This window comes from Sphingopyxis sp. GW821-FHT12F08 (genome assembly GCF_058806755.1).
This window is the reverse complement of record NZ_JBXAQA010000002.1, coordinates 678,951-734,457: the sequence shown is the minus strand read 5'-3', so window position 1 is coordinate 734,457 and position 55,507 is coordinate 678,951. Positions and strand designations below refer to the sequence as shown.

The following is a 55,507-nucleotide window of genomic DNA, read 5'->3' as shown; positions in this document are numbered from 1 at the left end:
TCTGCCCGGTGGCACGGAAATCGGCCGGCACGCCGCGCTTTGCGAGCGCACTCGCAAGGCACAAAGTCGTGTACATCTTGCCCACCGAGCAGTCGGTGCCGACGGTCAGCAGCCTGTTGCCCGCACGCTTCTTGCCGTTGCCGACGGGGATATCGGGGCGCGGGTCGCGCACGTCGTGGAGCTGGCGGCCGAGGCGCGCCGCGGCTTCGACCAGCCGCGGTTCGGCGTTCAGCCGGTGGTGCAGCCCCGATGCGATGTCGAGCCCGGCCTCCAGCGCGGCGAGCGCGTCGAGGATCAGCGGCTCGCCGAGCTTGCCGCCGGCATTGGCGATGCCGAGCACCAGCGTGCGCGCACCGGCCGCGCGCGCGGCGGCGAAATCCATGCGCGGCAGGTCCAGGGTCAGCGGACAGTCGTCGTGGCGAAATTCGCCGACGCAGATGTCGGGGCGGAACACCGCGAGCCCGCGCGACGTCTTGATGTCGGCGGGGTCGGTCGCATGGCCGAGATAGAGGAGATAGGGGGTTTCGATCATGGTTCGGCAGACCTGCGTGACGATGGAAACGCGTTCTTACGCCCGGTTGCGGCGGCGTCCCATATATCTAGCGCCTCCTATCCTATAGCCTGGCGCTATAATCCTTCGAGCACCGTCGCGAGCACGGCGAGGAAGGCCGACGCGGTCTTCGACGGCGGCCGGTTCTGCAGATAGACGGCGTTGATGTCGAAGGTGATCGCCGGTTGCAGCGGCCGGCTCGACAGGCCGGGCGGCAGCGCGGCATGGGCGGTGAAATTGTCGACGATCGCCATGCCGACCCCCGCATTCACCAGCGCCGCGGCGACATAATAGGTGCGCGCCGACACGACCTCGTCGAGTTCGACCTCGAGCCGGCTGAGCTCGCTCGACAGCATCCGCCCGATCGGACCGCTCTGCACCGGGCTGATGAACTTGTGCCCGCGCAGTTCGTCGAGGTGCAGCCGCGGCGGCGCCCCCGGCAGATCCTCTTCGCGGTAGATGACGACCAGCTCGCCCTCGCCGATTACCTGGTGCGCGACGGGCGCCGACAGCGGCACTTCGAAGCTGATCGCGATGTCGGTTTCATGCTCGTAGAGCTTGCGCACCATCTCGTCGTGATGGAGCGTCTGGAGGTCGAACATGATGTCGTCGTGATCGCCGAGGAAGCGCGACACCGCCTCGGGCACCGCGCCGAGGCCTAGCGAGGGCAGCGCCGAGATGCGCAGCAGCCCGCCGCGGCCGTGCCGCAGGTTCTGGCAGGCCTGGCGCAGCGAGCGCACCCGGTCCTGGATGTCCGACACCTCGGCGAACAGCGTATGCGCATCCTGCGTCGGGATCAGCCGCCCCTTCGAGCGTTCGAACAAAGTCAGCCCGATCGACCGCTCGGCATGGCGCAGCACCTTGGTCACCGACGGCTGCGACACGTTGAGCGAGCGCGCGGCGGCGCTGACCGTGCCGTGCAGGAACACCGCGTGGAAGATTTCGATCTGGCGCAGGTTCATCGCGTCATGGCCCTTGTCCAACAGTGCCGGCGCACCTTCCCTCTCTATGCCATCGGGTTATAGGGGGTGCAACAACGCTGGCTGGACGCGCGGTGCTCATTCGGGACATCTCGTCGCCGGACGGTCGCGCAGAAAGGTTCAGACGATGCCGCTTGCCCCGCTTCGTATCGCCCGCACCATGGCTATGCTCTCGGCGGCGGCCGCGCTGCTCTCGGTGTCCGGGGCCGCCGCGAAGGCGGACGAGACGGTCGATGTCATCATCCGCGGCGGGACGATCTACGACGGCGGCGAGGGCAAACCCTTCGTCGGCGACGTCGCGATCCGCGGCGACCAGATCGTCCATGTCGGCGCTTCGGGCGGTTATACGGCGGCGCGCATCGTCGATGCCAGAGGCCTGATCGTCGCGCCCGGTTTCGTCGATCCGCACACCCATGCCGACGGCTTCCTCCGTTCATCCGACAAGGCGGTGCGCGTCAACGCGGCCTGGCTCAACCAGGGGGTGAGCACGGTGATGATCGGCGTCGACGGTTCGGGCACCCCCGACGTCGCCGAGGACGCCGCGACGCTCGAAGCCTCGGGCATCGGCACCAATGTGGTTTCGTTCGTCGGCTTCGGGCCGGTGCGCCAGCGCGTGCTGGGTCAGGACGCGCGCCCGCCCGATGCGGCCGAGCTCGAGCGGATGAAGGCGCTCGTGGCGAAGGGCATGTGCGAGGGCGCGGTGGGCCTGTCGACGGGGCTTTTCTATGCCCCGCAGAGCTTCGCCTCCACCGGCGAGGTCGTCGCGGTGGCGCGCGAGGCGGCGATCCGCGGCGGCCTCTACGACACGCACCAGCGCGACGAATCGAGCTACAGCATCGGGCTGCTCGGATCGGTGCAGGAGGTCATCGACATCGGGCGGCAGGCGGGCATGCCCGTCCATTTTGCGCATCTGAAGGCGCTGGGCGTCGACGTCCACGGGCAGGCGGGGGCGGTGATCGCGGCGATCGAGGCCGCGCGCGCCGAGGGGATCGATGTCACCGCCGACCAATATCCCTGGCTCGCGTCGGGATCGAACCTCGACGCCTCGCTGCTCCCGCGCTGGGCGGTCGACGGCGGCGGCGCGGCGCTGCTGAAGCGGCTGGGCGACCCCGCGACGCTGGCGCGGATCCGCGGCGAGATGCAGGAAAATCTGCGGCGGCGCGGCGGTGCGGCGGCACTGCTGCTGATCTCCGAGGGCTATCCCTGGACCGGCCGGACGCTCGAACAGCTCGCCGCCGAGTGGAAGCTCGACAGCCGCGACGCGGCGCTGCGCATCATCCGCCGGAGCGTCGAGGCGAAAGCGCGCGGGGAAAGCGGCGGCGGCGGCGCGGTCGCGTCGTTCAACATGGCAGAGGCCGATGTCGACCTGCTGATGCAACAGAAGTGGATGGTGACCTCGTCCGACGGCTCCGACGGCCATCCGCGGATGTTCGCGACCTTCCCCGAAAAATATGTCCGCTATGTCCGCGAGCGGAAGGTCATCGACCTCGCGACCTTCATCCGCCAGTCGACCGGGCGCACCGCCGATATCTACAAGCTCGACCGGCGCGGCTATCTGCGCGCGGGCTATTTCGCCGATGTCCTCGTCTTCGACGCCGAGGAATTTGCGCCGCGCGCCGACTATGTGCGGCCGCGCGAGCTGAGCGTCGGGGTCAGCAAATTGTTCGTCAACGGCAAGCTGGCGGTCGACGACGGGCGGGCGACCGGCGCCGCCGCCGGCCGCGCGCTGCTGCGGCCCCGCCCGCCGGGCTGCGACGCGCCGGGCTGAGCGTCAGGGGCGGCGCAGCAGCGAGACCGTGCCGTGGCCGCCGTCGGCGCAGACGCTGACGATCGCCCATGAACCCGGGGGCTTGTCCCAAAGCTCCTTGACCGCCTGGCTGAGGTCGCGCGCGCCCGTTGCGGCGAACGGATGGCCGATCGCGACCGACCCGCCATTGGGGTTGACGCGGTCCCACGGGAAAGCGCCGAAATCGAAATCGACGCCTGCGCGCTCCTTCGCCCAGCCCGGCTTTTCGAGCGCGGCGACATTGGCGAGCACCTGCGCGGCGAAGGCCTCGTGAATCTCCCACAGCGCGACATCGTCGTAGCGCAGCCCGTGCCGCGCGAGCAGCCGCGGGATCGCGAAGCTCGGCGCCATCAGCAGCCCGTCGACATGATGGTCGACCGCGGCGATCTCGTGATCGACCAGCTCGGCATGGGGCGTGCCTTCGGGCAGCTTGCCGATCCCCGCCTCGGTCGCGACCCACAGCGATGCGGCGCCGTCGGTGATCGGCGAGCTGTTGCCCGCGGTGAGCGAGCCCTTGCCCGAGGTATCGAAGGCGGGCTTCAGCGCCGCCAGCTTCTCGGCCGAGGTGTCGGCGCGCGGATTGGCGTCGCGGGCAAGCTCGGGGAGCGGGAGCACCAGATCGTCGAAGAAGCCGCTGTCCCACCCCGCGACCGCGCGCTGGTGGCTCTTCAGCGCCCAGTCGTCCTGCGCCGCGCGGGCGATGCCCCATTCTTGCGCGGTCTCTTCCATGTGGTCGCCCATCGTCCGCCCGGTGATGCGGTTCGCCCAGCCCTTGACCGGCAGGGTCAGGTCGTCGGCGGTCAGCGCCTGCAGCGCAGCGAGTGCGGCGGGCGGGTCGGTGCGGAACAGCTTGACGATGCGCTTCGAGCTGGCGGGCTTCAGCCCGATCGGCGGGCTGCTCATCACCTCGGCGCCGCCGACGAGCGCGAGATCGGCCGAGCCGCCGAGCATTCCCGCCGCCGCGAAGGCCGCGATCATGCTGGTCGAACAGGCGAGCACCGCCGAAAAGGCGGGCACGGTCGGGTCGAGCCCCGCATCGAGCCAGATTTCGCGGCCGATGTTGCTCCAGCCGAGGCTGGGGATGACGGTTCCCCAGACGAACAGGTCGGGCCGCGCCTTCGCCGCCATCGCCTGGACCAGCGGGACCGACAGGCTGATCGCATCATGGTCGGCGAGCGCGCCGCCGCCGCGCCCGAAGGGGGTGCGCAGGCCGGGGGCGATGAAAATCTTCTGGGCAAAACGCTGCATGGCAAATCTCCATATTCGCGCGCGGGAGAGCGGCGGGGAAGGAAGCTTTGCGCTGCATGTGGGTGGCGATGGTCCGGCTGTCTACTGGACCAAAGCATATCAAAAATATGGGCCCCGAAACTTTAGCTGTGGGTCCCGTCGAGGAAGGCCGCCACGCGATCCAGCCCATATTCGTCGGTGACGAAGCTCTGCCCGATCCCGCGCGTCAGGATCAGCGGCAGCTTGCCGGCGCGGACCTTCTTGTCGTGCGCCATATGCGCGGCGAGGGTGGCGCCGCCGGTGTTGATGCCCGCGCTCGCCAGGCTGTGGGGGAGGTCGACGCTCGCGAGATGGTCGCGGACGCGGGCGGCATCCTCGGGGGGGCACAGGCCGTTCGCCGCTGAGAACTCGTGCGCGAGCACCATGCCCGCAGCGACCGCCTCGCCGTGGAGCAGGCGGTCCGAATAGCCGGTCTCGGCCTCGAGCGCGTGGCCGAAGCTGTGACCGAGGTTGAGCAGCGCGCGGACATCCTGCGTCTCGCGTTCGTCGGCGGCGACGATGCGCGCCTTGGCGGAAACACTATGCGCAATCGCCTTGTGGCGCGCCGCGCTGTCGCCCGCGAGCAGCGCGGCGCCGTTCGCCTCGCACCAGGCGAAGAACTGGGCATCGTCGATCAGCCCGTATTTGACGACCTCGGCATAGCCCGCGCCGAGTTCGCGGCGCGGCAGCGTGGCGAGCGTCGTCGGGTCGATGAGGACGAGCGCGGGCTGGTGGAAGGCGCCGATGAGGTTCTTGCCCGCGGGCACGTTGATCGCGGTCTTGCCGCCGACGCTGCTGTCGACCTGCGCGAGCAGGGTGGTCGGCACCTGGACGAAGGCGCAGCCGCGCTTGACGATGCTGCACGCGAAGCCGACGAGGTCGCCGATCACGCCGCCCCCCAAGGCTATGACATGGTCGCTGCGCTCGACGCCTTCGCCGATCAGCCATTCGGTGAGGCGCGCGAGGCCGTCCCAGCTCTTCGTGCTTTCGCCCGCGGGGAGGGTGAGCGCGCTGTGCGCGATGCCCGCGGCGGTCAGCGACGCCTCGACCGTGGCGAGATAGTGCGGCGCGACATGCTCGTCGGTGACGATCATGGTGCGCGGGCGCCTCAGCAGCGGCGCGACATGCGCGCCCAGCTCGGCGATCAACCCGTCGCCGATCAGGATCGGATAGCTGCGGCTGCCGAGATCGACGGTCAATTGTTCCACGTTGCGAGAGCCTCCAATATGGCGCGCACCGTATGTTCGTGCGGGCTCGACGCCGAACTGACGCGGATATGCGCCTCGGCATAGACGGGGTTGCGCACCGCGGCGAGGTCGCGGAGCACGTCGCCGGGGTTGCGGTCCTTGAGCAGGGGGCGGTGGTTGCGGCGTGCGACGCGCTCGACGAGCGTCGGGATGTCGGCGTCGAGCCAGATCGACAGGCTGGCGTCCTTGATCAGCGCGCGCGTCTCGTCGTTCATGAAGGCGCCGCCGCCGGTCGCGAGCACAAGCGGCTTGCCGGTGAGCAGCCGTGCGATCACGCGCCGTTCGCCGTCGCGGAAATGCCCCTCGCCGAAGCGCGCGAAAATCTCCGAGATGCTCATGCCTGCGGCGCGCTCGATCTCGTCGTCGGCGTCGACGAAGCGCATGCCGAGCCGCTGCGCGAGGCGGCGGCCGACGGTCGATTTGCCCGAGCCCATCAGCCCGACGAGCACGATCGGCCGCGCGCGGATATCGGCGGCTGCGGGCCCGGATGTCGATCCGGCCGGGCTTTTCGGGTTTCCCGTCATGCTGGGCGCGGCTATACCGCCCGGGGCGCGCGGGACAATGGTTTTGCTGCGGCGCGCAAGAATAGGGCATGAGGTGGACGTGATCGACGGATTTGGGCGCGCGGTGAGGAAGACCAAGGCATGGACGCTGGCGCTCGGGCTGTCGGGCGGCGCGCTGGCCGCGGCGCTGGTGCTGCCCGCGCTGGCGCAGGAATCGCTGCTGCCCGAGGGTTTCGGCAATCCCGCGCCGGCCCCCGCCCCGACCCCGGCTCCCGCGCCGCGTCCGGGCACGCCGGCGCCTTCGGCGACTCCCGCCCCAACCTCGAACGGGGTTGCGCCGCCCGCGGTGGTGCCGACGACCGGCGCCGCGACCGAAGACGATACACTCGAGGAGAGTGAGGAGGTCGAGCCCGGCACGCTGAAATACGACCTGCCGCCGGGGGCGCGGCGCTTGCTCACGCGCATCGGCCCGCTGACCCCCGAGACCGGCGGGCTGGCGCCCGACGCTTTCGGCGTGCGCGGCCAATATGCCGCGGCGCTGATGCGCGCGACGCGCGGGCCGATCGCCTCGCGCTGGGGATCGATCCTGCTGCGGCGCTCGCTCGCCTCGGCGATCGACACGCCCGCGACGATCAACGGCGCCGACCTCGCCGCCGACCGCGCGTCTCTGCTGCTGCGCATGGGCGAGGCGAATGTCGCGCGCTCGATCGTGCAGTCGGTCGACTACGACCGCGCGAGCCCGCGGCTCGTCCAGACCGCGCAGCAGGTCTTCTTGGCGAATGCCGATCCGGCGGGGATGTGCCCCTATGTCCCGGGCGGCCTCGCGCATGGCGACGAGCATAGCTGGCGGCTCGCCGCGGGCATCTGCGCCGGGCTGTCGGGCGATTCGGGGCCGGCAGGCTGGGCGATGAGCCGCGTGCGGTCGAGCGGAAAGGTCGCCAGTTTCGACATATTGCTCGCCGAGCGCGTGCTGGGCGCGAGCGTGGCCGGCGGGCGATCGATCACGATCCAGTGGGACAAGGTCGACCGGCTGACCAGCTGGCGCTTCGGCATGGCGACCGCGACCGCGACGCCGATCCCGGCCGAATTGCGCGGCACCGAAACCCCCGCGATGCGCGCCTGGACGGTGCTGGCGCCGATGAGCGAGATGACCGACCGCGTCGCCGCCGCGCCCGATGCCGCCGCGCGCGGCGTGCTGTCGAGCGAGGCCTATGTCTCGCTGCTCAGCGCCGCGGCGAGCGCCGAGGAGCCGCCCGAGACGCTGACCGCGCAGACCGATTTGCTGCAGAACGCCTTCGGCGGCGAGACGGCGGCCGCGCGCTATGCGGCGATGCAGGGTTTGTGGGGCGGCGGTACCGACCCGATCGGTCGTTATGCCGCGCTGGTCGCGACCGCGCGCGCCGCAGCGGCGCTGCCGGTGGGCACGGCGGTTGATGCCGATCCGTGGCAGCTGATCGGCTCGATGTTCGCGGGCGGTTACGACAATCGCGCGATCGACTGGGTCCCGACGGTCAATGTCGGCAGCCGCGCGTGGGGCGTGCTGGCGGTCGGATCGCCGCGCGCGCTCAATGGCACGACGGCGGGTGCGGTGGGCAATTTCGCGGGCGATGACGACAGCCCCGACGCTCTGCGTTCGAAGCTGCTGCTCGCGGGGCTGGCGGGGCTCGGGCGGATCGAACCCGGCCAGGCGGCGTCGGCGGCGAGCGACCTCGGCGTCGACCTCGGCAAGCAGACGCGCTGGACGCGCGCGATCACCGATGCCGCGGCGCGGCGCGAGCCGGGCATGGTCGCGCTGCTCGCGGCGACGGGGATGCAGGGCGATTGGTCGAAGATGCCGCCCTATCACCTCTATCATATCGTGCGGGCGCTGCGCGAAGTCGGGCTGGCGTCGGAGGCGCGGATGATCGCGGCCGAGGCGCTGGTTCGGGTTTGAACCGTTCGAAGATTAGCGCTTTGAAACTCCTCCCCCTCAAGGGGGAGGTTGGGTGGGGGTGCTCCGATGCAGGGCGTGACGCGAGGCCTGTCGGCCTCGCTCCCCCACCCCCAACCCCTCCCCGCCGGGGAGGGGGGCAATTGGCGTCGCAATGGAGGATGCCGAGATGTCCGACGCCGCGCTGATCGACCGGTTCCTTGAAATGATGGCCGCCGAGCGCGGCGCGGCGCGCAACACGCTCATGGCTTATCGCCGCGACCTCGAACAGGCGGCGGCGATGGTTCCCGCGGGGCTGGAGGGCGCCGATACGGCGGCGCTGCGCAAGGTCATGGCCGGATATCAATCGCTTGCGGCGAGCAGTGCGGCGCGCAAGCTGTCGGCGCTTCGGCAATTCTACGCTTTCCTGCGCGACGAGGGCGAGCGTCCGGACGATCCCGCGCAGCCGCTGGCGCGGCCGACGACGCGGCGGCCGCTGCCGCGCATCCTGACGCACGACGATGTCGAGCGGCTGTTCGCGCAGGCGGGCGAGGAAGCCGCGGGCGAGGCGCCGCCGGCGAACGCGGTGCGAATGCTGCTGCTGCTCGAACTCCTCTATGGCTCGGGGCTGCGCGCGAGCGAGCTGGTCTCTCTGTCGCGGCGCGCGGTCGCGGGCGAGCGGCAATATCTGATCGTCCGCGGCAAGGGCGACAAGGAGAGGTTGGCGCCTTTGTCGGAGCGCGCGCGCGAGGCGCTCGACCGCTGGCTGCCGCTCGTCGCCGACGGATCGCCCTGGCTGTTCCCGTCGGGCAAGAGCCATGTTTCGCGCGTGCGGCTTTTCCAGATGCTGCGCGAACTCGCAGGCCGCGCGGGGATCGATCCCGCGGCGGTCAGCCCGCATGTGCTGCGCCACGCCTTTGCGACGCACCTGCTGGAAGGCGGGGCCGATCTGCGCGCGCTGCAGCTGATGCTGGGGCACGCCGACATCGCGACGACCGAAATTTACACGCATGTCGACAGCCGGCGGCTGGTCGAGCTGGTCAACCGGCGGCATCCGCTGGCGCGGATGGACGACGTTGACCTGACGCCGCCTTCGGCCTAGCGACGTCCCCCATGACAGCCTTTCTGGACTTCGAAAAACAGGTCGCGGCGCTCGATCGCCAGATTGCCGAATTGCGCGAGATGGGCGACGATCCGACGCTCAATATCGAAAACGACATCGCGCGGCTCGACGATAAATCCTCGAAGATGCTGCGCGACATCTATGCCAAGCTGACGCCTTGGCAGAAGACGCAGGTCGCGCGCCACCCCGACCGGCCGCATTTCAAGCATTATGTCGCGGGGCTGTTCGACGACTGGATGCCGCTGGCGGGTGACCGCAATTTCGGCGACGATCAGGCGATCCTCGGCGGGCTCGCGCGCTTTCGCGGGCGCCGGGTGATGGTGATCGGGCACGAGAAGGGCGACGATATCCCGTCGCGGATGAAGCATAATTTCGGGATGGCGAAGCCCGAGGGGTATCGGAAAGCGATCCGCCTGATGCAGCTCGCCGACCGCTTCGGGCTGCCGGTGGTGTCGCTGGTCGACACCTCGGGCGCCTTTCCGGGGATCCAGGCCGAGGAGCGCGGGCAGGCCGAGGCGATCGCGCGCTCGACCGAGCAATGCCTGGCGCTCGGCGTGCCGATGGTCGCGACGATCGTCGGCGAGGGCGGATCGGGCGGTGCGATCGCGATAGCCGCGGCGAACCGCGTGCTGATGTTCGAACATGCCGTCTATTCGGTGATCTCGCCCGAGGGCTGCGCCTCGATCCTGTGGCGCACCGCCGACAAGGCGGCCGATGCCGCCGCGGCGATGAAGATGACGCCCGAGGATCTGCTGGCGCTCAAGGTCATCGACCGCATCGTCCCCGAACCCGTCGGCGGCGCACACCGCGCGCCCGAGATCGCGATCAAGGCGCTGGGCGATGCGATCGCCGAGGAACTCGATGCGCTGGCGGGTTTGCCGCGCGAGACGATCCTCGCCGCGCGCGAGGAGAAGTTCCTCGCCATGGGTCGCGCCTGACGCCGACATTCGCCGGAACCCGATCGCGGGGGCCGACGTTCTCCCTGACACGCCGATGAGCAAGATGTTCATCGCGGGTCTTGCCGTGCGCCGATATAGGCTATGGCAGGTACAAGAGGACCAAAGGGAGGCGCGAATATGGGCCGGAAAGTGACGACAGCCTTGGCGATTTGCCTGGCCGCGGCGGCGGGCGTGGGCGGTATCGGCGGCGATGCCGAGGCCCAGACCAAGGGCAAGACCAAGACGATCAAGACCGCGACCGCGATCACCGCCAGCGAGCGCAAGCAGGGCGCCGAGGCGCATCCGCAGCTGGTGCAGGAATTCGGCGGCAATTACGAAGGCCCGCAGGCCGCCTATGTCGGACGTGTCGGGCAGAATATCGCCGTGCAGTCGCGGTTGTCGAACGCGCGCGGCGACTTCACCGTCACCTTGCTCAATTCGCCGGTGAACAACGCCTTCGCGATCCCCGGCGGCTATGTCTATGTCACGCGCCAGCTGATGGCGCTGATGAACGACGAGGCCGAGCTCGCCGGCGTGCTGGGGCACGAGGTCGGCCATGTCGCGGCGCAGCACAGCAAGAAGCGCCAGTCGGCGGCGACGCGCAACACGATCCTCGGCGTGCTCGCGGGGGTGCTCGGCGGGGCGATCGGCGACAATGGCGGGCTGCTCGGCGGGCTTGGCGGACTGCTCCAGAATAATGCGATGAAGGTCGCGCAGTTCGCGACGCTGGGATTCTCGCGCAGCCAGGAGCTGGAGGCCGACCAGCTCGGCGTCCAATATCTGAAGAGCGCGGGTTACGACCCGATGGCGCTGTCGACGGTGCTCGCGAGCCTCGCCAACCAGACCAGCCTCGAGGCGCGGCTGTCGGGCGGCGACGCGCGCGCGCTGCCCGAATGGGCGAGCACCCACCCCGACCCCGCGTCGCGCGTGCGCAATGCCGAGACGCTGGCGGCGCGTGCGGGCGCGGGCGGGGTGCGCAACGCCGAGGCCTTTTACGCGTCGGTCGACGGCGTGCTCTATGGCGACGATCCGGCGCAGGGCGTGGTCGAAGGCAATGAATTCCTGCACCCCGACCTGCGGCTGAAATTCGCGGTGCCGAGCGGTTACGGGATGCAGAATGGCGCGACTGCGGTGTCGGTGAGCGGCAGCGGCGGGCAGGCGCAGTTCACGACCGCGGCCTATAATGGCGACATGAACGCCTATGTCGCCGCGGCCTTCAAGTCGGTCGCGGGCGATACGGCGCTGTCACCAAGCAGCATCCAGCGCACGACGGTGAACGGCATCCCGGCCTATACTTCGACCGCGCGCGCGAACACCCAGTCGGGGGCGGTCGACGTCACCGTCTTCGCCTATGAATTTTCGCGGACCAGCGCCTTTCACTTCGTCGCGTTGACCAAGGCCGGCGGCGGATCGGCGTTCAATGCGATGTACAACAGCGTGCGGCGGCTGAGCAGCGCCGAAGCAGCGGCGATCAAGCCGCGGCGCATCGACGTGGTGACGGTCGCGCGCGGCGACACGGTCGCGACGCTGGCGCGGCGCATGGCGTACAGCAATTACCAGACCGAGCGCTTCCAGGTGCTCAACCGGCTGAACGCGACGAGCCGGCTGACGCCGGGGCAGAAGGTCAAGATCGTCGTTTACGCGAGCCGCTGACGGGCTGTTCTGGCGGAGCGGCATGCCCGCCCGAAAACGGCAACGACAAAAGAAAAGGGTGGCGGACCAGGTCCGCCACCCCATTTCTGTCCTGGCCTGTCGAAACAGGCGCTCGGCTGGGCTATTAGTTGCCCGCGCCGGTCAGACCGTCATTGACGTTGTTGAACGTCGCTTCGACGCTGTTGCCGACCGAGGTCATCGCGGTGATGCCGGCGACGGCGATCAGGGCTGCGATGAGGCCATATTCGATGGCCGTGGCGGCTTTGGTATCGCGAACGAACTTTTTGATGAACTTCATGTCTGGTCTCCTAACAAGTCACTTGCCCGGTTGACACTCTGGTCTTGGTCAACCCGGACCGATCTACGTTGAATTGGTTTTGAAATTCTTAATGGTCCGATTGGCATCGACCGGGTTTCGAGTCCCGAAATCGGACAGCGCTACATGGCGTCGTTCGCGCTCGACGACACATTGTTCCACATGGTGATGGTCGATTGTCCGACGGAACTGATCGCGCCCATCGCGGCGATAAAGATCAGCGCGAGTATCAGCCCGTATTCGACGGCTGTCGCGGCCTTGGTCGACCGTAGCAACCGGGCGATCTTGTTGGTCATATGTCCTGCCCCTGCCTTATGACAGGATCATCGTCCCTGAACCGCATGGCGCCTTGTTCATGACTTTTGCCGGAGCGGGCGGCACTGGTCCGTGCTGCGTCGCGCCTTTGCCCTGAACGAAATCCCAATCAAACCTCAGCCGTGCAATTCGGGGATTCTGGTCCTAGAGTTCCCGAGGCTTCCGGAATTCGCATATCAGGGTTAATAATTTGTCCTCATCTCCCTCGTCAAAAACCGCCGAAAACTGTCTCATTGTGGTCGCCGCGGCGCTGGTCGACCGCGACGGTCGTGTGCTGGTCCAGCAGCGCCCGCCCGGCACGTCGATGGCAGGGCTGTGGGAGTTCCCCGGCGGCAAGCTCGAACCCGGCGAGACGCCCGAGGCGGCGCTGATCCGCGAACTCGCCGAGGAGCTGGGGATCGAGGTCGACCACGCCTGCCTGGCGCCGGCCTGTTTCGCGAGCGAGCCGCTCGGCGCGCGGCATTTGCTGCTGCTCGTCTATGCGCTGCGCAAGTGGAAAGGCGTGCCCGAGGCGCGGCACGCGACCGCGCTGCGCTGGGTGCGCCCGGTCGAGCTTTACGCGCTCGACATGCCGCCCGCCGACCGGCCGCTCATCGGGCTGCTCGAGGCCTTGCTCTAGGTTGTATCGCCATTCAGCCCAGGGCGGCCTGCAAATGGCGATTTCCCGCGCTTCCGGTGCTCACGTACTGAAGTACGCTGCGCTCCGGATCACGAAAAATCACCATTTTCGACTCACCCTGAACTGAATGGCGATACAACCTAGTCCTTCGGCTTGAGCGCGTCGGCCAGTGAGGCGGTGCCGCTGCCGCGCCTTGCAGGACGCGGCTGGTCGGGGTGCGGCGCCCAGCCGCTGAAATGGATCAGGCGGAACGCCTCGGCGACGCGGCCGTCGGGGTCGGCCTGCGCGGCGAAGGCGAGCGTGATATGCGCGACCTCGCTCCGCGTCAGCGGCGGCGGCGCGGCGGCGAGCCGGCTCGCGAGCCCCGCGGCGCGCAGGTCGCGGACGAGCGCGAACCAGTCGGCATAGCGGACGCTCAGCGCCTCGACGTCGACCACGGGCAGGGTAAAGCCGGTGCGCTGGAGCAGATTGCCCATCGCGGCGAGGTCGATCTGCGGATGCAGCCGCGCGATCGACCGCACCCCGTCGGCCATCACCGCGCGGCGCAGGCGCGGCAGGCTGCCGTCGCCGACGAAGCTGCCGAGCAGCAGCCCGTCGGGCGCGAGCAGCGCGCGGAGCCGCACCAGCGCGCCGGGTACGTCATTCACGTTGTCGAGCCCGCCGGGCCACAGGATCAGGTCGAAGCTGGCGAAGGGCAGGTCGATCGCGTCGGCCTCGCCCGCCAGCGCCCCGCTCGCCGCCGCCAGGCGCGGCCCGGCCTCGAGCAAGGTCAATTCGCTGCCTATGGCGCGCAGATGCGCGGCGAGTGCGGGGTCGTGCGCGCCGATCAACAGCGCGCGCGGAAAATCGCGCGTCACCATCGCCAGCCGGTCGAGCAGGCTTTCGACGATGATCGGGGCGAGGAAATCGGCGCCCTGCGGAAGGTTCGCCATGCGGTCGCGCTGGGCGCGGTGGCGCGCGGAGGAGAAAAGCGGGGCGAGGGGCGGCGACATGCGGCGCTTGTGCCGCCTCGCGTCCTGCTTCACAAGCGGGACATGGGGGCAGCGACGGGCGATGTCGACGGCGGACCCTCGGCGGGACCGGCCGATGCGCTGCTCCATGGCCTCGGCCGGGCCGGGCGCGCGCTGATCGACTATGCGCTGCCGCCGCGTTGCCCGGCGTGCGGGACGATCGTCGCGGGCGACCGGCAATTCTGCCTCGCCTGCTGGCAGTCGCTCCACTTCCTCGACGGCCCCGCCTGCGCGCGCTGCTCGATCCCGCTGCCCGACGCGCTGCCCGGGGCGGAGCTGCAATGCGGCGCGTGCCTCGCCGATCCGCCGCCCTTCGATGGGGCGCCGTCGGCGGTGGCCTATGGTCCGGCGGCACGCACCGTCGCGCTGCGGCTCAAATATGGGCGGCGCGTCGGGCATGCGCGGTTGATGGCGCGGCTGATGGTGCGGCCGCTGACGGTGCTGGCAAGCGGGAGCGATGCGTTGCTCGTGCCGGTGCCGCTGCACCGCGGGCGGCTGTGGTCGCGCGGCTTCAACCAGGCGGCGCTGGTCGCGGACGAGCTGACGCGGCTGTCCGGAATAGCGCACGACCATCATCTGCTGCTGCGCGCCAAGGCAACCGCGTCGCTGCGCGGCAAGGGACGGCGCGAGCGCGAAAAGATCGTCGCGGGCGCCTTCAAGCTCGCCGACGGCGCGAAGGCGCGTGCGGCGGGGCGGCATCTGGTGCTGGTCGACGATGTTCACGCGAGCGGCGCGACGCTGCGCGCCGCGGCGCGCGCGCTCCGTCGCAGCGGCGCCGCGCGCGTGTCGGCGCTGTGCTGGGCGCGCGTCGTCCCCGATGCGCTGGCGAGCGGCAACATATTTGACTTTGCTTCGTTGGATTCCGATATGGTTGACGAAAGGATGACAAGGTAGCCGCCATGGCCAAAATCGAAGTCTTTACGAAATTCTTCTGCCCCTATTGCTCGCGCGCGAAGGCGCTGCTCGACGGCAAGGGCGCCGACTATCAGGAAATCGACCTGACGATGGACCGCGCGGGGTTCGAGGCGATGGTCGAGCGCGCGGGCGGCCGCCGCACGGTCCCGCAGATCTTCATCGACGGCCAGCATATCGGCGGCAGCGACGATCTCGCCGCGCTCGACGCGCGCGGCGCGCTCGACCCGCTGCTCGGCACGGCCTAGGAACCCCGCCCTTGATCGTCTTCGACCTCTGCTGCGCCGCCGGTGATCACCGGTTCGAAGCTTGGTTCAAGAGCAGCGAAAGCTTTGCCGACCAGCAGGCGCGCGGGCTGATCGCTTGCCCCGTGTGCGGCGACAGTGAGGTGGCTAAGGCGGTGATGGCGCCGCGCGTCGGCGCGAAGTCGAACCAGCAGGCGGCGCCCGCTTTGCCCGCCGTGCCCGAAAGCGCGGGCGAGGTAACGCCCGAACTGGTGCGCAAGGTGATGGCGGGGATCGCCGCGAAACAGGCCGAGATGCTGCCGCAGTCGCGCTGGGTCGGCCGCGATTTCGCCGATGCCGCGCGCGCGATGCACGAGGGCCGCGCCGCCGAGGACCTGATCCACGGCCAGACCTCGCCCGAGGAAGCGCAGGCGCTTCGCGACGAGGGCATCGCGGCGATGCCGCTGCTCGTCCCCTTCGTGCCGCCCGAAGCGACGAATTGATCGGCGCGGATTATCGGGCCGATTGACGCTGCATGCGCGGCGCCGCTACACGGGCGCCGGCGCACCCGTAGCTCAGCAGGATAGAGCGTCGGATTCCTAATCCGAAGGCCACAGGTTCGAATCCTGTCGGGTGCACCACGCACATGTAAGTGACTGATATAAAACAGTTATATTAGGTTACTCAGGTGAAATCGGCGCGGTTCTGCGGCCGTTCTCGCCGTCTATGGCTCGGTCGTGGTCAGAGACAGGGCGTCCGGCGAGCTAACTCAGGGCAACGTCTCGGCGAGTCTCTGCGGCGCATTTCGGTGGCCACGGCGCGGGTGACTCGATCAGGTAAATCCGAGCAGTCGGCGTTGGTCGGCCCATGTAAGCGGCAGCGCCGGGAGCTTCATCAGCCGGCGCGACGTCAGTGCGGCGGGCTGATTCCCGTCGAGGATCGCGCGGCTGATGTCGGGCGCCAGATAAGCCAGTCGGGCAATGCGCTCGATGTGCCGATCCCTCGGTGACGCCTGCTCGCCGAAAAGGTTGGAGCGAGCGCGATGCGCCCTGGCGATCAGATTGACGAGGCGCGGGTCTGGTTTGCGGCCGTCGGGTTCTGGACCGGCGATGACGAGCTTCGTCCCCCGCCGGCCGCGCTGAACGTCCGCGCGGATCACAAGATCGATACGATCCGGTTCGTGATCGGTTCGTTCGGGCAAATGGTCCAGTGCCGCGATCAAGTCGTTAGCCGACAGGCTCGCTACGACACGCCCTGGATGGACCTCGACCGTGAGCCCGAATCTCTCGAAGAGATTGCGCGCGCCATGGTCGGCGTGAGGCCCGACCTGCCGGGCAAGCTCCGCGGCGGTGTCGATCCGGGCGCTTGTGACCGCGGCCCCGGCGCGAGCATCGAGCCCGGCGATGCGTGCCGGATCGAGCAGCAGTTGGCGAACCGCGTCGCGGACTGCCGTCTCGATCGACCGTGCCGCGATCCGCGCGACCGGGGCGGCTGGCTTGGCGGGTGCCTCACGGTCGATGTCCTTGCTGATACTCGACACGTAATAATGGTAGCGACGACCCTGCTTGACCGTGAACGACGGCGACATCGGACGGTCGTCGGCGTCCCGGATCATGCCGGTGAGCAGCGCGATGCCGTTCGGGATGATGGCGTTCGCACGTTCGGCGGTGGAGGCTGCGAGCTTGGCTTGCACCGCGTCCCACAGATCGGTGGATATGATCGCGTCATGCTGCCCCTCATGGACCTTGTCCTTGTGGCGCAGCTTGCCGATGTAGATGGGGTTGGAGAGGAGCCAGTATAGCGCGCCGCGCGAGAATGGCACGCCGCCCCGCGGCCCCGACTTCCCTTGCTGGATCTTGGTCCGGACGCCCTGTGCGTCGAGCGCAAGCTTCAGCGCCCGCACCGAAGGCTGATTGAGATAAGATCGGAAGATGTGGACGACGGTTGCGGCTTCGACCGCGTTCGGCATCAGCTTGCGATCCTGCACATCGTAGCCGAGTGGAACGACGCCGCCCATCCAGATGCCGCGTGCCTTCGACTGAGCGACCTTGTCGCGGACGCGCTCGGCAATCACCTCGCGCTCGAACTGCGCGAACGACAGGAGGACGTTGAGGGTCAGCCGGCCCATGCTGGTCGTGGTGTTGAACGCCTGGGTCACGCTGACGAAGGAGGCGCCGGCCGCGTCAAGGACATCGACGATCTTCGCGAAGTCCGAGAGCGCGCGCGTCAGGCGATCGACCTTGTAGACGACGATGACGTCGACCTTGCCTGCGCGCACGTCGCATAGCAGCCGCTGGAGCGCGGGGCGCTCCATGGTTCCGCCGGATACGCCGCCATCGTCATAAGCGGTGGGAACCAGCGTCCAGCCTTCGGAACGCTGGCTCGTCACATACGCCTCGCAAGCCTCGCGCTGGGCGTCGAGGCTGTTGAAGTCCATGTCGAGCCCTTCCTCGGTCGACTTCCGGGTATAGACGGCGCAGCGCAGCTTCTTCATGCGCCGGTCCCGAAGAAGCGCGGCCCCGACCACCGTGTTCCGGTGATGGCGCGGGCAATTGCCGAGAGCGATCGCCATCGCTCGCCCGCGTAAAGGAAGCTGCCGTCGGGCTCGGCGATCACGCGGTGCGTCCGACCGCCCCACTCCCGCAGCAGCTGGGTACCGCCGGCGAGGGAGGAAGGCGCAGCAGCGCGGCCGCCGGCCCCGGAGACATCCGCGTGGGAAGCGACCAGCTTGCATAGCCGCTGTTCGAGGCCGCGATCCATGCCCCCTGCTGCGACGAGCTGCACGCGATGGGCGAGGTCGCGCGCGAGGAGGCTCGGTGCGATCGGAGGAGCGGGTGCTTGCTGCACCCGCTCCCACTCGCGCTTCAGCTCGGCATTCGACATCGCGCCGAGTGCTGCCACCTCATCATCACCGGCGCTCAAGCTTCGATCCGATAGGTCGTGACGCTGCCCTGCTTCTGCCGGACAACCTCATGGCCCTTCTTGCGCACGCCGGTGATTGCGGCGCGCACCGTGTGATGCTGCCAGCCCAGCGCTTCGGCTACCTCTTCGACGCTGGCCCCAGCGGGGGCGCGGAGCATGGCGAGCAGCCGCTCGGCCTTCGTCTGCGGCCGTTCGGGGGCGGTCGGTGCGAAAGCGGAAGCTCCGCGGTTCGCTTGCGTGATCTTCTTCGTCATGGGTGGTCTCCTTGATCGGATCCCGGCACCGCGCCGGGCCCACCACCCAAAGCCCCGTCAGCGCGAGGCGTGCGGCCAGCACCCACCGGCACGGCCGCGGAAACAGCAATGCTCGTTCGCTGGCACCAGTCCAGTCGAATGTCGGCTTTGCGCCTGATCTCGGCCGCTTCGGTCAAGTCAGCGAGTGCCTAACAGCGGACATCTGTCGTGTTTACGTTGAACTGCGGGGTGTGGGAAAATTTAGGATGACAGCGGCATCCGTGTCGCCAGCCCTTTGACCAACCTCGGCAGGCGTTGCAGCCCTGAGTCCGTCTTCGGTAACGGTCTCAAGGAAGTACTCAAGATCGCTTGCACGCGTACCGTGGACAAGCAGAACGTCATCGTTCAGACGCAGCGTTGGCGGCAATCCGGCCGCCCTGGCCAGCTGCCCCGGAAGCAACGTGTTTACGGTGTGCTGATCAGACAGTCCCATGGTCTCAAAACGCTGATCGATGATCTGACGTTCGTGATTGCCTCTGATGGTTGGCAAGCCAAGCGGGGTTAGTCTTTCGGCCGGCTCGCGAGGGAACAGTCCCCCGGAGAATATGCCCCTGAGGTTGACGATCTGGTCTACTCCCCGCTTGGCAGCATCCGCGAGAACGGCATCAAGAGCGGCGATGTTGCCGTGGATGCCCCAACTTGGCTCGACCGGGAAATCGAGGGTTCTGAGCACGCCCCGCGCGACGTCGGTTTTGGCCGGGAGGTCAGGACTGCGCTTGCCGCCCGGCGGCAATGGCTGATCGAGCAGCTACTTGCTACCGGCGAGCGAGGGATTTTTCGGATGCGCGATGGTGCGGCCGAGGCATTGCGCGAACGCGAATTGCGTGGAGCCGCGGAGGGTCTCGCCGCGAGGACTGCAAGCCGTTCGAGCCGAGCCGAAAGGGCGAACGTGTCGAGGGCGTCATCGCGCGCCGGGTCGACCTGGAAAGCGGCAGCTATGCCTTGGTCGAGCGGTCGCGGGACTTCACGCTCGTACCGTGGCGCGGTGTGCTCGAACGCAACATCGGCAAGGCGGCGTCCGGGATCATGCGCATCGACGGGATCAACTGGCAGTTCGGCCGCGGTCGTTCCGGCCCGGCGATCTCGTGAACGGCGGCGGTCAGCCCTTGAGGTGGCGCTCAACCGCGTCGGCACTGTTGCCGACCACCTTCACGGCATGTTCAAGCTGATCGCGACTGACGCCCAACTTGTTCGACCAGTAATCGACCTCATAGTCCTCACCGAGCGCGATGCGCTTGAGGGCGATTTGCGGGCCGCGCGGTAAGAGCAATGGCCGATGGTAATTCCGCACCATCGCGCGGCCATTTGTAGTGAGCGTTGACCAACAATCCAACCATCTTGGAAAACAAGTAGCGAACGTTGTTGACCAAATCTCGCTTTACGGGGAACATGCTGGAAACTTTGGGGGCAGGGCTTGTCGGCAAATCCATCAACCGCGATATGGGTGCGTTTTCTACGGAACTACGGGCCTATTCCGACCAACGACAACATGTACGACGAGTCGATTCAGCGGGCTTTGCGGCGTCATAAGATACGTCCCATCACTTTACCGGCGCCGCTCCGGGACGAGCTCGTCGCGATGTTCAAGGGGGAAACGCCCGTCTCGCACATCATCACGGGTACCGCCGGCGACGGCAAAACCTATCATTGCCGCGAGGTCTGGACTGAGCTTGGCGGCGACGTCACCGCCTGGAATCATGGAGATAAGATCCAGCGCCTAGTGGTCGGCGACCGAACGCTCGTCATCGTCAAGGATTTGAGCGAGCTGCGTGACGATGAAAGCGATGAACTCATCGTCGAATTCGCGCGCGACGTCGCGGATCCGGCGACCCAGAACTTCTACCTTTTCGCCGCCAATCACGGCCAGCTGCTCGAGAAGCTCAAATCCGCGTCATCCACGCCTGAAGTGGTGCGCGTCAGCAAGGTGGTCGAAGACCTGCTGGTGACCAGCGTCAGCACCGACGCAGGCATCGCGCTCGACCTCACCGATCTCAGCCGATCGCCGGCCGCCGAGATGGCAATGGCGATCATCAACGAGGTGACCGGCCATGAAGGGTGGGCCGGCTGCGAGAGTTGCAACGCCAGCGGCGACGGCAAATGCCCGATCTTCGAGAATCGCCGGCGGTTGATCGGTCAGGATCAGGACGATCCCTTCAAGCGCCGACTGACGGAATTGATCGAACTGAGCGAGCGCAACGGCAGCCATTTCCCGGTGCGACAGCTGCTCGCGCTGGTCGCCAATGCGATCCTCGGACATCCCGACGCGCGCGACGGCTTGATGAGCTGTAACGATGTCACGGCGATCCAGGCGTCCGGCAAGTCCGACCTTGCGAGCATCTATCGCAATGTCTTTGGCGAGAATCTTAAAGCCAGCAAGGCCGAGAAGACCGAGCTGTTCCGCAAGCTCAACGCCTTTGGGATCGGCGCCGAGACGAGCAATCGGGTCGACAATCTTCTAGTCTACGGCGCTGACGACCCCGCTTATGCTGCCGACTATGCCGCGCTGGTGCTGAGCGATCCGGTGTATGGCGCGACGCCTGCGTATGCGACGGCGCAGCGCAATTATCTCGAAGGGGCCGATGATGGCGACCGGTCGAGTTTTCTGGGCGCCCTGCGCGCACAGAGGCAGCGTCTCTTCTTCACCATGCCCGATGCCAAGGCAGTCGATTATGATCTCTGGGACCTGACCGTCTTCCGCTATGCCGGCCTGTATCTTGAGGTCGCCAAGAAAATCGCGGAGCGGCAGACGGTGCCACGGGCGGCGCTCAATATCGTGGTGCGCGGCCTCAATCGGATTTTCACCGGCATGCTCGTACAAAACCAGGACGAACTCGTGCTGGCGACCTCGGGCAGCTACTCGCAATCGAAGCGCAGCCCGCTCCTCGACGAACTGATTTCGGTCCCGCGCTCCGGTGGTGAGGAGGTCAGCATCGTCGCCGATAAAAGCGGCGGCTTCGGCGTTTCAGTCAAGCTCGTGCGCGGCAGCGAAATTGCGCCGGTCTTCCTGTCTCTGTCGCCGACGCGCTTCGAATTTCTCGGCCGCGTTGCCGAAGGCGCCTTGCCCAGCAGTTTCTCGCTCGAATGCCATGAAGATTTGCTGGCGTTCAAGGCACGGCTGCTGCGCGAGACCGAGAATCGGCGCAAGCTCGACGGCGAGGAGGAATCGCCCGATGGCGAACTGGTCTTACGCTTCATTGAACTCAATCCCGATGGCCGCGCGCAGCCGCGCCGGGTGATCGTACGGGTATGACAATGGAAATCCTGGCCCGCCCGACCGAGTTCGAGGACCGCGCCGGTCCGGCATTCTGGATCGACGAAGCGATCTGGGGCCACCGTTTGCATGACGAACAGGCGCCTTGGCTGATCTTCCTCGAATTCATGACCGTCTTGCTCGCCGAGCAACGCGAGGGCCGCGCGCTCAAGGAAGAGCGCCTCAACAGCCTCTCGTACAAGCCGCAGCTGCAGCTGCGGCTACGCAATCTCGTCTTCAACAACCCGCATATCATGACGGTGCGTGCGGAGGCGCGATCGGACGAAGCGGCCTGGGCGATGTGGCTTGAGCGAATGGCCGAGAGCGCCGGTGGCATCGAACGGCCGGACTTCGCCTATTTGCGGGACCGGTTCGAAAATTTCGACGATTTTGCCGCCGTGCTGAGCTTCCTGCAGGGTTCGGCAATCGAAGGGACGAGCAACAAGCGCTGGAGTTCGAAGTTCGTTTTCCCGTTCGGGCCGCACGCGCTCTACGAGGATGTGAACGTCAAGCCGAGCGGCAGCGTGTCGAACGATCGCCGCTTCTTCGCACGGTCCGGCGAACTCCTCTATTTGATGCTGAGCCGCAGCCAGCATGCCGACGCGCTACGCAGTCTGCTCGTCAGCCGCTTTCTAGAGAGCCCGGCGCCCTATGATAGCATGGCGCATGCCCTTCAGGGCGAGCGGCAGCTCGCCAAGCAGGAGCGCGCCGGCGCGTATCTGCCCTGCGCCAGCCATTCGATCTTCGATCGCCTTGCCGCCGATTGGCTGGCGATCCTGAGCCTGCCGATCCCGACGCATGATGCGATCCCGCATCTCGTCACCATGACCGGCCTCAACCTCATATTGTATCAACTCGACCGTGCGCGCGAATTGCTCGACCGGCCGCCGATCAGTCTTGTGTGCGAAATCGTATCTCCGCGTAAATCGGTGGTGCGCGACCTCTCTGCCGACAGCTACCAGCACAACAACATGCTCCCGCAGCAAGCGATCGAGCGCTTCGTGCGGCGAGTCACCGAGACCGATGCCTGGACCGAGGCGCTGGCATCCGACGATCCGACACTCAATGCCATCGACATATTGAAGCGCGAATTTGGCTGGCCCGATGGCGATGATGACGAGCTCTCCGCGGAGCCGCGAGACTTTGTCGACGAACTCGTCGAACGCGCGACCGTTCGCCACAAACAGCATGTCGGCAAGGTCCACATGACCTGGGCACGCGCGATCGGGCTGTCGTCGCGCCGCTCGAGCCGCCGCGTCCGCTACGCCCCGACCGACCGGCTGCTCAAGACGCTGGTCATCGCCTGTGTCGGCGAACGCCTCGAATTCAAGGATTTTCTGGTGCGCATTCAGGAGCGCTACGGCTTTGTGATCGGCGACGCGCAGGCGCGCCAGTTCATTGATTCGGGTACTGCCGACCAGGAGGATTTTTCTGACAACGCGCATCGTCTGGAAGAGCGGCTCGCCAGCCTCGGTCTCTTGAAGCGGCTCTCCGATAGCTGCGCCTATGTCGAAAACCCCTTCCAGCGAGCCCAAGCCGCGTGACCCCGTCAGACCTGATTGGCGCCGCCGGCGCGACCTCCATTCGTTTGCGCCTCGAGGCTTTGACGCCCGACGATGAACTCGCGCGCTACCTGCTCGACCGGCTGACCGGCGAACAGGTTGCGGCGATCACGCGCGCCTTGCTCGCCGACCCGGCTACCGCCAGCAAGCTGATGATTGCGCTGCCGCGCGATCTGGTCGGGCCCTTCGGGCTGCCTGAGACGGTGATCACCGATGAGCGCACTGTGCGGGTGCGTAATTCCGCCTGCGACCAGCCGGCGATGTTGCTCGCGAATACCGACGACGATCAGGGAGCATCGCTTGGCGACGTGACGCTGATCGGGGCGAAGCAGCTGACCGAGGAATCCGGTCCTTGGGTCGATGCCGCGGCAGCCGGGCTGGGCTTGAGCGAAGGCCAGATCGACGGTTGGAAGGCGGCGCTCAAGGGATTGAACAGCGCCGATGACTGGACGCTGCACCAGATCGGCATGTTTGTCGCGATGACGCGCGAGCGGATCGATACCGAGGCGGTGCCGGTTGCGGCGGCCTTGGGATGGGCGCTCCCGGCGCTGCGTCTGCCGCGCGACAGTGGCTATTTCATGGGGCTTGGCGACAAGGACCGCGAGCAGCCCCGGCGCTGGAAGAAGCTGTTCGAGAAGCTCGTCTCCGACCGCAAGCCATTGCTGGTCAAGCAGCGTCCCAATCGGCAAATCATCGAGACCGAGGAACTGCGCAGCCAGTTCGACGAGGTTCGCGACGACATCCCAGCCGAAGTCCACGCGACGATCGAGGCATTTATCGAAACTGCACCGGGCTGGGGCCTTGAGGCCGAAGCGCTGGCGAGCTTCGAATGGGAAGGGCAAAGCGTTCTCCAGCTCTTCTCGGGCATCAAGCTCAAGAAGACATCGTTCGCCCAGGAAACGATCAACTTCTTCGATTTCACGCTGCCTGACCGGTTGAGCGCGGCCGATCAAGAGTATCTCGCAACGCTCAAAACCCGCTCGCTCAAGGAAACACGAGACGACGACCGCGACTTCTTCGAGGCGCATCGCGACGATCTCGGGCAGGACAAGGCGCTGCGCGTCAAGTGGGAGCGGTTCATTTTCGGCCGCCCGATCGAGTGCACGGATTTCCTTGAAGGCCTGCTGCGCGCGATCGAACGGCTGTTCGGGCAGGTCAATTTAGTCGGCGGCTCGCGCAAGCTGGTGATCAAGTCGTCGCGGCGGACCCGCAACCAGTTCCTCGATCTCAACGCCGATGTCGGGCTGTCGTTCGGCCTGCGCTACCGCGGTCTGAAGGATTTGATCGGGCGGGCGGTCGAGTGGGATGTGCCGCACCTCTTCGCCTATGAGGAGCTGCTCGATCGCGCCAAGGCGCGGCAGAAGAAATATCGCCGGAACGAGTCGACGGCGCGCGGCGCGATTCAGATCAAGTTCGATATCGCGCTGACGGTCGGAAGCGAGCGCGCGACGGTGCAGCTCGTCTGGTCCGGCCAGCCAGGCGTGATCGGGCTGGAATTGCCAAAGGACATCGGACGACTGCTGAAGCGTCCGTTCGTGCGCAGCCATGTCGCGCGCCTGCCGGTGAGCCGCAAAGGCGCGTTACAGGCCGTGTCGCTGACCGATGTCGGCACATTGCAGCCAGCCTTCGGCCAGGATGCCGGCACTCTGGTTCCGCGGACCAACGCTGGTGATGATATCGCCAAGCTCTTTCCTAAGGCGCTCAAGGCGGCTCGGGACGGCGGGCGGATCGATGCCGCGGGCTTCACGGCGATCGAGGAAGCCTGGGGCAGCTTCACCGGGCTTTATGGCGAGGCGCTGACCGCGCTGCAAAACTCAGGCTATGCCTCCGGCACATTGATCGCACAGGCAGACGCCTATGGCGCGTTGCTTAGCACCTTGCTCGCGCACGCGGTCGGTGACCTCAATCGCCGGGACTTGTGGGAGCCGCTGCTCAGCATCGGTACCGTCCGCGTCCTCGGTGGCGGGCCGTCGGCGATCGTTGCCCCCTGGCATCCGCTGCGGCTTGCCGCAAGCGCGTCAAAAATGCGGTCCATAGCAGGCCTCGCCGACTATCTCCTCTCGGATGTCGATGTGAACTTCGGCGATCCGCGGCTGTTTTTCGCCGACCTGCGCGCCGAGCTCGCCCATCCGCTCTTCCCCGAGATCGCGGTCGGCTATGACAGCAGCGAAGCGATCTTGCTGGCCGAAACCAGCACCGTGAACGACTATAGCCTGGTCGAGCGACCGGTGCGCGATCCATCCGAAGCCACCACCGATGTCGACCCGGCCGAAGCTGCAAGGCAGATCCGCAGCTTGCTCGAACGCTATCTCGACTTGCAGCCGCATGAGCGTTCGAACCTCAGCATTATGCTCTACAATTGCGATGCGGCAGGCCTGCCACTCGCCACTGTCAACGCGCTGGGCTCGGTCCAGGATCAAGACGAGATGCACTGCAACGTGCTGGTTCGCCACCGCGATCGCTCGCGCCTCTCGCGCGTCTATACCGAACTGCTTGAGCGTTCGGATGGCGATCCCGATGCGGTGGTGGTGAGCGAGACCTCACGCAACTTCATGTCGAAGCTGCGCATCGGCGTCATGCTCGACAGCGGAACGACGAGCAGCAGTGGAACTCGCGAAATCGATGTCGCCTTCTTACACGATGTCGTGTCACGGCAAGCGCGCGAGCAATGGTTTCCAGTGCCCGCGATTGCCGACAATCCAAGCTTGCTCGAGCATGTTCCTGCGCGATGGTCCTATCGCCGCGTCACGTCCGAGGACGAGCTCAAGGCCACGAGTTATCTGACCTGTCCGCGTCAGCCCGCAGCCGGCTGGGCCTATGTCGATGCCGTCGCCAACATCGTCCGGCGCCAATCCCATGCGCCCGACGAGCATTATCTGCCCGCACGCCAGATTTCGTTCCAGGACGGCGGCCTCAAGGCGATGTTTGAGGAAGTCCATAGTCTCGCTGAATGGGTCGCGACCTATGACGATCTGCTCGACAAGCGTCAGCTGGCCGCGCAGGGAATCAACGTCATCCGCTACCGGCGTCAGCGCACGCATGGTCGCAACATGGTCGTCTCCTCGACCTCTGAACTGCGTATCCTGCATGTGCTGGTGCTGCGGCGTCTGACCGAGCTCTCGCTCGGGCTTGACGATGCACGCCTGGCGGCGCTTGCCAAACGCATGATCGAGGACGCCAACGCCATTTCCGGCGACATCGTTCTGCGCGCCGCCAAACGCGGCGTATCCGCCGGCGAGCTGATCGGTCTGGTCTTGAGCCGCGCCTTGATCGCCGAGGAAATGGGTGGCGCAGCGACGGTCGCCTGGTTCCTGCTCGACGATTATGCCGAATGGCTTGGCCAGAAGGAGGAAGGCATTGCCGATATCCTCGGGCTGAGCCTCTCGACGGATGCCGAGGGCAAACCGCAACTGCGCGCGATCGTCACCGAAGCCAAATATGTCGACCAGTCGGGGTCGGCCGAAGCCTGTCGAAAGTCCCGCAGCCAGCTGCGGCAAACGGTGGCGCGGATCGACGACGCTTTGTTCGGCGATCCCGGTCGCCTGGACCGCGATCTCTGGCTCTCGCGTATTGCCGATCTGCTGCTCGACGGCACGGCAGCACTTGGCGAACCCAATCTGCTCGAACGGGTGCGCGACGGCATCCGCCGTGGCGTGGTGCCGATCGATCTGCGCGGCTATTCGCACATCTTCATTTCGGGGCCTGCCGGCGATGGCAGCTCAAATGGCGACCAGGAAATGCTGACCGGTATCAATGGCGGTCTGCAAGAAACCTTCACCCGCGAAGGCCTTCGCCAGTTGCTCAAAGCCTATGAGGCGCGGACGCCGCTGAGCGCGATCCGCGTGGGCCTGGGGCAGTATCATAGTTGGGACACGCCCGCGTTCCAGGACCCCGCGCCGCGGGTCGAATGGACAAAGACCATCGAGATCGGCGACGCGAGCGGCCCCGCGAGCAAGCCCATCGTCCATGATTATGACGAAGACGATGATGACGGCGATCCCGAGGGCGGCATCGCCAGCGAAGAGCTGACTCCCAAGGAACCCGATAGCGGTGGCGCGGCCAGTGGACCAGCGGTGGACGCCGATACGTCCGGCAATCCAAGTGCTCCGCAACCAGTCGCGTCAGAGGGCGAGCCACTCACAGCCGAACCGGTGATTGCCAATCCAATGGTAGAAGCAGAACCGATAGCGGCTCCACCGCCGCGGGCGGAGCCGGCGATTATTGAACCGCAGCCGTCCCAGTCCCCTTCATCGGTCGCGGGCTCGGGAATCGAAGCACTGATCCAGGCGCGCGCTGAAGCTGAGCATGAGGAGTCCGCCGAAGCCCAGACCTGGCTTGACGCGACGGCGCAGAAGCTGCGCTCGGCACTGCTCAACTACAATCTTCAGGCCAAGATTACGGCAACGCGTTTGACGCCCAACGCAGCCCTCATCCGCTTCATGGGGTCGGATCGTCTCCGCGTCGAAGACATTGAAGCGCGCCAGTCGGCGTTGCTCACGACCCATGGTCTGCGACTGATTTCGGTCTCGCCACTCCCGGGTGAGATCGTGGTTGGCGTTGCCCGCCCGCAACGGCAGCTGGTGTCACTCTGGGATGTCTGGGGCCGGCGCGAGATCAATCGCAACGCTGCGGGAGTGAACACGTCGTTCGTCCTCGGGCTCAAGGAGCTCGATGGCGAGATTCTCTATCTCAACCTCGGCGGCCCCTTTGCCGGCGGACAGCAGCATGAGCCACACACACTCGTCGCTGGCGCGACGGGTTCGGGCAAGTCGGTGTTGATCCAGGCGCTGTTGCTCGACATCGCCGCCACCAACTCAAATCAGCTCGCTCACATCTATCTGATCGACCCGAAAATGGGTGTCGATTATGCGGCCGTCGAACGCCTGCCGCACCTCCAGGGCGGGGTCATTGTCGACCAGACCCGAGCCGTCGAGGTGATGGAAGGCCTCGTTGCCGAGATGGAGCGGCGCTACGAGCTGTTTCGCGCGCATGGCGCGCGCGACATCCGGTCGTTCAACACCAAGGCCGCGCCGTCGGAACGGCTGCCTTACGTGTTCCTGGTCCATGACGAGTTCGCCGAGTGGATGCTGACCGAGGACTATAAGTCTGCGGTGACCTCGAATGTCTCACGGCTGGGCGTCAAAGCGCGCGCCGCCGGCATGCATCTCATCTTTGCGGCGCAGCGGCCCGACGCCAATGTCATGCCGATGCAGCTGCGCGATAATCTCGGCAACCGGCTGATCCTGAAGGTTGCCAGCGTCGGAACTTCCGAGATCGCATTAGGTGTGAAGGGTGCCGAGCAGCTGCTCGGCCTGGGGCATCTCGCCGCGCGGCTGAGCGGGGAGCCTGCGATCATTTACGCTCAGGCACCGTTCCTTTCTGATGATGATATCGATGCAGCCGTCGACGCAATCATCGCAAGCGAACGCACTCAAACGTCATGAAAGGTTGAGGCATCGTGGCCAAGTGGAACTCTAGCCCGCATCCGATTTCAGATCTTCGAGATTGGAACGAGCTCGGACGGCTCGAGCTTCGCCCCTCTTTTCAGCGCAAAGAGGTCTGGCATCCGGCCGCTAGGATCATGTTGATCGACACCATCCTGCGCGAAGTGCCAATGCCGAAGATGTTCCTGTGGAATGAGGTCAGGAAAGGGCACACTCATCGGCAGGTGATCGATGGACAGCAACGAATATCCGCCATTCTTGCGTTTTTGCGCGATGAGTTCGCCCTCGACGAGCCGTATCATGGACCGTTCCAGGGGCTGAAGTTTTCGGAGCTGCCAGACGATGTTCAAGATGCCATCCTTCAATACAAGATCGATTATAATGAAGCCGTCGGTTTTACCGAAGAAGAGGTTCGCGAGGTATATTCTAGGGTTAACAAATACTCCCTACCGCTAAACAAGCAGGAGTTGCGTAGAGCTGATTTCCCTGGTCGTTTTTTGGAGTTAGCGACTGAGCTCTCGCTAAATGAGTATCTTGACGAGGCCCGCATATTCACGGTGGCGCAACGCCGGCGAATGGGAGATGTGGAGTTTGTTTCCGAAATACTCGCTGGGATGCTTGAGGGCCCGCAGGACAAAAAGGGCGATCTTGATTATTTTTACACGCGGTATGCTGCGTGGGACAAGGACGCCGAGATGGCGGTTCGCACTCAGTTTGACACCGTTCTGGCCGATTTTCAGAAAATTTTCGTGGCGGGAAAGCTTGTCCTTGCCAAGACCCGTTTCAAGCAAAAATCTGATTTTTACTCTCTCTTTTTAACCATCCACGAGTTTCAAAAGAGTGGGCATAAGCTCGAGGACCAAGACCTCGATCCGCTGCGCGGTGACTTGCGAATCCTCGATGAACACATCGCTCCCGAGTCCGAAATTGACGTCCTAAGCGAGTATGCAATCAAATGCGTTTCTCAGGCCAACACTATCGGCAGTCGCTCTTGGCGGAAAAATTTTCTGATGGGCATCATGTCGGGCACTTATCGATCTCGCCGGCCAGACGAGCCTGTACGTGAAGTACTCGAAGTCATGGCAACGCAGCTCGATCACAGCGCTGACGGGAAGTTGTTCGAGCATTGCGTAGCGTGTGGAGAGTCATTCAACGACCATGGCGAATATCAGCTCGCGCTCGATTGGCGCCCTGAGACAACCGTATTTCAGCTCTCTAACGCATGCTGGCGTGTCCTCGGCTGCGGCGATGCACCCTGACATGGCGGAGCTATTTGGTGGGCGGGGCGATCAGCCACCGCGCGAGACAGTTGTCATTCCCGATGAAATTCGGGCTGAATCAGGTCGGCTTTATGAGATTGGCGAACGCATCGCGGCTGGCGGCAATGGCGTCGTCCACCGGTGCGTCGATCTCAACGACGGCACGGAGTATGCGATAAAATTCCTGCTCGATCTGCGGCAGCATCGCCGGATGCGATTTGCGCGCGAACGCGCGCTGCTTGCGGACCTGAAGCACGAACACTTGATCGTGTATCAGGATTGCGGCGACGTGGTGGGAGAACTGCGGCGCCAACGCGGTCGAGGCGGCGGGGAAAAGTCTGTGCCGTTCATCGTGATGATCCTCGCCACGGAGGCCCTCACCGACCTAGTCAGACGTGCAGATGTTCCGAAGGAAATTTTTCTCGCTCAATTTCGCGGCTTGGCGGAGGGACTCGGTGAGCTTCACACCAAAGCGATCCATCGTGACATCAAACCCGATAACATTTTAGTCGTGGGCGATCGCTGGGTGCTGAGCGACTATGGTCTTTGTGACATGCTTGGGTTGCCGCAGGAAGAGCGCATGACCCCCGATTGGGAGGTAGTCGGGCCCCGGTTTTGGATGTCACCTGAAGCCAATAACCGAAGTATCGGTAGGGATGATGCGATTGATGCTTCGTCTGATGTTTTTCAGTTAGCATCTGTCTTCTGGTTTGTGGTCAACCGAAGTCATCCGACCGGCGTGCTCTCACGCGACGACTGGCGAGGGCCCGACGCATTATTTGAGCCGATCTTCCGAGCTCTTCATCATCGATCAAATGTGAGGCCAGCGGACGGAACCGCCTTTGCCATAGAGATCGATGCCGCCATCGTCGGATGAAGCTTCAGCTCATTTGTGGCAGATGACACAACTGCTTGAGCCTTCGTCGATGCCATAGACATCGTCGATCGTCTCGGCGGTGTTCGCTGAAAGCGGGTTCGCCCGACGATTGCGGCGCAGACGCTCGCGGCGCTTTTCATAGTCTGCCTTGATCTGTTCGACGCGGTCGGGCGCGATTAGCTCTGTCAGGCTTTCGCCCTGGCTCCAGGTGAACGGCGAGCCGTCCTTGAGCGCAGTCTTCTCATAATCGATGGCCTCGGCGAAGCGGTCGGGATGGTTCTCGGCGAGCCGCACCCATTCGATTTTCTGCTGATAGAAGCAGAAGGTGCAACCAGAACGCGATCGCCACCTATAATATTCTGGCTCTCCGACATCGGATTGGTCAAGGATTTCGAGCACGCCGGCGCGGTCTATCCCGGCATCACGCAACGGGAAATGCACGCGCATATTTGGATGGGTCGCCTGATAGCCTTCCCGGCTCGGCTCGTCAGCACGGATCGCGACATAGCTATGGATCGTGGTGCCGGCTTCGAGATCCTCTTTTAGCCAATGCTCGAGCGGGCGCAATTTGAGCTGTCGGGTGCACCAGCGCGTGCGCGGCGAGGGCAAGAAATTGCCATATTCGTCGAGCCAGAAATCAAAGTCGCGATCGGGATTAAGCCGCTGTATCGGCTTGCCTAGAAAGCCCTCGAGCTTGTCCAGAAAATTATAAACCTCCGGCAGCTCCTTGCCTGTGTCGGTGAAGAAATATTCGAGCGGCAAGTGCGGATGGTATTGCCGCATATAGACAGCGAGCGACGCACTGTCGCGACCGCCCGAAATCCCGAGAATATGGCGTTCGCTCGTCATGCTGCTTCCGCCTCATCCTCAGTTTCGGCGGCAAGTGTCGCCACAGCGCGTGCCAGCGCCGCCAGCTGCAAGCGATTGCCTCGTTTGTCCGCGCGGAGCGCCGCAACGAGCTTGTCCGCCATGCCCGCGGCCGCCATCTTTTCCTGGTCGGTGAGAATGAAGCTGCGCATCAGCGGAGGGGCAAGGGGATCGAGGCCGACCACCAGCGCTAACGCCTCGCTATGTGTGCGCCGATCACGCACCACCGCCAGCGCCTCGAGTTCGCGGAAACGTCGGCCATAGCGTGCGATCTCGGTCAGCGCTTCCTCTCGGTCCCGGTCCGACCAGTTGCGCGCCGGACGGTGCAGCAGCACGCTGACCAGGCTTTCAATATCGCCGGTGCCTTGCTCGATCGCCGCCGCGCGGTCGGCGAAGGCGTCGAAATTATAGTCGTTGGTCATGCCCCGGATCAGCTGCGTGCGTTCGCCGATCCCGCCAAAATCCCGGTGGTTGATGCCGAGCGCGCGCCCGAGCGCCACGCGCAGTTCGTCGAGCAGCGCGGGATAGCTCGCCTCTGCAGCGAGGATAGCCTCGAATATGGTTTCCGGTGACAACCGATCGCCCAATGCGCCGGGTAGATCGTCGAACAGCAAACGCTCCGGATCGTCGGCCTTCATGACAACGCTGCGGATCGCTCTGGCGTCCGCGTCGAGCCGCAGCGTTCGTTTGGCGAAAGTCGGGAGTGCCTCGAAGCGACGAAACAGCGCCGCGGCGATCGGCAGCGACGCCGTGCTCTCTCCGACCGCCAACAATTTGGCCAGGCCGCTCAGAAACGCCATTTCGCGAATCGAACGGTCGATGTGGCGCAGCCGGAAGCTGCCCGGCTTCTGCAACAGCCGGTCGACGACGACATCGTCGATCTCGGTCTGGTAGATGCCATCGATATAGACGGCGACGGTGGCGCGGTTCGCCAGCATGTAGGCCAGTGCCAATGCCGGCATGACTCCGCCTTTGATCCCATAGGGCGGGGCGGCCCAGCGCGCATAGATCACATCGAGTGGATCATCGCCTGCCTGATCGAGAACGTCCCATGCCGGTTGCAGCGATTGCCCCTCACGACTGTCGTCAGGCGCCGCGAAGTCGAAACGCCCAGGCTCGACTTCATTGTGCAACCCAAAGGGCTTGAGCACCGTCAGGTAAAGGCCGAGTTCTGCGGGATATTGCGTCATGCCGAGCTGCTTTTCGGCAAATTTACCGACCATGGCATGGGCGAGATCGCGCAGCGCCGCCATGGCATTGGACGACGGCTTGTCGCGCTGGAGCAATTCGCTCTTAAGGATCGGCGCCTTGGCATAGCCGGCATCGGCCAGCATGCTGGCGATGACCGCAAGCGGTTCGCTGTGCGACTTGCCAGGGGCCGGCGAGAGATACCATTTGGCGCATTCGAGCGCCGCCTCTAGCTTGCGGTGCAATTCGTCGATGCAGCGCGACTGCCGCGCGGCGATTTCACGCCGGGCAATACGATCGCCTTCGAGCTGGGGATGCTCGCGAAACACACGTTCTACCGCCATCAGTTCGGCCGCCGCGTTGCGCAGCGCGAAGCTTTCGCTGGCGCCGCCGAGCGCAATGACCCGCCCGCTCGCCTTGAGCGCCTTCGCGGTCGCTTTGGTGAGCGCGTCGGTCGCCTGACGCGGCAAGGTGCCATCGCCGAGCAGCAACAGCATCAGACCGCTGCCCCGCTGGGGACGCGCCAGGATGCGTTCGGCGAGGCCGTCGGCATCGTCGTCGGGCGTCACCACCTGCAGCGCGATCTCGAACGTCCGCAGCGCGCCGGTCATGAAATAATGCCGCTTGGCGGCGGCGAAGCCATAGCCCACCCGCTGCGGAATCCCCTCGAGCTGGAGCGAGTCGACCGGCACCACGGCGCGGCCGATCGCTTCCTCGAGATCGAAATCGCTCCCGGCGAACAGCGCATAGCCGCCGAGGCGGGGCTGGCGGATCAGGATCGCCCAGTCGAGCAGCTCCTTGATCGCCGCCTTGACCGCTTTGGGTGCCGCGCCCGGCACGGCTGCTTCGAGAAAATCGTCGGCTAGCGCGAGGCCCGAACCGTTGCGGAAGAACTCGATGATCGCAGCCGACTTGGTCAGTAGGACATGCAGCCCTTGGCCCTTGGCGCTGGCGCGCTCGATCGCCTCATAGGCGAGGCTGAAACGGCTGCCGTCGTTGCTGGCGGCAAGAGACATGCCGAAATTGGCGGCCATATAGTCCCACAGCATCGCCGGATCGTATGTGCCGCTGCCCTCATCGGCATGCTCGAGAAACTCCTGGAACCCCGATGGCTCGGCCGAGCTCAGGAAACCGAAGACGCTGCGTTCATTCTGCGCGAAGCGTGCCCGTGAGATCGGGCCTAGCAGCAATGCGCTGACCGGGTTGAGCGGCCAGGTATCGGCAAGGGCCTTGGTGAGCACACCGACTTCGGTCGGACGGCGCTTTGCCACCGCCTCGGCGACCAGTTCGGCGCGTTCGACGGCATTGGCTGGATGTTCGGCCGCGATAGCGCGACCAAGCAGCGCCACGGTCTCATCGGCGCCAGAGAGGAACGCGATATCCTGAAAACGGCCCTGGACCTTGGCCCATTCCTGGCGGGCATCGCGGGCCGCACGTGCGGCATATTGCTCGAACGACTGGTGGAGGATGCCGATGACGACCAGCCGGCCTTTGCTGCGTGTCGCGCGCTCGGCGAGGTCCTGCAGCAAATGCACATCGCCGCCCTCGAGCGCTTCATGCTCGAGCAGCTTGCCGAGTTCGTCGAGGATCAGCAGCGTACCGCTCGACGCGGCTTCGCCGCTCGGAATCAGCGCGGCAATCAGGGCGTCGTCGCTCGCGCCATAGTCAGCGGCCTGCGCCGAGCTCCAGTCGAGCGCGATCGTCGCAGCTTCGACGATCGCGTCGCGCAACCGGGTCCGGCTGCCAGTAATTGCAACAACCTTCCAGCGACCCTTGGGTTCGGGAAACGCTTCGATATAGAGCCGGCTCAGGGCTTCGCCGGCAATGTCGCGCGCGATCTTGCGATTGCCCTTGGCCCCGGCGACCAGATTGGCGACAAGCAGCGCGGCGCTGGATTTGCCGCCGCCATATGGTCCGGTCCAGGTGTAGGCACCCTGGTGACTGTCGCACTGGCTGTCGGCGAGGGTGGTCAGCGCTTTGGCGACGCTGGCCTGCAATACATAACCAACAAGCGGCGGCGTGCCATTGAGGTCGGCATCGAGCCGAGCCGAGCGTGCGAACCGCCGGTCGATCGTCACCATAGAAGAAAGCTTGGTCATGCCGCAGCCCTTAGGCCGGACCGCGGATAGGCGAGGTCGAGCGTGCGCATCGCATCGAATGCCGCCGTCCGCTGAATCTGGCGCAAGCCGGCCGTATCGACCCATTGCCACGCGCCGTCAGTCAGGTCGTCGAGCCGCATCAGGCGCGTGATCACGCTGTCTTCGTCGAGTTTAAACACGCGGCCGGGCGAACCCGGCGCATAGCAAATCTGCTCCGCGGTTAGTGTTGTCGATCCGCCTGAGCGGTCCCAGTAATCGCCGAGCGCATAGGCGAAGACCGCGTCGTGCAGGCTGGGCTTGGGGCCACGCACGAATTCATACCAACCGCCCAGACGCGCTTCGCGGATGATCGCGAGCTCGGCGAGCAGAGGCTCGGCGGCATCTTCATTGAAGCTGTCGCCGCGCCGGACATAGCTGCGCAGAAAGACTTCGATGTCGCGCTTAAGCGTTCCGCGCGTTGCGCGCCAGCCATTGACTTCGACCAGCGCGAATAATTCTTCGACCAGCATCGCCGGATCGAATTCGATCGCGCTGAGGTGATTGAAGGCATAATAGGCGGTAGTGGTCATGTCCGGCGTGGACGCCACCCGCCAATGCGCGAGCCAGATCGTCGCGGCTTGTTCGAGATAGGGGTCGAGGCCGTTATCGGCGAGGATCGCGCGACCGAGCGGAGTAGGGGAGATTACCCGATCGAGCTCGTTGAAAAAGCCGGTCGCCAGCGCCCAATAGCGCATCGACGCTGCCATATTGCGGCCAACGCCGAAGCGTGCGATAGCTTCTTGTTCCTGGAATGTTCTCGCGTTGGTCCGCTCGCCGACGGCGTCGAACGCCTTTTTCAGCCATAGAAGGCGGAGCGGGAAAGTTTCATGGCCCGCAAACTGCCCTCTCGAATCAAATTTTACTGCTCCCCGCCTCATGCGGGGACCCTACTGGCGAACCTCTCCAGCGGCAAGCTGAGATCGGTTCGCGGCGGCGACAATGCGGTCAGCCGCCATCTCTATCTCATTGATCGCTTGATAGCGATGGCAGTAGATGCGAACGACGTGACTCGCATCACTATCAGAAAAACCAATCGCTTCAAGAACATGCGATTGTTTTATCTGACCAGATGTGCAGGCAGAACCTGTGGAGAGCGATACGTCGCGGGCAACAGACGCGCACAATTGGTCGGCATCGACGTCGGGAAGCTGGAGAACTGCGCTGCCGGGAACAACTTCGGCATCACCGGTGATCCGGCGGAACCGCAATTTGCGCGACGCGAGCCCGTCCAACAGCGTGCCGATCAGCAATTGCCCGTGACGATGATCGCCTTGGAGGCGGGACCGCGCGACCTTGGCGGCAGCCCCGAAGCCAGCGATCAATGCGACCGGTTCGGTGCCGGGACGGATCGCATCCTGTTGGCCACCACCGTGCACCAAGGGCGCGGGTCTGGGGACATGCGCCGCGACATAGAGCGCGCCGACGCCCATCGGACCATAGCATTTGTGCGCCGACAGGCTGAGATAGTCGACATCGAGGTCGAGCACATCGATCGCGATCTTGCCGGCCGCCTGTGCGGCATCGCTGTGCATCAGCCCGCCCGCTGCGTGAACCAACGCTGCGGCCTCGGCGACCGGTTGGATGACCCCGGTCTCATTGTTGACCAGCATGACCGATGCGATCAGCACGTCATTGCCGAGCAAGGCTTCGAAAGCGGCCAGATCGAGCCGGCCGTCTTTATCGACCGGAGCGACGCTGATCGGAAAGCCTTGCTCGGCGAGCATCCGCGCCGGCTCAAGGACCGCCTTATGTTCCACAGCCGAAACGATGATCCGCTTCCGGCTTTGGTCGCGCGCCGCCACACTCTGCGCGACGCCCAGCAGCGCAAGATTATTGGCTTCGGTCGCCCCGGAGGTGAAGATGATCTCGGCGGGCGCCGAGCCGAGCAGCGCGGCGACTTCGACCCGGCCATTGGCGATAATGCTTGCGGCACGTTCCCCAGCGGCATTGGGCGAGCCGGCGTTGCCGGGCTGCTCCCAGGCCGCCAGGATTGCATTGCGCGCCTCGGGGGCGAGCGGCAGTGTCGCGAAACCGTCGAGATAAATTGGCGCTGCCATCGTCATGCACACCCGCGCACGGCAAGACGTGCTGTGCTAAGCGAACAGGAGAGGAGCGCATGATTCATGAGTGATGATGTAGCCGCTACGACCGCCGATCAGAAGGTGATTTACGAGCAGCGCTGCGAAGATTTTCGCTCGCTCAACGGATTTCTTTGGCAATCGCCGCTGATCATCATGTCACTGACCGGCGGTTTGTGGTTCGCGGTGGCGAGCTTCGCGCTCAGCGACGCGGCGCGGACGATGCTGCTCGTCTTCGCCGGACTGGCCAATCTTCTGATGATCGGTGCGCTCATCCGTCTGCGCTGGGTTATGCAAAGCGTCCTCACCGATATTCACGGCTATGATAAAAGGCATAAGGTTGGTGGCAACTACATCATTGTCGGGATCTTCTCGTTGCTGCTGCTCATGACAGCGTTCGGCTCGTTCGTCGCGAGCTGCGACCCGGCGGCTTACTTCACAAGGCCCGCAGCGACAGACAATAAGGCGGGCGATTGATGGCCTTGTCCGATCGCTTGGCCGCCCACGAATATTATGACCGGGACGCCGCCGGCTATGCTGTGCGCTATGATTCCGTGACCTTCAACGCCGTCCATCCTCTGTTGTCGCTCTATTTGCCCTCGACAGGCTCAGCCCTAGACATCGGAGCTGGCAGCGGGCGCGACGCGCGTGCAATGTCCGAGCACGGGCTCGACGTCACCGCGGTCGAACCGTCCGCCGGCCTGCGGGCGATCGGGGCGGCGAGCGACCCTCGCATTCGCTGGATCGACGACCGTCTGCCGGACCTGTTGAGCATGGCGGATCACGCTGGCCGCTTTGATTTCATCCTCTGCTCAGCGGTGCTGATGCTGGTCTCTCCAGCTGACCTCGCTGCCAGCTTTGCGACGATGGCACGACTTCTGGCACCGGCCGGCCGGATCGGGATTAATATTCGCCAACCTATGGCTAATGAACCAGCCGATCTGTTTTTTGCTCATTTGGATGACGCGATCCTGGCGGCCGTAGCTGCAGCCGAACTCCGCCCTCTCGACAGGGCCGAGGCTAAAGATGCGCTGGGCCGGGTACGCTATCGCTGGCGCAGCTTCATCTTCGAGCGCTCAAGGACCTGACGTTGATCACATCAATGCGTCGAAATGGCTGCAACTCGCTTGTCGCATAGACTGTGAGCTTCGCAAACGAAGGCAGCTCTGCTAGGCTTTGACCCAATAAGGAGCGCGAATGCTGCATTTGAAGTCGATCGAGATTCGCAACTTCCGTGCTATCACGCACGCCAAGGTGCCTCTCGACCCTTATCTGACCGTCCTCGTCGGTGAGAATGCTGCTGGCAAAACGGCAATTCTCGACGCGATAGGTGCAGCATTGTCGCCCTTGGTCGACGGGGGGCAACCTCGACTTTCTCGAAGCGTGGAGCCCAAAGATTTTCGCGTAACTGGCCTAGCCGATCCGCTCGGTGAAGTGGTTCGCGAAGAGTGGATCAGGCTCAAAGTCGAAGCGAGCGACGGCGATTGGGAGTGCGAATTCCATTTAGATGATAACCCTCGGCGCCGCACTGTTCGGGGGGAAGTGAGTGGGCTCGCGCGCCGGCAGTACCGTGAAATGATCAAGCACGACGATACAGAGGTGCCTGTGATCGCTAGCTACGGTGCGGACCGCGCTACGCCGCCTAGCCGCACCGCAGCTTCTGCTGCTACAGCCAGGCGTCTTGCGGGCTCACTCGGGCGTGTCGGAGGATACGTCGGCGCGTTGGAAAGCCGTGCGGTGTATGACGAGGCTGTTGAGTGGTTTGAGGCAATCGAGAATTTAGAGCTACGCAGCAATCGTGAAGCTCCAGGACGATATCGCGACCACCGGCTTGACGCGGTGCGCAAAGCCGTCTCGCAGTTGGTACCCGAGCTCGGTAATTTGCGGATGGTCGGTCTTCCCCCGCGCTTGATGCTTGATGCGAAACTGCCTGGGCGTCCGCCGGAAAGCTTGTCGGTCGACCAGCTCAGTGGCGGTTACCGTGCGATGCTTGCACTGGTGATCGACCTCGCGAGGCGGATGGCGGATCTCAATCCAGATGCGCCTGATCCGTTGAGCGTCGGCGGCGTTGTACTTATCGATGAGATTGATCTGCACCTTCATCCGAAGTGGCAGCAACTTGTAGTCAGCAGCCTGCGAAACATGTTCCCCGCAGTTCAGTTCATCCTGACGACCCACAGCCCACAGGTCCTGACCACCATTGAACCGCACAATATACTCAATCTCTCCTGGCATGACGGGCGCCTTGTCGAAGACGACGTGCCATCTACCTCCGGCGCGGAGTCAGGGCGATTGATGTCTGAACTCATGGGCGTGGAAGAGCGGCCTCCTGCCAGCATTTCTAAATTCGTACGCGACCTTGAGCACTACCGAAATCTCGTCGCGCATGGGCAATGGGAGACGACAAAAGCCACTGACCTTCTGGAACAGCTCCGAAAAGAATCGCCGGATGATCCTGTGCTTGGGGCACTGGATCTTGAGCGTCGGCGCCTTGAAGGCCAAAAGCGGCGCGAAACGGGTGAAGCATAGCTCGCCCCTGCCGGCGCAGCCACAGTTGCTGGCGAACTATCTTGCTGATGGTGCGGCTCCTAGCTGGAGGCAGTTCCGCAATGAACAGCGGGACGCTTACGATGAGCTTTGCGCCGCCCTGTATCAGCGCCAACGTGGTCTTTGTGCTTTTTGCGAGATTGACCTCAAGACAAGCGTGGATACAAATGCGCGCGAAGTCGAGCACTGGCGTCCAAAGTCCCTCGATATTCCGCCTTCGACGAGGTGGACTTTCGGCATCGACAATCTTCAGCTTGGCTGTCTCGGAGGTACGCGCCGCCATCCCGAAGCAGACAGGGACCGAACCGGAAACCCGGAGCCAGGCCCAAATTTAAGCTGCGGTGCTCTGAAAGCCAATTCCGACCCCGCTCAAGGCGTAGAAGAAATCATTCCTTATCGTCCTGAAGAGATCCCAGAGTTGCCGGTCATTTTTACCGTAAGCGATGACGGTGCTATCAGGCCGACCGGCGATTGCGCAGCCCATGGAATTGACGCGACACGGCTATCGATCACAATCGAGTTTCTGGGATTAAATTGCACACGCCTCAAAAACGCTCGGCGGGCAATCCGACAGGCACTCGATGACGCCTTAGCAACTTCCTTAATCGAAGTTGGCGAGGGATCAAATGAAGCTCGCTTCGACGCGACGATTCTGGAGCTAGCACAGGACTTAGCTCCACCAGAGCAGGGCGACTTACCGCGATTCATCACGACCTTGCGTGGATATTTTGGTGACGCGTTAGATCCAGTGCTGTTACCGCAACCAGGCTGGTCCACGGGCGGCTGATCTTAGATGCCAGTGCTAAGAAGAAGAATGCACCCCGCTCTTAGGAGACTGCGGGATCCAGCTGCCCCGACATATGCCGCTACCGTGACTGCCATCTTTTTTTCCTCCCCGCGTGATCCTGCAAAGCGCCTGTTAGTGACGCCAACAGGCCGTGATGACGACACCATCGTCAGCGACGATGGCATAAGCTGCGCGATAGCGCTCGAAATGCCGCGCCTCGCGGCCGAGATAGGCGGCAAATTTTTTCCATGAGCGTTTGGTAAAATAGCAAGTCTCTGCGCCCGATCCCGATCGTGCCCGGTCGCCAAAATCCAGCAGCGCATCGATTACCGAGGCCGGGATCGAGCGCTCACGGCTGCGATGATCAGCATGGCGCGACAGCCGCGTCGCCCGGCCGGCACTGCAACCGGCCTGAACGGCGGCGCTCACAGCCCGAGCTCCCCAAGGCCAAGCGTCTCCAGCCATTCGGCGTTGCGCTTGCCAATCTCGGCGGCGCGCTCCTCGACCCACTTCGCCCGTGCTTCGCCCATCGCCGGTTCGCGCAGCTCTTTGGGGATCTCATGAAGCCCGACACGCCCGGCGACGACCGCTTCCGCCGGTTCTGCTGCGCCTGCCAGATAGGCGATCGCCTCGGCGCGACAGATCTCGTAGCTGGGCCCATAGCCGTCCGACCAATAGCTGAAACTGTCGGGCTCGGCGCCGTCGCCCTGGACCGCAGCCAGTCGCTCACGAACCTGCGACACGAACGGATTTTCCGCGCCGTCGTCATAATCCATCGGGCGTGTGTCGACAAAATCGTCACCCGTATCGAGGAGGTCGCCGCGAACATCGCAGGCGGCGATCGAACTCCGCTCGCGTTCCTCTATCTCTTCGCCATTCCAGTCATTGACCATCCGTTCGCTGACATGGGGAAAATGTCGGCCGAGATCGGAAATCTGGTTGCGCGCGACATCGAGCGCGTCGAGTCGGGCGCTGCGTTCTTTCAGCGTCTCGGCGGCGACTACATGGAACATCAGCGGCGCCAGTTCGAGAATGTCGAGCGCCTTTACCCCATAGCGTTTGCTGACCAAGGTCAGGGCATTGCGGGTCTCGTGCGAGATGCGGACATTCAGCTGAGACCGGAACGAGAAGGCCGTCTCGATATCGGCCTCCGCGTCGTCGGCAACCGCAGCGGTGAGCGCGTCGGGCTCGAGCTTGAAGATCGCGGCGAGCCGATTCACGACATGGTCGGCGTTGCGCTTCATCCGACCGGTTTCGATCCGATGCAGCGTCGCCTTGTTGACCCCGGATTTACGGGCGAGGTCATCGAGACTGAGCTTGAGCCTCAGCCGCTCGCGTTTCGCGGTACTTGGATTGATAAGTGCCATCACGTCCTCCTGATGACCCCGTTATGCCGACGAGTCGATAGCAACTATATAGGCATCTCGCCTCAAAACCTATCTATTGCTAGCACATGTCCAAGGTAGCTTGCCAACGAAACTGCTCTTGCTAGCATCGCGCGATACGTTGGGCTTCGATTGGGGATAATCATGCGCATGTTTGTCGGCACGTTGTATGCGGCCGGCCGGCGTGGGTCCGATCGAGGGCGGTCAGCGCAGCGGGTCTTCTGTTCGCACCGCGCGGCGTCCGCGGTTATGGAAAGCGGGCAAATTGGATGGGGGCAAACGCGTGATCGAAATCGAACCGGTGCTGGCATCATTGGGCAAGCGCCGCCCGATCTTCCATTCAGAGGCCGATCTCCAGCACGAATTGGCGCACGAGCCGCGCCGACACGATCGACGCCGCGTTCGACCTGTCCGATCTCAGCAATCTGACCGGCACCCGCGGCTGGGCGGTGGCCGCAGGGGCAGGCACCACCAAGGGACGCGCCGACCCTTTGATCGTCTCGGCCGGCCATCGATCACCGCGTCCCGAGCGATCACCGCGCTCTCAGTGACGATGCCATGGCCGACATAGCCAGAACCTTTCTGATAAGCGTAAATCGGCGCCCCAGGCTCCAGTTTGTCAAGCGGTCCTGAATAGACGCGGCCGCCGCCTGCGGCAATGAAGCCGAGCCGCCGCATATCCTCCCAGGCTCGCGAAGGGCCATCACCTACATTCACGTACCAGATGCCCGACCAAGGCGCTTTCGCCCGCCGCTCGGTGCGCTCGACGACCTCCTCCTGATCGATGAGCCAGTCGGCGGCGAGATACTGGCCCCGTCCATCGCCGAAGACCGTGAAGAAGGCCGTGTTGATGCCGACGTCGTGGATACGCGCGAGATATTCCACGATCCGCTGCGAAGCCGGATCGAGTGCGCTCGCGACGATCACCATTGAGTGGCTGGCATTCAGCGGCTCTGGCGGCGGCGCGCCGAATGTCTTTTCAAAGGTTTCGACAAAAGTGCTCGCTTTCGCAACCAGGTAATTGTCCGCCAGCGCGTAGATGGCCGGCGTGTCGAGTCCGGAAACCCAGCTCGCATAATCCAGGACCTGGGCGACGATATCGCGCGGGGTGCGATCGCGTTTCAGTTCGATCACGGTGACCGATCCCTCGGCATTTATTGCCACCAAATCGATCCGCCCCTGGTGCGGCGCTACCACCTGCCTGCCGATGATGAGCAGCGAGGCATCCAGGATCGCGATATCGTCTTCGAGCCACTTCTCGAGACGATCTTCCCCGTCGAGCCGTTCCGCCGCCATCGGCAGGAGCCTGTTGCCGTCGATACTCCACAGCTTAGTTACATATCTTCCCCTGTCGTTGGCTGGTCTCTCGCGGGCCGGCCCCGCTCAGTTCCGGCACATGCGCCCGCCGCCGCTGCGCTTCCGGCATCCTTGCCATTGTGCGTCTCGTCTCTAGATGGTTGCTATGACCAAAATATTCTTCTCCTGGCAGAGCGACGTAGCACCGAATGCGAATACGCGCGCTATTCGAGCCGCCGTCAAAGCGGCGGCGGCGGCGATGACCCAGAAGTTCGGCGAGCCGGTGACCTCGGATGAAGCGACAAGAGATGTGGCGGGCTCGCCCTATATCCCCGGAAAACTGGCCGAGAAGCTTCGGAGCAGCGACATCTTCGTCGGCGATATCACCTCGATAGCGGTGATGCCGGATGGCAAAAGCCTTCCCAATCCGAATGTCACGTTCGAACTCGGGCTTGCCGCTGCCCACCTTGGCTGGGACCGTATTATCTTGCTGTTCAACGACACCATCTCGACGTTTGACAAGCTGCCTTTCGACTTCGACCGTCATCGAATATCGCGATACAAGATGGCGGAAAAGGAGAAGCCGATAGCCGCCGAGCAGAAGAAGCTGACAGCTCTCGTGACGTTGGCTGTCGAGACCATCCTCGATCAGGAACCGCTCCGGCCACGCGATCTCGAAGGAAAATCGGAAGCCGAGATCAAGCTCGAACGCGATGTGGTGAACCTTCGTTGGTTCTTTCGTCACATCAGCATCGACATGCTCGGCATGCATGTTCAGGAGATGCCCGACCGGCTTCACTATTTCGCGATCGTCATGAGCGACGGCCTTGAGCCGCTGATCGAAAGCCCGAGCTTCCGGCTATACGACCAGCCCCTCGAAGATCAGTTGCGGTCGCTCTTTCATGACCTCAAGGCCTCTCTCGGCTTCGATCATGTCTATCGCGACACCAGTTCGCCTTGGGTGCATGCGCTTGGTGTTCCCGGCCCCCACCGCAACTTCGAGCAGGAAATGAAGATTGCTAATGACATCAGGATGATTGTCTCATCCTTGGCCGGGACGCTCACCTCGGTGGTTGCGAGGGTTCGGAATCAATATCTCGAGATCGATCTCGACGAGACGAGCCGGGATTTCGCCAGATCTTATCAGAAGCTCGTCGACGACACCGAACGTCAGATCGGAACATGAGGCCAGGGGCGCAGACGAGGGTGAACAGGATATGATTCCGAACCGCTTCGTCGTCGAATATCCCCGGCGGTGCCTCGCGCTGCTCGACTGACTTGCGCCCGAAGCGGAGGGGATGGATCTGACCGGCACATTTTCGGTCATGCTGGCCTCCTCGATGCTCACGGTCCCGTTCGAGAGGCTGCAAGCCCGCCATCCAATGCACAACGGCTATGATGAACTGGCCGACGCAATGCGGCAGTTCGCGAAGATGCGATGGGTGGAAGCCGAACTTCTGGCAGACGCCGCGTCGGCGGAATGGAAATTCGCTCGCATTGTCAGCAATCCCAACGAAGTCAGCGCCTCGCGAGACGCGGAGGATCGACCGACGATGTCGCCGGAGGCTAATACCATCGAACGCCGCAAGGTCTCGGAGGTACTACGCGTCCTGCGCAACGCGCTGGCCCACGGCAACATCGTCTACCTGAACGCTCAGGGCTATGAGGTTGCCGGAACGCGAGTGGAGTATCTTGGTTTCCTCTCCCGTTACGAGGAAAGTCAAGCACAGCGGGACGAGGCGGAAACATATCGAGTTGTGGCGGTGCGCGAGGCTCATTTCCTGAAATTCGTTCGACTCTGGGCTGAATGGATCTCGACGTTCGACACCAACGACGACCTTCGTACCGATTGAGAGTCTTTCATCATTCGCTCTGGTTATCGTAATAGCCGATCCAGTAAGAGATCCAATGTCTGCATTTCGCGATTTGGGCTCATTAGCGGAAAGTCCGTAACCGGCCACGAACTGCCGGAGACCGCGTTTCGTCTGTAGCCGATGCGTCAATCGCCGACAAAATCCTTGCGCATGGCCTTGTTCCTGCGGAACTCCTCAAGCGTCTTTCCCTGACGCGATGCGCCTTCGGCGTATGAGCGGTCGGCAAGCCTGCGCTTGTGCCGCTCGGGAAGGCTGTCGTTGAGCAGATCGAACATGCGCTGCTCGAAGTGCCACTCCTCCAGATACTGTGCCTTGAGCCGGTCGTCACGGCACCGACGATATTTGCGTGCAAAATAGGTGACGCTTTCCTGCGCGTCGCCCATGCGCGCGAACCGGTGATCCCAGAACTCCTTCTCCTGCTCGTCGGCAGGACCTTCGATATCAACGGTCCCCTTGCGAAGGTTGAGGATGACGTGGTCGGGATGCGGTACAGGATCTGGCTCGTCGATGTTGAACTGCCGCCGGCGTTTCAGCTCGGCGGTCCACCGCTTCTTGTACTCGATCATGGTGTCGAGAAGCTGCAACTGGCCTTCGTGCCGCTTCGCTTCGATGGCGCCACCATGTCGGCGAGCTGCTTCTGGGCGAGCCGGCTTCCTTTCATCGCCGATATCGCCAGCGCCCGCGTCGATGCCTGGATCGCCGGCAATTCGATCATCCGATCGCCCTCGCGGATGGATACCAGCCGATACGCTTCCTCCAGCACAAGGCCATCGGTCGGCTGGTGGGACGGATTAAAAGAAGGCTTGGACTGGCGGGACTTCTTCGGCCGACCTCTCGGATTGCCGGACTGCCCCTTCTGGAACCGGTGTTCGACCGGTGGCTGGCAATAACCCACGGTGGCAGGGACAAGGGCAGTGGACAGGGCCTTGCTGTCCCGGTCCTCGCTGCTCATTCGGCGGCCTCCACCGCCCCGAGCGGACGTGCGTAAGCGACGTCCTCGAAGCAGGCCCCGCTCGCCGCCAGCGTTGCTCGTTTCCCGGTAAGCTGCTCCCAGCGCCGGACGATGGTGTCGCAGTAGATGGGGTCGTACTCGACAAGGCGAGCACTGCGCCCGGTCTTCTCGGCCGCGATCAGCGTTGACCCTGAGCCCCCGAAAGCGTCGAGAATGATCTCACCGCGCCGCGAGCAATCGCGTATCGCGTCGGCAATAAGCGCGACCGGCTTGACCGTGGGATGCATGGCGAGCTCGTCCCCGCGGTTCGCACCGATGCTGCTGATGCCGGCATAGTCCCATACGTTGGTCCGATAGCGACCGGTCTCGCCAAGGCCGAAGCTGTTCGTGTGTTCGGCGCTGCCCTGCTTGAACACGAAGATCAGCTCGTGCTTCGAGCGATAGAAGGCACCCATGCCGCCGTTGGTCCTGTTCCACACGACAAGGTTCTTGAGTTCGGTAAACGCCGACCGGCCCGCCGCGAGCAGTTCGCCCATATGGCGCCAGTCCATGCACACGAATGCGATAGCGCCGTCGCGCATCACGCTGCTCATGTTACCCAACGTTTCGATGAGGAAGCGCACGAACTGGTCTTCGCTCATCTCGCCGGTCGCCATCGCGAACTCACGATGCTTGACCGATCCCAGGCCGCAGACATTGCCGTCGATCTTCACATTATAGGGCGGATCGGTGAACACCATGTCGGCGCGCTCATTCTGCATCAGCAGTGCTAGGTGATCAGACCGGCGTGCATCGCCACACAGCAGGCGGTGGCGACCGAGCAGCCAGACGTCACCCATCAAGCTTACAGGGGTTCCCGATATCTCGGGAACATGATCCTCGGGTGCATCGGAGCCAGCGGGATCGCTGTCCCCGGCCTCGTCCAAGACAAAATCAACCTCAGCCAGACTGAACCCGGTCAGCTCGACGTCGAAGTCGAGGTCGATCAGGCCCTGCAGTTCGATCGAGAGCATCTCCTTGTCCCAGCCGGCATTGAGCGCGAGCTTGTTGTCGGCGAGCACATAGGCCCGGCGTTCGGCATCGTTCAGATGCGACAGCGCCAGGGTCGGAACCTTACGCAAGCCGAGCAGCTTCGCCGCCTCGACGCGTCCGTGACCGGCGATGATCTCGCCATCATCGGATACCAGCACCGGGTTGGTGAAGCCGAAGCGCTCGATCGACGCTGCGATCTGTTTGACCTGCTTTTTCGAATGGGCGCGCGCGTTGCGCGCATATGGTCGCAGCGACGCAATATCGCGTTCGACCAGCTGTGACGATGCCTGGATCATGATGCCCCTGTCCTGTTGATTTGCCCAGATCGGACATAGGAACAAAAAGGGGCATTAGAAGGACATTAAAAGGAACAATATCGCTCGAAATGCACGGCTTGCCGCAATTTTGTGGTTGCCGGCTCCGATGCCCGGCAGGCACGCTCGAAGGATACTGCCGCGAGCGTCCACGAACTGCCGCGCTGCGCTGGTCCCCGACTCCGTCCAGAAACAGCCATCCCTGATATGCCTTCGCCAATCGCTGTTATCGCGCGGTGCGTTCCCTGTTCGACGGAATTATCTTCCCTGTTATCGGGAGAAGAATTCCCTGTTATTTTTCAGGGAATTTTCGACGCCGATGGCCTGAAGACCGCGCTTTTGCAGGGGTTTAGGGCCACGATGGGGCGCACAACGCGTCCGAAAATTGATGATTTCCCTGTTAATTCCCTAAGAACAGGGAATTTCAGGCAGAGACGGGTTCGCTCCAGACTGGGTGGCGCACCATTTCGACGCCTCGAACGTGCAATTGATGGGTCCTGACCCTAGGCAAGGCCGGCCGGCCGCAAACGGCACAAAATTGTGCGCGAGCCTGCGTTGATCGCTATGCCTCGGTCGCGCGTCGCGGGAGCTTCCAGCCCGGACGCACGAAATGGCAGGTATAGCCGTTGGGGAGGCGCTCCAGATAATCCTGATGCTCGGGTTCGGCTTCCCAGAAGTCGCCCGCCGGCGTGACTTCGGTGACGACCTTCCCGGGCCAGAGGCCCGAGGCATCGACGTCCGCGATAGTGTCTTCCGCCACTGCCCTTTGCTCGTCGCTCGTGTAGAAGATCGCCGATCGATAGCTGTCGCCGATGTCGTTCCCCTGGCGGTTCATCGTTGTCGGATCGTGGATCTGGAAGAAGAATTCCAGCAGCGCGCGATAGCTGGTGACGCCCGGGTCGAAAATGATCTCGATCGCTTCGGCGTGGCCGGCATGATTGCGGTAGGTGGCGTTGGCGACATGACCGCCCGAGTATCCGACGCGGGTCGAAATCACGCCGGGCTGTCGCCGCACCAGGTCCTGCATGCCCCAGAAGCAGCCGCCGGCGAGAAGCGCGCGTTCGGTGCTCATGCCACGTCCTCCACCTGGTCGAGATAGGCGCCATAACCCTCGGCCTCCATATCGTCGCGATGGACGAAGCGCAGCGACGCCGAGTTGATGCAATAGCGAAGCCCGCCGCGGTCGCGCGGACCATCCTCGAACACATGTCCCAGATGGCTGTCGCCATGCGCCGAGCGCACTTCGGTCCGGATCATGCCGAGGGTCGCGTCGCGCAGCTCGTGCACATTGGCGGGCTCGATCGGTTTGGTGAAGCTCGGCCAGCCGCAGCCCGATTCATATTTGTCGGATGACGCAAACAGCGGCTCGCCGGAGACGATGTCCACGTAAATGCCGGGTTCCTTGTTGCCCAGATATTCGCCCGTACCGGGCCGCTCGGTGCCGCTCTCCTGCGTCACACGATATTGCTCGGCGGACAGGGCCGCGAGCGCTTTGGGTGTCTTGCGATATTCGGTCATTTCGAATCTCCATTTCGCATTAAAATATGGTGCTTCCGCGAGGGAATGCCATTGTCGTCATTTGGTCAGGCCGGCAGAGCCGCCTGCGGGGTGTTCCGGAAACCGATCGCCATCCGGTTATAGGCGTTCATCAAACCGACGGCGACCGTCAGGTCGACCAGCTGCTTTTCGTCGAAAACGGTGCGCGCCGCGGCGAAGGCTTCGTCGGGCACGCCGGTTTCCGCGACCCGCGTGACCGTTTCGGCCCAGGCCAGCGCGGCGCGTTCGGTGGCGCTGAATAACCCGCCCGCTTCCGCCCATGCCTGAACCAGCGCCAGTTTTTCGGGCGCGATGCCCATTTTGGCGAGGGCGCGGCTGTGCATGTCGAGGCAATAGGCGCAATTGTTGATCTGCGAGATGCGGTGATAGACGAGTTCGATCAGGTCGGCGGGAAGGCCGGACTGCGAGACATAGCCATAGACGCCGCCGAGCGCTTTCACGGCGCCGGGCGCGATCCGGTTATAGTCGAGGCGCTGGGTCATGGGACTTTCCCTTCATGCGTTTCGGCCGCGGTGGTCAGTTCGCGGTCGTCGGTATCGACGATGAAGACCGCGAGCAGCCTTGCGGGCTGGGTGGCGGTGGCGATGCGGGGTATTTTCATGATGGTCTCCTTTGACCGAAGATCGGCCGTTCGTCGGGTAAAGGCGGTGGTCAGTGGTGGGCGTTTGGTGCCGGCGGAGCGGTAACGACGGGCGTTGCCGGAACGACGAACGACACCGCCTTTCCTGCCACGACCTTGTGCTCGGGTGTCGCGAGTTCGATCAGGATCTTGTGGGGGCCGGGCGGCAGGCCGACGACGACGACGCTGTCATTGTCGCCCGCATCGGCCCAGCGCCACGGCAGGTCGTCGACGCTGACATGCAGGTGCCCGGCGCGCGGTGACACATGGCTCGCGCCCGCGCCGAAAATCGGCAGGATGCGAAAATGCGTCGTGCGATAGGGGATGATCACCGCGCCGCGGGCGAGCGGCGCGGCGAGCGGCGGATCGACGACCAGCTCGGGGGCTGGTTCGTACGCGAGCGGAAGGAAGGGCGTGGCCTTCGGCTCGGCGTGCGCGGCAGCAAGCGGGGTGAGGCCGAGCACAGCGGCGGCCAGCATCGTGCGGCTCATGGCGCGATGTCGCCGGCGGGGACGAGCAGCGGCTTGCCCTTTTCGACGATATAGGTCGCCAGCTCGGCGCCGTTCGCAGCGGTGCGATTGCGCGCCATATGCGCGACGCCGGCGGGAACGAACAGGACGTCGCCCGCCTTCAGCGTAACGGGTGCCTGACCCTCGAGCTGATATTCGAGCGTGCCTTCGAGAATATAGATGACCTCCTCGCCGGGATGGCGATGCCAGGGCGCGACCGCGCCGGGGGCGATGTCGATGCGCGCCTGCACCGTCTCGCGGCCCGCGATCGACAGATCGTGCCGCTGGAGGTCGGTGCGCGTGACGCCTTCGGGCGCCGGGGCTGCGGCCATTGCCGAGCCGGCGGCCAGCAGGGCGGCGGCGAACAGGGTCTTGATGGTGGCGTTCATCCTATTGTTCCTTTTCGGTGAGAGCCGCGCGGATTTCGGCGACGGTCTGCTGTGGTGCCTGCAAATGGGGGTAGTGGCCGACGCCGGGGAGCAGGGTGAGCCGGGCATTCAGGCGCCCGGCGAATTCTGCGCCCATTGCCTTGTCGATATAGATGTCCTTCGCGCCCCAGACGACCTTCACGGGCGTCTGCAGCCGCGCGATATTCGCTTCGAAATAGGCCTGGTCGCGCGTGAACTGCGCGTAATAGAGCGCGAAGGCGTCGGCGCTGGTGATCGCGCCATGCGTCCAGCCTTGCGCCATGTCGGCCTTGAAGGCGGGGGCGATTTCGAACTGTTCGCCGGGCGTCAGGCCGCGGCGCATGGCGTTTTCGAGAATTTCGTCGCGCCCGGCGTTGAACTGCGCGCGGACCGCTGCGTTCGTTGCGGGCGACTTCAACGCCTGCAGCCTTTCCTGCATATAGTCCGGCCGGTCGAACGGCGCGAAGTCGCCGACGATGATCGCGCGCGCGATGCCCGGATCGTCGAGCGCGGCGAGCAGCGCGGGCAGCGCGCCGATGTCGGTCGCGTAAATGACGAGCCGCGACCGGTCGATCCCGGCCTTGTCGATATAGGCCTTCAGGACCTCCGCATAATCGCGGGGTGAATAAGCGAAGGCGTCGGCGGGCGGGCGCGACGACTGGCCGAAACCCGGCCAGTCGAAGGCATGGACTTCATAATCGCCGGCGAGCGCCGCGGATACGTCCTGCCACGCGTAGAGCGTCTCGGGAAAGCCGTGGAGGAGCAGGGCCACGCCCTTCGGCGCATCGGGGCGGACGACCATGTGCCGCAGCACGATATCGCGGTCGAGCTCGATCGGTCCGATTTCGGCCTTTTGCCCGCGATCGGGCGAGACCTGCGCCATGGCGGGTGCCATCGGCGCGCCGAGGGTCAGCGCTGTGGCGACAAAAGCGCGGAGAAGATTTTTTGTCATATCGGGGTCCTTCGCATGGCGCCGGCGGGTCAACCGATGACCCGATCGACCTGCGCCTGCAGGCGCGGGCCGATGAGCAGGATGGCCGGGATGACGATGACATAGGCGACGCTCCACGAGCGCAGCCAGGTCAGGACAAAGCCTTCGGCAAAGCCCAGGTTGAGCGAGAGCAGCGTGAAGGAGATGATCCCCGTCGTCACGATCCCCATCAACAGGGCGAAGGCGATTTTCCGTTTGAGATGCGTGTTCATGATGATCCTCTGGTGTTTCTGTCCGGTCGCGAAGGGCGCCGGGGTCACTGTCCATATATTCGCTCCACGCCGCAGGCGGCAGACGGCGAAACCGAGAGCGAGCCTCTCAAAATGTGCGAACCGGGCATGAAAAAGCCGCCGCGCCCGGACATTGCTGACGGGCACGGCGGCGGGGGAGCGTGTCAGGCGATGTGGATCTCGACCGCGATATTGCCGCGCGTCGCCTTCGAATATGGGCAGATCTGGTGCGCACGTGCGGCGAGCGCTTCGGCGGTGGTCCGGTCGATGCCCGGCAGGCTGACGTTGAGGCGCGCGATCAGCGAATAGCCGTCGGCCTCGTCGAGCGCGAGATCGACTTCGGCGTCGATCGCCGCATCGGCGGGCAGGCGCAGGTCGTGCTCGATCGCAGCCTTGCCGATCGCGCCGAGGAAGCAGGCCGACCAGCCGGCGGCGAACATCTGTTCGGGATTGGTGCCGGGACGCGGCGATCCGGGCGGCGACAGCCTGACGTCGAGTTCGCCGTCGCTGCTGCGCGCCGCGCCGTCGCGGCCGCCGCTGGTGTGGGTCTTTCCGGTGTAGACGATGGTCTTGGACATGATGATATTCCTTGTCAGTGGGGGTGGGGAGAGATCAGGCGGCGCGGTAGCGGGCCGCCGGGGTGCTGGTGGACAGTTCGCCCGCCATGGCCTGCCGCGCCGCCTCGAAGGCGGTCCAGCGGGATTCGTCGTGCAGGCCGGGGATCGTTACCGGCTCGCCGCGCGCGAGGCCGGCGAGCGCGGCGTCGACCATGGCGTCGGCTTGCATTACGATCTCGCCGGGCAGATGCTCGACGGGGGTGCCCGCGATGTCCCAGAAATCGGTTGCCGTCGCGCCCGGCAGCACCGCCTGGACTTGCACGCCGGTGCCGGCGAGTTCGTGCTGAAGGTTCTGGCTGAAGGCGAGGACGAAAGCCTTGGTGCCGCCATAGACGCCGTTGAGCACCTCGGGCGCCACCGCGACGATCGAGGCGATGTTGACGATCGTGCCGCGGCCGCGTGCGACAAAGGCCGGGACCGCCGCATAGCTGAGCCGCATCAGCGCCTCGACGTTGAGCGACACCATCGCGCTCATCGCATCGATGTCGGCGTCGAGCGCGCGCGCGGTCGATCCGATGCCGGCGTTGTTGACCAGCAGCGCGATGTGGCGGTCGTTGGTGAGGCGCGCCTCGACCAGGCGAAGATCGCCGGGATTGGCCAGATCGGCCGGTAGCGTCTCGACGGTGCGGCCGGTCGCCTCGCGGATTGTGCGGGCTACCCGGTCGAGCTTTGCAGCGCTGCGCGCCACGAGGATCAGGTCATAGCCCTGACGCGCCAGACGGTCGGCATAGATTGCGCCGATGCCGCTCGACGCTCCGGTAATGAGGGCGGTGCCCTTTGCTTCGTTCATCGCTTTTCCTTTCCAACAGGGGTGGGTGCCGGCCGGCCGATGGGTCGGGGCGGACCAGAGCGATTTAGGCGAGGGCTATTTTGCCGGTAGCCGGGCAAAGCGAGAGCGAGCCTCTCATCCGCGGCAAGGCCCGGGTCAGGGGCAGTTGAAACCGGCGCAGGCGGCGCGCAGCCGCGGCGTCGCCCAATCGATGAAGGCGCGTACCTTCAGCGGCAGCAGCCCCTGACGCGGATAGACGATATGCACCGGGCGCGGTCCGCCATCGTCGTCGGGAAGCAGGCGGACGAGCGCTCCCGACTGGATCTGTCCCGACAGCTGATAGTCGAAGAGGCGGGCGACGCCGACGCCAGCGAGCGCCGCGGCGAGATTGCCCGCCGCGCTGTTGACCGCGATTCGCGTGCGCGGGGCGCACAGCATGTCCTCGCCATCGACGCGGTAGTTCCAGAACAGCGGCGGCGGACCAAAGAATATGCCGTCGTGCCGGGGCAGGTCGGCGGGGCCGGCCGGCGCGCCGCGCCGCTCCAGATATTGCGGACTGGCACAGGTGATCAGGCGAAACTCGCCGGCCTTGACTGCGTAAAGCGCGCTGTCGGCGAGATGGCCGAGGCGGATCGCGACATCGACCTGCTCGTCGACCATATGCACCAGCCGGTCGGAGGTGATGAGGTTCAGCGTGACCTCGGGATATTCCGCCATGAACGACAGCGCGACGGGCATGACATGGCGCGCGCCGAATTCGACCGGCATGGTAACCGTCAGCGCGCCGCGCGGCGTCTGATATTCACCCGATGCGCGCCGTTCGGTTTCCTCGAGGTCGGCGATGATCCGTCGCGCGCCTTCGACATAGTCGCGCCCCGCGTCCGTCAGCTGGATGTTGCGGCTGGTGCGGACGAGCAGGTTGGTACCGAGGAAGCGTTCGAGCTCGGCGACCTTGCGGCTGACGCTGGGAAGCGGCGCGCCGAGCTTGCGGCTGCCCGCCGACAGGCTGCCGGCGTCGACCACGGCAAGAATGACCCGCATGGCGTCCAGCCGATCCATCCTTCTCCTCTCCTGCGCGGATCCGCAGGAGTAGCCGTTTTTGGCCGGTTGATACAGCGTCCAGCGATGCGGCGGCACGACGCGGCATAATGCTGGCCCGTTTCGCTGAGACGGATGCTGCGTGTCGTGCGGTGCAGCAGTTCCGCTCCGACATGCGCTTCCGGCGATGCGATCGCGCGGCGGATCGCGGTCGGCGAACGGTGCAGGCGGCGCGCCGCACCCGCAAGGCTGCCCTCGTCGACCACCGTCACAAATATCTTCATCGCATCGATGCGGTCCATCGCCCATCCGAACGCAGGTTCAAAGCGCTCACGCTACAGTGGACCGAGGGATCGGTCGAGCATCGACCGTCTGCTTTCGCTTCATGCCGCTGGTAACCGGACCGTCCCCAACCGGCCAAAAGCGAACACCATAAGCGATGCGAGCGAACGCGCCTGTCAGCCGATGTTGAATATAGCGCGGCATAGTGCAGTCGCGCGCGGGTCGCCGACGAGGTCGGGGCCCATGTGGTTGCAGGCATAGCCGATCGCGATTCCGGTGGCGGCATCGCCGCATCCGAACGATCCGCCCCAGCCGCTGTGGCCAAAGCTTGCCGGGTCGGGACCGAACATACCCGTGCCATTGTGCGCGACGCCCATCCCCCATTGCGGGTTGAAGCCGAGGACCAGATCGGGGCGGTCGGCGGCGATGGCGGTCATGCGCGCGATGGTGGCGGGCGAGCAGGGACCGTCGGGCGCAAGCATCGCCGCATAGAGCGTGGCGATCCCCATCGCCGAGCCGTGGCCGTTCAGCGCCGGCAGGTCGGCGGCGCGCCATGCGCGCTCGTTCGCACGGTTCGGGTCCATCGCGGGGCTACCCAGCGCCAGCATCATCGCCGGATTCATCTCGACCTGGCTCATATCGGCTGGGGTATCGGGCGGTACCAGCTCGGCGACGCGCGCGCGCTGTTCGGGCGCCAGGCCGATGTGGAAATCGGCGCCGAGCGGGCCCGCGAGCTCATCCGCGAGGAAGCGGCCGAGCGTCCGGCCGTCGACCCGCCGGACGAGTTCGGAGACGAGGAAGCCATAGGTCGCGGCATGATAGCCGTTGGCGGTGCCGGGTTCCCAGAGCGGCGCCTGCGCCGCAAGCCGCGCCGCGCAAAGCGCATGATCGAACAGATCGTCGATCGTCGTTGGTTCGGCGAAGCCGGGAAGGCCCGCTTGATGCGACAGGATGTGCGCGATGGTGGCATCGCCTTTACCCTGCGCGGCGAATTCGGGCCAATGCTCGGCGACGCGGTCGTCGTAACGCAGTCGTCCGCGATCGACGAGCAACGCGATGCAGAAGGCGGCGA

At 64.6% G+C, this 55,507-nt stretch carries 55 protein-coding genes, 1 tRNA gene and 2 pseudogenes (2 of these 58 only partly in view); 22 read left to right on the top strand and 36 right to left on the bottom strand.

Annotated features, from left to right (window positions below):
• A protein-coding gene (gene dgcN, locus AC1RNQ_RS08295) for an N-acetyltransferase DgcN (RefSeq protein ID WP_493170380.1) crosses the window boundary here: on the bottom strand, positions 1-532 show its 5' portion. Its footprint begins 503 nt before the window's first position; 532 of the gene's 1,035 nt are visible here — the first part of the coding sequence; the start codon lies at positions 530-532; its stop codon lies off the left edge, out of view.
• A 95-nt stretch (positions 533-627) separates the two neighbouring features.
• Positions 628-1,512 (bottom strand): LysR family transcriptional regulator, encoded by an 885-nt coding sequence (locus AC1RNQ_RS08290; RefSeq protein ID WP_493170604.1) that lies wholly within the window; start codon positions 1,510-1,512, stop codon positions 628-630.
• Between the two features lie 178 nt (positions 1,513-1,690).
• Between AC1RNQ_RS08290 and AC1RNQ_RS08285 the strand changes: the two genes are divergently transcribed.
• Positions 1,691-3,298, top strand: a complete 1,608-nt coding sequence (locus AC1RNQ_RS08285; RefSeq protein ID WP_493170378.1) for an N-acyl-D-amino-acid deacylase family protein — start codon at positions 1,691-1,693, stop codon at positions 3,296-3,298.
• A gap of 3 nt (positions 3,299-3,301) precedes the next feature.
• Here the strand turns inward: AC1RNQ_RS08285 and AC1RNQ_RS08280 are convergent, their stop codons facing one another.
• From AC1RNQ_RS08280 to AC1RNQ_RS08270, 3 genes are all read right to left on the bottom strand, one after another.
• Positions 3,302-4,564 (bottom strand): thiolase family protein, encoded by a 1,263-nt coding sequence (locus AC1RNQ_RS08280; RefSeq protein ID WP_493170376.1) that lies wholly within the window; start codon positions 4,562-4,564, stop codon positions 3,302-3,304.
• A gap of 122 nt (positions 4,565-4,686) precedes the next feature.
• Positions 4,687-5,790, bottom strand: a complete 1,104-nt coding sequence (gene aroB / locus AC1RNQ_RS08275; protein WP_493170374.1) for a 3-dehydroquinate synthase — start codon at positions 5,788-5,790, stop codon at positions 4,687-4,689.
• Positions 5,778-6,353, bottom strand: a complete 576-nt coding sequence (locus AC1RNQ_RS08270; RefSeq protein WP_493170373.1) for a shikimate kinase — start codon at positions 6,351-6,353, stop codon at positions 5,778-5,780. Before AC1RNQ_RS08270 ends, aroB begins: the two co-directional genes overlap by 13 nt.
• 79 nt (positions 6,354-6,432) lie before the next feature.
• On the opposite strand from AC1RNQ_RS08270, the gene AC1RNQ_RS08265 reads away from it, so the two are divergent.
• The 4 genes from AC1RNQ_RS08265 (at position 6,433) to AC1RNQ_RS08250 (ending at position 11,955) form a co-directional block, all read left to right on the top strand.
• Positions 6,433-8,265, top strand: a complete 1,833-nt coding sequence (locus tag AC1RNQ_RS08265) for a hypothetical protein (RefSeq protein WP_493170372.1) — start codon at positions 6,433-6,435, stop codon at positions 8,263-8,265.
• Positions 8,266-8,431: 166 nt separating this feature from the next.
• A complete protein-coding gene (locus AC1RNQ_RS08260) occupies positions 8,432-9,343 on the top strand; it encodes a tyrosine recombinase (RefSeq protein ID WP_493170371.1) in 912 nt (303 codons plus the stop codon).
• Positions 9,344-9,354: 11 nt separating this feature from the next.
• Entirely contained in the window at positions 9,355-10,302 is a 948-nt protein-coding gene (locus tag AC1RNQ_RS08255) for an acetyl-CoA carboxylase carboxyltransferase subunit alpha (protein WP_493170370.1), read from the top strand.
• Between the two features lie 138 nt (positions 10,303-10,440).
• On the top strand, positions 10,441-11,955 hold the full coding sequence (locus AC1RNQ_RS08250; RefSeq protein WP_493170368.1) for a M48 family metalloprotease: 1,515 nt from the start codon (positions 10,441-10,443) through the stop codon (positions 11,953-11,955).
• A gap of 124 nt (positions 11,956-12,079) precedes the next feature.
• Here AC1RNQ_RS08250 and AC1RNQ_RS08245 read toward each other — a convergent pair whose 3' ends face one another.
• Together AC1RNQ_RS08245 and AC1RNQ_RS08240 are read right to left on the bottom strand one after the other, a co-directional pair.
• On the bottom strand, positions 12,080-12,253 hold the full coding sequence (locus AC1RNQ_RS08245; protein WP_493170367.1) for a Flp family type IVb pilin: 174 nt from the start codon (positions 12,251-12,253) through the stop codon (positions 12,080-12,082).
• A gap of 140 nt (positions 12,254-12,393) precedes the next feature.
• Positions 12,394-12,567 (bottom strand): Flp family type IVb pilin, encoded by a 174-nt coding sequence (locus AC1RNQ_RS08240; protein WP_493170365.1) that lies wholly within the window; start codon positions 12,565-12,567, stop codon positions 12,394-12,396.
• A gap of 254 nt (positions 12,568-12,821) precedes the next feature.
• Between AC1RNQ_RS08240 and AC1RNQ_RS08235 the strand changes: the two genes are divergently transcribed.
• Entirely contained in the window at positions 12,822-13,205 is a 384-nt protein-coding gene (locus AC1RNQ_RS08235) for a (deoxy)nucleoside triphosphate pyrophosphohydrolase (protein WP_493170364.1), read from the top strand.
• A 140-nt stretch (positions 13,206-13,345) separates the two neighbouring features.
• Here AC1RNQ_RS08235 and AC1RNQ_RS08230 read toward each other — a convergent pair whose 3' ends face one another.
• A complete protein-coding gene (locus tag AC1RNQ_RS08230) occupies positions 13,346-14,197 on the bottom strand; it encodes a class I SAM-dependent methyltransferase (protein WP_493170363.1) in 852 nt (283 codons plus the stop codon).
• A gap of 42 nt (positions 14,198-14,239) precedes the next feature.
• Here AC1RNQ_RS08230 and AC1RNQ_RS08225 point away from each other — a divergent pair, with 42 nt between their 5' ends.
• The 4 genes from AC1RNQ_RS08225 (at position 14,240) to AC1RNQ_RS08210 (ending at position 15,992) form a co-directional block, all read left to right on the top strand.
• A complete protein-coding gene (locus AC1RNQ_RS08225) occupies positions 14,240-15,109 on the top strand; it encodes a double zinc ribbon domain-containing protein (RefSeq protein WP_493170362.1) in 870 nt (289 codons plus the stop codon).
• 5 nt (positions 15,110-15,114) lie between these two features.
• Positions 15,115-15,375, top strand: a complete 261-nt coding sequence (gene grxC, locus AC1RNQ_RS08220; RefSeq protein ID WP_493170361.1) for a glutaredoxin 3 — start codon at positions 15,115-15,117, stop codon at positions 15,373-15,375.
• Between the two features lie 11 nt (positions 15,376-15,386).
• Complete coding sequence (locus tag AC1RNQ_RS08215) at positions 15,387-15,854, top strand: DUF1178 family protein (RefSeq protein WP_493170359.1); 468 nt, start codon at positions 15,387-15,389, stop codon at positions 15,852-15,854.
• 61 nt (positions 15,855-15,915) lie between these two features.
• Positions 15,916-15,992 (top strand) — tRNA-Arg (locus AC1RNQ_RS08210).
• A 191-nt stretch (positions 15,993-16,183) separates the two neighbouring features.
• Here the strand turns inward: AC1RNQ_RS08210 and AC1RNQ_RS08205 are convergent.
• From AC1RNQ_RS08205 to AC1RNQ_RS08190, 4 genes are all read right to left on the bottom strand, one after another.
• Positions 16,184-17,845, bottom strand: coding sequence for a recombinase family protein (locus tag AC1RNQ_RS08205; RefSeq protein WP_493170357.1), 1,662 nt, complete (start codon positions 17,843-17,845; stop codon positions 16,184-16,186).
• On the bottom strand, positions 17,842-18,273 hold the full coding sequence (locus AC1RNQ_RS08200; RefSeq protein ID WP_493170355.1) for a DUF2924 domain-containing protein: 432 nt from the start codon (positions 18,271-18,273) through the stop codon (positions 17,842-17,844). Before AC1RNQ_RS08200 ends, AC1RNQ_RS08205 begins: the two co-directional genes overlap by 4 nt.
• Positions 18,270-18,527 (bottom strand): DUF3489 domain-containing protein, encoded by a 258-nt coding sequence (locus AC1RNQ_RS08195; protein WP_493170354.1) that lies wholly within the window; start codon positions 18,525-18,527, stop codon positions 18,270-18,272. The genes AC1RNQ_RS08200 and AC1RNQ_RS08195 overlap by 4 nt, the downstream gene beginning before the upstream one ends.
• 211 nt (positions 18,528-18,738) lie before the next feature.
• Positions 18,739-19,299 carry a hypothetical protein gene (locus AC1RNQ_RS08190; RefSeq protein ID WP_493170608.1) on the bottom strand — a complete coding sequence of 187 codons (561 nt, stop codon included), beginning with the start codon at positions 19,297-19,299 and terminating at the stop codon, positions 18,739-18,741.
• Between AC1RNQ_RS08190 and AC1RNQ_RS08185 the strand changes: the two are divergent.
• A pseudogene (locus AC1RNQ_RS08185) lies at positions 19,192-19,655 on the top strand (DUF3363 domain-containing protein). The gene AC1RNQ_RS08190 and the pseudogene AC1RNQ_RS08185 overlap by 108 nt on opposite strands.
• 10 nt (positions 19,656-19,665) lie before the next feature.
• On the opposite strand, the gene AC1RNQ_RS08180 reads toward AC1RNQ_RS08185, so the two are convergent.
• Entirely contained in the window at positions 19,666-19,860 is a 195-nt protein-coding gene (locus AC1RNQ_RS08180; RefSeq protein ID WP_493170353.1) for a DUF3606 domain-containing protein, read from the bottom strand.
• Positions 19,861-20,055: 195 nt separating this feature from the next.
• On the opposite strand from AC1RNQ_RS08180, the gene AC1RNQ_RS08175 reads away from it, so the two are divergent.
• The 5 genes from AC1RNQ_RS08175 to AC1RNQ_RS08155 are packed head-to-tail and all read left to right on the top strand — an operon-like array spanning position 20,056 to position 30,958.
• Positions 20,056-21,816 carry a hypothetical protein gene (locus AC1RNQ_RS08175; protein ID WP_493170351.1) on the top strand — a complete coding sequence of 587 codons (1,761 nt, stop codon included), beginning with the start codon at positions 20,056-20,058 and terminating at the stop codon, positions 21,814-21,816.
• Positions 21,813-23,360, top strand: a complete 1,548-nt coding sequence (locus AC1RNQ_RS08170) for a methylation-associated defense system protein MAD7 family protein (RefSeq protein ID WP_493170350.1) — start codon at positions 21,813-21,815, stop codon at positions 23,358-23,360. Before AC1RNQ_RS08175 ends, AC1RNQ_RS08170 begins: the two co-directional genes overlap by 4 nt.
• A complete protein-coding gene (locus AC1RNQ_RS08165; protein ID WP_493170349.1) occupies positions 23,357-28,822 on the top strand; it encodes an FtsK/SpoIIIE domain-containing protein in 5,466 nt (1,821 codons plus the stop codon). Before AC1RNQ_RS08170 ends, AC1RNQ_RS08165 begins: the two co-directional genes overlap by 4 nt.
• A gap of 14 nt (positions 28,823-28,836) precedes the next feature.
• Positions 28,837-30,081: a DUF262 domain-containing protein gene (locus AC1RNQ_RS08160; RefSeq protein ID WP_493170347.1), complete on the top strand. Its 1,245-nt coding sequence runs from the start codon at positions 28,837-28,839 to the stop codon at positions 30,079-30,081.
• On the top strand, positions 29,981-30,958 hold the full coding sequence (locus AC1RNQ_RS08155; protein ID WP_493170345.1) for a protein kinase domain-containing protein: 978 nt from the start codon (positions 29,981-29,983) through the stop codon (positions 30,956-30,958). The genes AC1RNQ_RS08160 and AC1RNQ_RS08155 overlap by 101 nt, the downstream gene beginning before the upstream one ends.
• A 9-nt stretch (positions 30,959-30,967) precedes the next feature.
• On the opposite strand, the gene AC1RNQ_RS08150 is transcribed toward AC1RNQ_RS08155, so the two are convergent.
• From AC1RNQ_RS08150 to AC1RNQ_RS08135, 4 genes are read right to left on the bottom strand one after another with little or no spacing between them, the layout of a single operon-like run.
• Positions 30,968-31,807, bottom strand: coding sequence for a phosphoadenosine phosphosulfate reductase family protein (locus AC1RNQ_RS08150; protein WP_493170344.1), 840 nt, complete (start codon positions 31,805-31,807; stop codon positions 30,968-30,970).
• Positions 31,804-35,094 carry a hypothetical protein gene (locus AC1RNQ_RS08145; protein WP_493170342.1) on the bottom strand — a complete coding sequence of 1,097 codons (3,291 nt, stop codon included), beginning with the start codon at positions 35,092-35,094 and terminating at the stop codon, positions 31,804-31,806. Before AC1RNQ_RS08145 ends, AC1RNQ_RS08150 begins: the two co-directional genes overlap by 4 nt.
• Positions 35,095-35,108: 14 nt before the next feature.
• A complete protein-coding gene (locus AC1RNQ_RS08140; protein WP_493170341.1) occupies positions 35,109-36,029 on the bottom strand; it encodes a DUF4007 family protein in 921 nt (306 codons plus the stop codon).
• A 9-nt stretch (positions 36,030-36,038) separates the two neighbouring features.
• Positions 36,039-37,214, bottom strand: coding sequence for a cysteine desulfurase family protein (locus AC1RNQ_RS08135; RefSeq protein WP_493170340.1), 1,176 nt, complete (start codon positions 37,212-37,214; stop codon positions 36,039-36,041).
• A 60-nt stretch (positions 37,215-37,274) separates the two neighbouring features.
• Between AC1RNQ_RS08135 and AC1RNQ_RS08130 the strand changes: the two genes are divergently transcribed.
• The 4 genes from AC1RNQ_RS08130 (at position 37,275) to AC1RNQ_RS08115 (ending at position 40,563) form a co-directional block, all read left to right on the top strand.
• Positions 37,275-37,706 carry a hypothetical protein gene (locus AC1RNQ_RS08130; protein ID WP_493170338.1) on the top strand — a complete coding sequence of 144 codons (432 nt, stop codon included), beginning with the start codon at positions 37,275-37,277 and terminating at the stop codon, positions 37,704-37,706.
• Complete coding sequence (locus AC1RNQ_RS08125) at positions 37,706-38,317, top strand: class I SAM-dependent methyltransferase (RefSeq protein ID WP_493170336.1); 612 nt, start codon at positions 37,706-37,708, stop codon at positions 38,315-38,317. Before AC1RNQ_RS08130 ends, AC1RNQ_RS08125 begins: the two co-directional genes overlap by 1 nt.
• Positions 38,318-38,426: 109 nt before the next feature.
• A complete protein-coding gene (locus tag AC1RNQ_RS08120; RefSeq protein ID WP_493170335.1) occupies positions 38,427-39,758 on the top strand; it encodes an AAA family ATPase in 1,332 nt (443 codons plus the stop codon).
• Positions 39,706-40,563, top strand: a complete 858-nt coding sequence (locus AC1RNQ_RS08115) for a retron system putative HNH endonuclease (RefSeq protein WP_493170333.1) — start codon at positions 39,706-39,708, stop codon at positions 40,561-40,563. Before AC1RNQ_RS08120 ends, AC1RNQ_RS08115 begins: the two co-directional genes overlap by 53 nt.
• A gap of 132 nt (positions 40,564-40,695) precedes the next feature.
• On the opposite strand, the gene AC1RNQ_RS08110 is transcribed toward AC1RNQ_RS08115, so the two are convergent.
• The 3 genes from AC1RNQ_RS08110 to AC1RNQ_RS08100 form a co-directional block, all read right to left on the bottom strand.
• Positions 40,696-40,992 (bottom strand): hypothetical protein, encoded by a 297-nt coding sequence (locus tag AC1RNQ_RS08110; RefSeq protein ID WP_493170332.1) that lies wholly within the window; start codon positions 40,990-40,992, stop codon positions 40,696-40,698.
• A complete protein-coding gene (locus tag AC1RNQ_RS08105) occupies positions 40,989-41,930 on the bottom strand; it encodes a helix-turn-helix domain-containing protein (protein WP_493170330.1) in 942 nt (313 codons plus the stop codon). The genes AC1RNQ_RS08110 and AC1RNQ_RS08105 overlap by 4 nt, the downstream gene beginning before the upstream one ends.
• A 435-nt stretch (positions 41,931-42,365) precedes the next feature.
• Positions 42,366-43,244 (bottom strand): DUF8606 domain-containing protein, encoded by an 879-nt coding sequence (locus AC1RNQ_RS08100; RefSeq protein ID WP_493170328.1) that lies wholly within the window; start codon positions 43,242-43,244, stop codon positions 42,366-42,368.
• Between the two features lie 166 nt (positions 43,245-43,410).
• Here AC1RNQ_RS08100 and AC1RNQ_RS08095 point away from each other — a divergent pair, with 166 nt between their 5' ends.
• Positions 43,411-44,430 carry a hypothetical protein gene (locus AC1RNQ_RS08095; RefSeq protein ID WP_493170327.1) on the top strand — a complete coding sequence of 340 codons (1,020 nt, stop codon included), beginning with the start codon at positions 43,411-43,413 and terminating at the stop codon, positions 44,428-44,430.
• Between the two features lie 112 nt (positions 44,431-44,542).
• Positions 44,543-45,097 carry a HEPN family nuclease gene (locus AC1RNQ_RS08090; protein ID WP_493170325.1) on the top strand — a complete coding sequence of 185 codons (555 nt, stop codon included), beginning with the start codon at positions 44,543-44,545 and terminating at the stop codon, positions 45,095-45,097.
• Positions 45,098-45,243: 146 nt separating this feature from the next.
• Here AC1RNQ_RS08090 and AC1RNQ_RS08085 read toward each other — a convergent pair whose 3' ends face one another.
• From AC1RNQ_RS08085 to AC1RNQ_RS08010, 16 genes and pseudogenes are all read right to left on the bottom strand, one after another.
• Positions 45,244-45,684 (bottom strand): hypothetical protein, encoded by a 441-nt coding sequence (locus tag AC1RNQ_RS08085; protein ID WP_493170323.1) that lies wholly within the window; start codon positions 45,682-45,684, stop codon positions 45,244-45,246.
• Positions 45,681-46,070: a DUF5681 domain-containing protein gene (locus tag AC1RNQ_RS08080; RefSeq protein WP_493170321.1), complete on the bottom strand. Its 390-nt coding sequence runs from the start codon at positions 46,068-46,070 to the stop codon at positions 45,681-45,683. The genes AC1RNQ_RS08085 and AC1RNQ_RS08080 overlap by 4 nt, the downstream gene beginning before the upstream one ends.
• A complete protein-coding gene (locus AC1RNQ_RS08075) occupies positions 46,067-47,398 on the bottom strand; it encodes a site-specific DNA-methyltransferase (RefSeq protein WP_493170320.1) in 1,332 nt (443 codons plus the stop codon). Before AC1RNQ_RS08075 ends, AC1RNQ_RS08080 begins: the two co-directional genes overlap by 4 nt.
• A gap of 580 nt (positions 47,399-47,978) precedes the next feature.
• Complete coding sequence (msrA, locus tag AC1RNQ_RS08070) at positions 47,979-48,488, bottom strand: peptide-methionine (S)-S-oxide reductase MsrA (RefSeq protein ID WP_493170319.1); 510 nt, start codon at positions 48,486-48,488, stop codon at positions 47,979-47,981.
• A complete protein-coding gene (gene msrB, locus AC1RNQ_RS08065) occupies positions 48,485-48,934 on the bottom strand; it encodes a peptide-methionine (R)-S-oxide reductase MsrB (RefSeq protein WP_493170317.1) in 450 nt (149 codons plus the stop codon). Before msrB ends, msrA begins: the two co-directional genes overlap by 4 nt.
• A 65-nt stretch (positions 48,935-48,999) precedes the next feature.
• Positions 49,000-49,455: a carboxymuconolactone decarboxylase family protein gene (locus AC1RNQ_RS08060; protein WP_493170315.1), complete on the bottom strand. Its 456-nt coding sequence runs from the start codon at positions 49,453-49,455 to the stop codon at positions 49,000-49,002.
• Positions 49,452-49,574 carry a hypothetical protein gene (locus AC1RNQ_RS08055; RefSeq protein WP_493170313.1) on the bottom strand — a complete coding sequence of 41 codons (123 nt, stop codon included), beginning with the start codon at positions 49,572-49,574 and terminating at the stop codon, positions 49,452-49,454. Before AC1RNQ_RS08055 ends, AC1RNQ_RS08060 begins: the two co-directional genes overlap by 4 nt.
• A 50-nt stretch (positions 49,575-49,624) precedes the next feature.
• The gene (locus AC1RNQ_RS08050) at positions 49,625-50,083 is read right to left on the bottom strand and encodes a DUF6130 family protein (protein ID WP_493170311.1); all 459 of its coding nucleotides are present in this window, start codon (positions 50,081-50,083) and stop codon (positions 49,625-49,627) included.
• Positions 50,080-50,490, bottom strand: a complete 411-nt coding sequence (locus AC1RNQ_RS08045; protein ID WP_493170309.1) for a cupin domain-containing protein — start codon at positions 50,488-50,490, stop codon at positions 50,080-50,082. The genes AC1RNQ_RS08050 and AC1RNQ_RS08045 overlap by 4 nt, the downstream gene beginning before the upstream one ends.
• Before the next feature lies 1 nt (position 50,491).
• A complete protein-coding gene (locus AC1RNQ_RS08040) occupies positions 50,492-51,460 on the bottom strand; it encodes an alpha/beta fold hydrolase (protein ID WP_493170307.1) in 969 nt (322 codons plus the stop codon).
• A gap of 29 nt (positions 51,461-51,489) precedes the next feature.
• Positions 51,490-51,711: a DUF2798 domain-containing protein gene (locus tag AC1RNQ_RS08035; protein ID WP_493170306.1), complete on the bottom strand. Its 222-nt coding sequence runs from the start codon at positions 51,709-51,711 to the stop codon at positions 51,490-51,492.
• Positions 51,712-51,893: 182 nt separating this feature from the next.
• A complete protein-coding gene (locus AC1RNQ_RS08030; protein ID WP_493170305.1) occupies positions 51,894-52,307 on the bottom strand; it encodes an organic hydroperoxide resistance protein in 414 nt (137 codons plus the stop codon).
• 34 nt (positions 52,308-52,341) lie between these two features.
• Positions 52,342-53,136 carry an SDR family NAD(P)-dependent oxidoreductase gene (locus AC1RNQ_RS08025; RefSeq protein WP_493170303.1) on the bottom strand — a complete coding sequence of 265 codons (795 nt, stop codon included), beginning with the start codon at positions 53,134-53,136 and terminating at the stop codon, positions 52,342-52,344.
• Positions 53,137-53,271: 135 nt separating this feature from the next.
• The gene (locus AC1RNQ_RS08020) at positions 53,272-54,174 is read right to left on the bottom strand and encodes a LysR family transcriptional regulator (protein WP_493170302.1); all 903 of its coding nucleotides are present in this window, start codon (positions 54,172-54,174) and stop codon (positions 53,272-53,274) included.
• Between the two features lie 152 nt (positions 54,175-54,326).
• Positions 54,327-54,437: pseudogene (locus AC1RNQ_RS08015) on the bottom strand (helix-turn-helix domain-containing protein); the annotation flags it as partial.
• Positions 54,438-54,611: 174 nt separating this feature from the next.
• Positions 54,612-55,507, bottom strand: partial view of a serine hydrolase domain-containing protein gene (locus AC1RNQ_RS08010; RefSeq protein WP_493170300.1) — the 3' portion only. 229 nt of this gene lie beyond the right edge of the window; the window shows 896 of its 1,125 coding nt (coding positions 230-1,125); its start codon lies beyond the right edge, outside the window — the gene reads right to left on this strand; the stop codon is at positions 54,612-54,614.

Excerpts from the sequence above, each read along its gene's own strand:
- AC1RNQ_RS08290 (WP_493170604.1), bottom strand. The coding sequence starts at position 1,512 with ATGAACCTGCGCCAGATCGAAATCTTCCACGCGGTGTTCCTGCACGGC.
- AC1RNQ_RS08285 (WP_493170378.1), top strand. The coding sequence starts at position 1,691 with ATGGCTATGCTCTCGGCGGCGGCCGCGCTGCTCTCGGTGTCCGGGGCC.
- AC1RNQ_RS08280 (WP_493170376.1), bottom strand. The coding sequence starts at position 4,564 with ATGCAGCGTTTTGCCCAGAAGATTTTCATCGCCCCCGGCCTGCGCACC.
- AC1RNQ_RS08270 (WP_493170373.1), bottom strand. The coding sequence starts at position 6,353 with ATGACGGGAAACCCGAAAAGCCCGGCCGGATCGACATCCGGGCCCGCA.
- AC1RNQ_RS08260 (WP_493170371.1), top strand. The coding sequence starts at position 8,432 with ATGTCCGACGCCGCGCTGATCGACCGGTTCCTTGAAATGATGGCCGCC.
- AC1RNQ_RS08255 (WP_493170370.1), top strand. The coding sequence starts at position 9,355 with ATGACAGCCTTTCTGGACTTCGAAAAACAGGTCGCGGCGCTCGATCGC.
- AC1RNQ_RS08250 (WP_493170368.1), top strand. The coding sequence starts at position 10,441 with ATGGGCCGGAAAGTGACGACAGCCTTGGCGATTTGCCTGGCCGCGGCG.
- AC1RNQ_RS08245 (WP_493170367.1), bottom strand. The coding sequence starts at position 12,253 with ATGAAGTTCATCAAAAAGTTCGTTCGCGATACCAAAGCCGCCACGGCC.
- AC1RNQ_RS08240 (WP_493170365.1), bottom strand. The coding sequence starts at position 12,567 with ATGACCAACAAGATCGCCCGGTTGCTACGGTCGACCAAGGCCGCGACA.
- AC1RNQ_RS08230 (WP_493170363.1), bottom strand. The coding sequence starts at position 14,197 with ATGTCGCCGCCCCTCGCCCCGCTTTTCTCCTCCGCGCGCCACCGCGCC.
- AC1RNQ_RS08225 (WP_493170362.1), top strand. The coding sequence starts at position 14,240 with ATGGGGGCAGCGACGGGCGATGTCGACGGCGGACCCTCGGCGGGACCG.
- grxC (WP_493170361.1), top strand. The coding sequence starts at position 15,115 with ATGGCCAAAATCGAAGTCTTTACGAAATTCTTCTGCCCCTATTGCTCG.
- AC1RNQ_RS08205 (WP_493170357.1), bottom strand. The coding sequence starts at position 17,845 with ATGAAGAAGCTGCGCTGCGCCGTCTATACCCGGAAGTCGACCGAGGAA.
- AC1RNQ_RS08195 (WP_493170354.1), bottom strand. The coding sequence starts at position 18,527 with ATGACGAAGAAGATCACGCAAGCGAACCGCGGAGCTTCCGCTTTCGCA.
- AC1RNQ_RS08180 (WP_493170353.1), bottom strand. The coding sequence starts at position 19,860 with ATGGTGCGGAATTACCATCGGCCATTGCTCTTACCGCGCGGCCCGCAA.
- AC1RNQ_RS08175 (WP_493170351.1), top strand. The coding sequence starts at position 20,056 with ATGTACGACGAGTCGATTCAGCGGGCTTTGCGGCGTCATAAGATACGT.
- AC1RNQ_RS08170 (WP_493170350.1), top strand. The coding sequence starts at position 21,813 with ATGACAATGGAAATCCTGGCCCGCCCGACCGAGTTCGAGGACCGCGCC.
- AC1RNQ_RS08155 (WP_493170345.1), top strand. The coding sequence starts at position 29,981 with ATGGCGAATATCAGCTCGCGCTCGATTGGCGCCCTGAGACAACCGTAT.
- AC1RNQ_RS08150 (WP_493170344.1), bottom strand. The coding sequence starts at position 31,807 with ATGACGAGCGAACGCCATATTCTCGGGATTTCGGGCGGTCGCGACAGT.
- AC1RNQ_RS08145 (WP_493170342.1), bottom strand. The coding sequence starts at position 35,094 with ATGGTGACGATCGACCGGCGGTTCGCACGCTCGGCTCGGCTCGATGCC.
- AC1RNQ_RS08140 (WP_493170341.1), bottom strand. The coding sequence starts at position 36,029 with ATGAGGCGGGGAGCAGTAAAATTTGATTCGAGAGGGCAGTTTGCGGGC.
- AC1RNQ_RS08135 (WP_493170340.1), bottom strand. The coding sequence starts at position 37,214 with ATGACGATGGCAGCGCCAATTTATCTCGACGGTTTCGCGACACTGCCG.
- AC1RNQ_RS08130 (WP_493170338.1), top strand. The coding sequence starts at position 37,275 with ATGAGTGATGATGTAGCCGCTACGACCGCCGATCAGAAGGTGATTTAC.
- AC1RNQ_RS08125 (WP_493170336.1), top strand. The coding sequence starts at position 37,706 with ATGGCCTTGTCCGATCGCTTGGCCGCCCACGAATATTATGACCGGGAC.
- AC1RNQ_RS08120 (WP_493170335.1), top strand. The coding sequence starts at position 38,427 with ATGCTGCATTTGAAGTCGATCGAGATTCGCAACTTCCGTGCTATCACG.
- AC1RNQ_RS08105 (WP_493170330.1), bottom strand. The coding sequence starts at position 41,930 with ATGGCACTTATCAATCCAAGTACCGCGAAACGCGAGCGGCTGAGGCTC.
- AC1RNQ_RS08100 (WP_493170328.1), bottom strand. The coding sequence starts at position 43,244 with ATGGCGGCGGAACGGCTCGACGGGGAAGATCGTCTCGAGAAGTGGCTC.
- AC1RNQ_RS08095 (WP_493170327.1), top strand. The coding sequence starts at position 43,411 with ATGACCAAAATATTCTTCTCCTGGCAGAGCGACGTAGCACCGAATGCG.
- AC1RNQ_RS08090 (WP_493170325.1), top strand. The coding sequence starts at position 44,543 with ATGGATCTGACCGGCACATTTTCGGTCATGCTGGCCTCCTCGATGCTC.
- AC1RNQ_RS08085 (WP_493170323.1), bottom strand. The coding sequence starts at position 45,684 with ATGATCGAGTACAAGAAGCGGTGGACCGCCGAGCTGAAACGCCGGCGG.
- AC1RNQ_RS08080 (WP_493170321.1), bottom strand. The coding sequence starts at position 46,070 with ATGAGCAGCGAGGACCGGGACAGCAAGGCCCTGTCCACTGCCCTTGTC.
- AC1RNQ_RS08075 (WP_493170320.1), bottom strand. The coding sequence starts at position 47,398 with ATGATCCAGGCATCGTCACAGCTGGTCGAACGCGATATTGCGTCGCTG.
- msrA (WP_493170319.1), bottom strand. The coding sequence starts at position 48,488 with ATGAGCACCGAACGCGCGCTTCTCGCCGGCGGCTGCTTCTGGGGCATG.
- msrB (WP_493170317.1), bottom strand. The coding sequence starts at position 48,934 with ATGACCGAATATCGCAAGACACCCAAAGCGCTCGCGGCCCTGTCCGCC.
- AC1RNQ_RS08060 (WP_493170315.1), bottom strand. The coding sequence starts at position 49,455 with ATGACCCAGCGCCTCGACTATAACCGGATCGCGCCCGGCGCCGTGAAA.
- AC1RNQ_RS08055 (WP_493170313.1), bottom strand. The coding sequence starts at position 49,574 with ATGAAAATACCCCGCATCGCCACCGCCACCCAGCCCGCAAGGCTGCTC.
- AC1RNQ_RS08050 (WP_493170311.1), bottom strand. The coding sequence starts at position 50,083 with ATGAGCCGCACGATGCTGGCCGCCGCTGTGCTCGGCCTCACCCCGCTT.
- AC1RNQ_RS08045 (WP_493170309.1), bottom strand. The coding sequence starts at position 50,490 with ATGAACGCCACCATCAAGACCCTGTTCGCCGCCGCCCTGCTGGCCGCC.
- AC1RNQ_RS08040 (WP_493170307.1), bottom strand. The coding sequence starts at position 51,460 with ATGACAAAAAATCTTCTCCGCGCTTTTGTCGCCACAGCGCTGACCCTC.
- AC1RNQ_RS08035 (WP_493170306.1), bottom strand. The coding sequence starts at position 51,711 with ATGAACACGCATCTCAAACGGAAAATCGCCTTCGCCCTGTTGATGGGG.
- AC1RNQ_RS08030 (WP_493170305.1), bottom strand. The coding sequence starts at position 52,307 with ATGTCCAAGACCATCGTCTACACCGGAAAGACCCACACCAGCGGCGGC.
- AC1RNQ_RS08025 (WP_493170303.1), bottom strand. The coding sequence starts at position 53,136 with ATGAACGAAGCAAAGGGCACCGCCCTCATTACCGGAGCGTCGAGCGGC.
- AC1RNQ_RS08020 (WP_493170302.1), bottom strand. The coding sequence starts at position 54,174 with ATGGATCGGCTGGACGCCATGCGGGTCATTCTTGCCGTGGTCGACGCC.